Below are 56,649 nucleotides of genomic sequence, written 5' to 3' on the forward strand. Positions count from 1 at the left end.
CGTCACCTTCGGCCTGCTGTTGCTCATCCCTGGAGATCCGGCCTCGGTTCTGCTCGGCCAGGAGGCCTCGGCGGAGGCGATCAACAATTTGCGTAATTCGCTTGGCCTCAATGATCCCTGGTATGTACGGCTCGGCTCCTATTTCCTCCAGCTCTTGCATGGCGACATGGGCCGTTCGATCTTCCAGAACCAGGCGGTGTCAGAAATCATCGCCGGCCGGCTCAGCGCAACGATCGAGCTTGCGGTCGTCGCTCTCTTGCTTGCCTGCATCATTGGCATCTCGCTCGGCGTAATCGCCGCGACCCGGCAGGGTTCACTTGTTGACACGATTTCGATGGTCTTCGCGCAGCTTGGGGTCTCAATGCCGGTTTACTGGCTTGGCCTGTTGCTGATGTTGCTTTTTGCCGTGACACTCGGTTGGCTGCCGGCGATCGGCCGCGGCACGTCTTTCCCGGACGCGATCTGGGCGGCGCTGACTGGCCGACCACAAGTACTGCTCGACAGCCTTTCGCATATTCTTCTGCCGGCGCTGGCGCTGGCTGCGAACTCAGCGGCAATCATCTCGCGCCTCGTGCGCACAGCCATGCTGGAGGTCCTGCGCGAGGATTTCGTTCGCACCGCCTACGCAAAGGGGCTCCGCCGCCAACGCGTCATCATCCGGCATGCGCTACGCAATGCTCTGCTGCCGGTGCTGAGCGTTATCGGCCTGCGCTTCGGCGCGTTGCTCGGCGGTGCCGTGCTGACGGAGACCATCTTCGCCTGGCCCGGACTCGGACAGCTCACCATCACGGCGATCTCGCAGCGCGACCTGCCGTTAATCCAGGGCATCGTACTTACGTTCGCGATCATCTTCGCGCTGGTAAACCTCATCGTCGATCTTCTTTATGCGGTCGTCGATCCGCGCATTCGTTTGGGTTGAAGCTCATGGGCTTACCCAGGCGCTTCCGCAATATCTCGCTCATCTTCGGCACGCTCATCGTGTTCGCGATCGTCGTCTTCGCCGTCTTTGCTCCCTACCTCTCGACGCATGGCATTGAGCAGATGGACATGCGCAACCGCTTCTCCGGCCCAACGCTGACCCATTGGCTGGGCACCGACAATTTCGGCCGGGACCTTTGGTCACGCCTGATTTTCGGAGCACGCGTTTCGCTGACGATCGCCTGCATTTCGGTTGTCGTCTCCGCCGTCATCGGCACGGCGGTCGGGCTTGCGGCCGGTTATTTCGGCGGTTGGACCGATCTGATTTTGATGCGGATCACCGATATCTTCCTCGGCTTCCCAGCCATTGTCCTGGCTCTTGCTATCGTCGCGGTGCTAGGCCCTGGCATGGTCAACGTGGCGATCGCCATCATCGTCGTCGCCTGGACGGAATATGCCCGCGTGGTGCGCGCCACGACGCTGGTGCTGCGTGAGCAGAATTACGTGCAGGCCGCCAAGGCACTCGGCGCCCATCCGGTCCGTATCCTTGTCAAGGAAATCCTGCCGAATGCGATGGGGCCGCTCATAGTGCTTGCCTCGCTCGGCTTCGGCGCCGCGATCATTTCGGAATCGGCGCTTAGCTTCCTCGGTTTCGGTCTGCCGCCACCGACACCGACTTGGGGGTGGACGTTGGCCTACGGCACCCGCTTCATGCGCGACGAACCGTGGCTGGCAATCATTGCCGGCGCCACGATCATGGTGACCGTCCTCGGCTTCAACCTGCTCGGCGACGGTCTGCGTGACGCGCTCGACCCCCGCCATCTCTCTCGCTCCGCGGGCAAGAAGAAATAGGCAAAACCCTTCGGATCCACACGACACGACGCTGAAAGGAAACCTCCATGGTCAAGTCGATCAACAAGCTTCGCCACAAGTTCACCACCCACGCGGACGGCAGCGATGCCGTGATCTTCATGCACGAGCTGGTGGGTGAACAGGACGGCCCGACCGTTGGGATTTCCGCCTCGATCCACGGCAACGAAAACACCGGCTCGCAGGCGATCCTCGACCTGTTCCGCATCATCAACGCCATGCCGCTTAGGGGCCGGATCGTGCTGCTTCCGGTCGCCAATCCGCGTTCCTTCGCCGTCAACCACCGCCACAACCCACTAGACCAGTTGAACCTCAATCGCGAATTTCCGGGCGACCCGCGCGGCACATACAGTCAGCAGCTCGCCGACGCGCTGGCGCATGAGTTCTATGCCAAGATAGACTACAATCTCGACCTGCATTCCGGCACCGACCGACCGACCGTCGATTACGTCTACATCTGGAACGACGAGCCGCTGTCGCGCGCCTTCGGTTCGAAGATCCTATATCGCCCGACTATCGGAAAGACCGGCACGATCTATCAGGGGACCAGCAAGTCCGTTTCCATGGACCGCCACGGCACCAAGGTCGTGACAATCGAACTCGGCGGCGGCATCATCGACCAGACGCCATATACGAAGCGCACCGTCGACGGCCTCCTCAACCAGCTGCGCCTGATCGGCTCGATCGAAGGTGAGGTAAAGCCGAACCCGAAACAGGTCGTCGTCACCGAACTCGTCGGCATCCGCCCGAAGCATGGCGGCTGGCTGGAGCCCCTGTCGCCGGCAAACGGGGAGATCATCAAGGGCGGCTCGCTGCTCGGCCGCGTCATCAGCCCCTATGATTTCGAGACGATCGAGGAAATCGCGACGCCGTTCGAAACCGGCATCATGGTCATGCAGCACCTGACCCGCAACCTGGTCGAGGCCGGCGATTACGGCTTCATGGTCGGCAATATCGAAGGGTCTACCGACTGAAAGAAACACTTCGGCAAATGGATTGAACGGGTGCAAGATCGGGCAATGGAAAAGACGATGGAACCGGCACTTGCTGTCAGCGACCTGAATGTCGAAATCCTTGGAGAAAACGGGGCCTTCCCTGTCGTCTCCGAGATGAGCCTTTCGGTCCACCCCGGCGAGACGGTCTGCATCGTCGGCGAAAGCGGTTGCGGCAAATCGATGACCGCGCTTTCGCTGCTTCGCCTGCTTCCCGACAGCGCCCGTGTCGCGTCCGGTTCGATCAAGATCCATGGCGAGGATTTTCTCGCCATGGATCAGCGCAGGGTGGAGGATTTTCGTGGCGACAAGATCGCTATGATCTTCCAGGAACCGCTGACGGCGCTGAACCCTGTGCTGACGATCGGCGAGCAGATCGCCGAATCCGTTCGCCAGCACCGCAAGCTCCGCAGACGCGAGGCCTTTGCCCGGGCCGTCAAATGCCTGGAACTGGTGCAGATGCCGGATCCGCAACGCCGCGCATACCAATATCCGCACGAGCTTTCCGGCGGGATGCGGCAACGCGCGATGATCGCGCTGGCACTCGCCTGCGAGCCGAAGATCATCATCGCTGACGAACCGACGACCGCGCTCGACGTTACCGTCCAAGCGCAGATCCTCGGCCTGATCTCGGACCTGCAGAACCGGCTCGGCACGGCGCAGATCCTGATCACCCACGACCTCGGCGTTGTCGCCGAAATCGCTGACCGGGCGATAGTCATGTATGCAGGCCGGCGGGTCGAGGAATGTAGCGTCTTCGAGCTGTTCGACAACCCGATTCACCCCTACACGATCGGCCTGATGGGCGCCATCCCGCGCCGTGGCGAGACGCAGGCCGCGCCGGAGCGGCTGGTCGATATTCCCGGGACCGTGCCGCCACTCTGGGACCTGCCGAAGGGCTGTGCCTTTGCCCCCCGCTGTCCCGGTGCGTCTGCCCGTTGCCTGAATGAACGCCCTCCCTTCATCGAAAAGAAGCCCGGCCATTTCGCCGCCTGCTGGAAGCACGACAATGTCTGAGAACGCGGCCCCTCTTCTATCGGTCGAAAACCTCAAGGTGCATTTCGCCATCCGCGCCGGCATTTTCCAGCGGCGGATCGGCGAGGTGAAAGCCGTCGACGGCGTGTCCTTCTCGATTGGATCTGGCGAAACGCTCGGCCTTGTCGGCGAAAGCGGTTGCGGCAAGTCGACGACGGGACTGGCGTTGATGGGGCTCGTGAGATCTACCGACGGGCGGATCGTCATGCACGGGGCGGAACATGTGACGCAGATGGGTAACGTGCCGCGCTCCCACCGGCGCCGCATGCAGATCATCTTTCAAGACCCGTTCTCCTCGCTCAATCCGCGCCAGAAGGTGCGCGACATCATCCGCGCGCCGCTCGATATCCACGGGGTCGGCTCTATCGAAGAACGGCGGGCAGAGGTAGCAAAACTCATCTCGCTGGTAGGGCTAAGGCCCGACCAGGCCGACAATTTCCCGCACCAGTTTTCCGGAGGCCAGCGCCAAAGGATCGGCATTGCCCGGGCGCTGGCGCTGAAGCCCGATATCATTGTCTGCGACGAACCGGTCTCGGCCCTGGACGTCTCGGTGCAGGCGCAGATCCTCAATCTTCTTGCCGACCTGCAGAAGGAACTGGGCCTTTCCTATCTGTTCATCTCACATGATCTCGGGGTGGTGGAGCATGTCTCGCACCGGGTGGCAGTCATGTATCTTGGCAAGATCGTCGAGACGGGACCGAAAAAGGCGATATTCTCCAAACCGCTGCATCCCTATTCGGGACTGCTGCTGCGCTCCGCGCCGTCGCACGATCCACACCACAGGCATAAGTTCAGTGCCGTCAGCGACGACATTCCAAGCGCGACGCGAAAACCGTCCGGCTGCGCCTTCCACACCCGCTGCCCGCTCGCGACCGACATCTGCAGGCAGACCGAACCAAAACTTGAACGAAAGGCCGACGGCCAGTCCGTCGCCTGCCACCACCGATAGGGAATTTTAGGATGACCGAAGACTTGATCGAGCTTCTCGCAGAACCGGGCCAGCCAAATTTCTTCTTCGACGCGTTGGACGCCGCACTCGCAGCCCGGGTCGGGCACAGGCTGCTGACTCTGCTCTACAAGGACGGCGACGAGGTGGCGCGGGTCTACTCCAATATGCCGGATGTCTATCCGGTTCTTGGCCGCAAGCCGATGGGCATCACCCCTTGGGGCGATCTGGTGCTGCACCGCCAGCAGCCCTTTCTTGGGCGTGACCGTGAGGCGATCAAATGGGCATTTTTTGATCACGAGTTGATCGCCAGCCTCGGCCTCAACTCGGCGATCAATATCCCGGTCGTCTACGACGGCAAGACGATCGGCACGATCAACCTGCTTCACGAGGAATATTTCTACGAGGAAAGGCATGTCGAGATTGCAAAGAAATTCGCACCGCTGCTGATCCCCGCCTTCCTCGAAGCGAGCCGCGTCGGCGCCAAAGGCTAAAAGGAAAAGAACCGTGTCCGCTATTCTCTTCGAAAACGCTCGCGTCGTCGACGGAACGAGCCCGGAGCCAAGCGAGCCGATGTCGATTCTCATCGAAGGCGATACGATCAGGGAAGTCTCCCGTTCCATTTCCAGCGCCTCGGCCGAGAGGATCGATCTTTCCGGCAAGGTGCTGATGCCGGGCCTGATCGATGCGCATGTGCATGTGATCGCCGGCATGGCGAACCTTGGCCAAAACGCCAAACTTCCCGACCCAGTCGTCACCGTGCGCGCCTTCAAGATCATGGGCGAGATGCTGATGCGCGGTTTCACCACCGTGCGCGATCTCGGCGGCGCGACCTCCGGTCTCCTAGCCGCAACCGAGGAAGCGCCCTGGCCGACGCCGCGGCTCAACATCTGCGGCAAGGCGCTCTCGCAATCCGGGGGGCATACGGATTATCGCGGCCCCTACGACGATCACCCGCCTCCGAAGACCGGCCATACCCTCGGCAATCTCGGCCGCATCTGCGATGGTGTGCCGGAAGTCCGCAAGGCGGCGCGCGAGGAGCTGAAATCCGGCGCTCATTTCATCAAGGTCATGGCAAACGGCGGCATCGCCTCGCCAACCGACCCGATCCATTTCCTGGGCTTTTCGCGTGAAGAGCTGATCGCCGCCGTTGAGGAAGCCGAAAATGCCGGAACCTACGTCGCGGCCCACCTCTACACGGACAAGGCGATCCGCAGGGCAATTGAATGCGGTATCCACTCGCTGGAACACTGCAACCTGATCACCCCAGAGACGGCCAAATTCGCAGTGGAAAACGGCTGCATCTCGGTGCCGACGCTCGTCACCTATGAAAAGCTCGGCATCGAAGGCGCCGCGCTTGGTTTGCCGGCCGCCTCCGTTGCCAAGGTGGATTCAGTGCGGCTTGCCGGCATGGAATCGCTTTCGATCATGCGAGCGGCCGGGCTGCCGATGGCCTATGGCACCGACCTTCTCGGCGAAATGCACCGGCACCAGTCCGAAGAATTCGTGATCCGCTCGCGTGTATTGCCCGCTCATGAGGTAATCGCCTCTGCCACCTATGTCGCCGCGAAACTACTCAGGATGGAAGGCAAAATAGGCTGCATCTCGCCCGCCGCTTTTGCCGATCTGATCGTGATCGACGGCAATCCGCTCGACGACATGTCGCGGCTCACCCATCAGGGCGCCCATATGCCGATCATTATCAAGAACGGCAGTTTCGTGAAAAGTCGGAGGTAGAAATGGAGTTGGGAGGAGAATTGGCGGCGATAACGGCCGGTCTTGACGTCCTCTATCGCAGCCGCAATCGCAATGCAGGCATTCTGGATGCCGAAGGGCTCATACCCGTCGCTGTCGCCACGATATCGCCGCATCGATTTGACAGCTACGACGAAGTGGAAGCCGCCCTCCTGCTCTTTCGCGATCGTCTCGGGCATGCCGAAACCGCGCTGCGTGGGGATTGGCTTAACGAGATGTCCGACTCGCTGCTCGCCCTGATTGCCACATTCCGCGGCGATCCCGTCAGTTTCGGTGAAAGGCTGGAGCGGCAGATCCGTGTCGACGTCCGCGATATACCCGAAGAGATTATCGCGGGATATCACAGAGGGATTCGCGAGGTGTTGGACGAACTGGGCTTTCGCGGCGGAAGCCTCTTTGAGGATTTCGCGGGCTGGGAGCAGCGCGCCCGGATACCATCAGACAAGGTGCTTGACGTGCTTGGGGAATTTCAACGTCAGGCACGAACGCGCTGCAGTATTCTGGCGACCGCATTAAGGGCAGATTGGGTGGATGGCGAATGGATCAAACCTATCGCCCAGCGGGACGTGCCATATTCGGCCTATTGCGATTTCGCCGGCAGACGGCTGCTGCTCAATGTCGACTTTCCCTACACTGCTTTCAGCCTCAAGCATCTGGCAGTCCACGAGGCTTTTCCGGGCCATCTCCTTCACCTGAAACTGCGCGAAAAGCGCGTGGCGGAAGGCTTTCTGCCGCTTGATGCCGCCCAAGTGGTCACGAGTTCGGCAAGTTCGGCCATTTTTGAAGGCATCGCCGACAATGGCATGCAATTTCTCGATTGGATCGAAACGCCGGAGGATCATCTCGGACACTTTCTGCAGCGCCTTCGTTCCGCTCTCAGGTGTCGCGCCGCCTGGCTACTGCTTGGCGAGGGGCAATCCTTTGATGAGGTCGTGCAGAATATCGCGGCTGCTTCCCTGCAGTCTCCTGACGTTACCCGATCCCGCCTCGCCTTCCTTCGTCATGATTTGCGCGCTCCTTTCGTCTACGCATACTGGTGCGGAGAGATGGCGGTTCACTCGGTCTGGTCCAAGACAACGGTTGAAGAAAAAGATGAGTTTTGGGACTATCTCTACAGCAACATGCACACGCCGAATACGCTGGCGAAACATTGGCTTAGTCGCGGCTCTTGACGGCATTCGAGCCGACATATGCCTTGCGTCCTAACGTTATCAGTCACTCGTCCAATACGCTCTGTGCGTTGACACCTTGCGATCAACCGCGCATCCCACGCTTCCCTTCAAGCCGAGCCGCTCGATCCGCACATAAAGCGCGCTCTTGGCGATGCCGAGGTCACGGGCAGCGGAGGTCAGGTTGCCCGATGCCGGCGTCAGCTTTGGCCTGTTCCTATTTCGAGCAGACACGATTTTTTGGTACTTTTGCTGGACCAATCACCCAAGCGAGTGAGACGCCAAGGCATAAACAGTCGCGCTGCAACTCTGCCCTGTGCCATAACTGGCCTCTTCCCGGGTTACCATAGTCGTCACCGTATAGTGGACGCTGAGGCCGCATTGCTGGACGAAGGATGCGAAGGCGCCTTTGTCGAAATGAGTATCGATGCGCAGGAAGCCGCCGGCATGGGCCACAACCTGCGGATGGGTGACCCTGATCGCATCCGCGTCGCAGGCGGCGACGACCGGATCCACGAGATGCCCCCGCCCGAAACGGCGGCGCATCGAATAGGAACGCAACCCTTTTTCCTTCGTAACGACCAGAGCTGATGGAACTGTCGAACAGCCGCAGGAGATGTTGGTGGCGAATCGCGCCGAAAGCCGGTGCATCGAGCGCGATGATCGCCTCCAGATCACCGCGATCGAGCTTGCGCAGAGTAAGCCCGCGCGCCTTGGCCCGTTGCCTCAACTGCCACTGCAGGCAGGGAGGACGCATACTTTGCGCCACTTTAGGATCTGTGCAGATCCTCTGGCAATTTCAGCCTGATATCGACAAAAAGGCGGCACCAGACCTAGCGGGGCATGCCCTATCGGCAGCGCCTAGCTGCGGCTAGTGTCGCTTGGCAGTTGACTACCAAGGACACAAGCGCGCCCTGCTTGTCAGTGGTAACAAGCGTCTCGGCGGCCTGGAGACGGTTAAAGACATAGCCGGTCTGCGCCGGTACGATGCCGGTGATTTCCCACGGGCCAACCACTCTCAGGGCCTCAGCCCCGTACAAATTTACCGGCAGCGATCCAGCGAGCACGAGTGTGAGGAAATGCGCTTTGGCGATGCGCATGCAATTTTCTCCGTTTCAATTTGATAATGGTGCAAAGATCAGTCGGGGTCGGAGGCAGCGGAAAACGCATGGGCCACGTCGTCTTCCGTCACGTCCATCATCGCCTTGTGAATCGAGGCATGGGCCGTCTCTGTGCCCTGCATCACGAGGATCACGGTCTCTCTGAGAGGGCAGCCCGGCACATGGCAGGCAAGCTCGCTTACCGAAACAACAGCTTCGTCCCGTAGCGAGAGCAACTTGCGCGCCCAGGATTTGATCGTGCGAACGCTGTTGATGACCGACGGTCCATTCCGTGCCAATTGGTTGACGAATGCCTCGCTCATGCCGCACCTCGCTTGGCTCTCGCCGCGCGCGGAGCCAGTACCTCGAAGAGATCGCGGATGGGCTTGGCCGGCATGTCCTGGCCGATGAGGACAACCCGGCTGCGGTGATCTTCGTCCGGCCAGCGTTCGAGGCGCTTTAGCGGATAGAGCCGGTGCTGCACGGCGTGGGCGACCAGCGGACGGGCCGGGTCGTCGGTGAGCGCGAAGAGACCCTTCAGGCGCAGAAGACCAGAGCCGACATTGGTCGTCACGATATGCAGGAAGGTCTCGACGGCCTGCGGCGAGAGAGGCACATCATGGCTCAAGCTGATTGCCTCGATCTCATCCCCATGCCGATTGGGGTCGTGGGCATGATCTGCGTGAGCCCCAAGCCTTTCCATCGCCAACCAGCCAGGCACATCCTCGGCCTTGCCCGCGACGCAGTAAGCGCCCTCGGCGAATAGTGCGGCGAGACTAAACCCCCGTCGGTGGCGATCATGGTAGACTGCCGCCGGATTAAGAGCTCTCAGTTCATCCGGCCAGTCGTGAGCCGTATCTGCGATATCGGTCTTGGTCAGGACGACATGATCGGCAAAGGCGAGCTGCTTCCAGCCTACCATGAAGCTGTCGAGCGTAGCGCGTCCATCCAGCACGTCGAAGGTCGTCACAACGCGGGCGAGATGGAAATGGCGGGCCACGACATGATCCCTCAACCCCATTGCAGGTGACCCGCCGGGAATAATGCTGTTGATGATGGGCGCGGGATCGGCCAGTCCCGTCGTCTCGATCACCACCCGTGAGACAGGTGGTATGTCGCCGCGAAACCGCGCCTCGTGAAGATCTGAGAGGGAGCTTTTGATGTCGCTTGTCGCCGTACAGCAGATGCAGCCGGTGGTCGTCCGGAAATAGGTTTCGGAACCTTTGCGGACGAGATCGTGGTCGATCGCAACTGTGCCGAACTCGTTGACGATAACGGCCGTCCCGTGCATGCGCGGATCAGCCAAGATGTCGTTCAGCAGCGTTGTCTTGCCCGAGCCAAGAAAGCCGGTCAGGAGCGTGACCGGGACGGAATCATAGAGCCGTCTCACATCGTCCTGCGTGGTGCCGGGTGCGTTGTGCGAACGCGTGAACAGGCCGCCAAGCATGTTGCAGTAAACCCCTTTGGTCTGAATGCCGGTGGCAGAGGCCTGCCCGGCATGAGCCGGGCAAGCCTTGTGATCAGCTTCCGAGGATCGCGGCCTTCAACGTGTTCACGTTGTAGCGGAACATGTCGATATAGGTGGACGCTGGGCCTCCTTTGCCGGAAAGTGCGTCGGAATAGAGCGTGCCGCCGATCGTCAGGCCGGTTTCCCGGGCGATTTGCTCGGCGAGGCGCGAATTGGTGATGTTTTCGACAAAGATGGCCGAAGCCTTGTCTTCCTTTACCTGGTCGACGAGCTTGGCAACGTCGGCGGCGGATGCCTCCGCTTCCGTCGACACGCCTTCCGGCGCGATGAACTTCAGGCCGTATTCGTGCTCGAAATAGCCGAAGGCATCGTGCGAGGTGATGATGGTGCGCTTGTCCTCGGGGATAGCTGCAACTGCGGCCTTCACCTCGGCCTCCAGGTCGGCGAGCTTTGCCAGATAGGCCTGCGAATTGGCGGTGTATGTCGCGCAACCGGCCTTGTCCGTTTCGCAGAAGGCATCGGCGATGTTCTTAACATAGATCTCGGCATTGTGGATCGACTGCCAGGCATGCGGATCGAACTCGCCGTGATGATGACCTTCATGATCGCGGTCATGGGCGGTTTCGACCTTTTCTTCGGTGGCGTGATCATGTTCTGCCTCCGCATGAGCCTCGTTCTCGTGGTGGTGCTCCTCTTCAGCAGTTTTCAGGGGCTCGATGCCTTTGCTGACTTCGACGACCGGTGCCTTGGTGCCACTCGTTTCGATCAAGCGCGACATGAAGCCTTCGAATTGCAGGCCGTTGACCAGAACGACCTGCGCCTGTTCGAGGGAAGCCGCATCTGCCGGTCGCGGTTCATAGACATGCGCGTCGCCATCGACCGGGACGAGCGTCGAGATCTCGACGCGGTCCCCGCCCACGTTCTTGGCGAGGTCAGCGATGATCGAAAAGCTCGCAACAACCTGGAGTTCGGCTGCAGAAGCGTTGGACGCGAAAGCGCCAAGGGTGAGAATGCTGGCAAACGTAGCAAAACGGAATGTCCTGAACATGGGGATCTCCTTGTGAGTATCAGGTGGCCTTATGCCGGCGCGAGGGGAGCGCGCTGGCAAGTACGCCTCTTCGGCCGAAAAGAGCGGAGAGGATGTAGACGACACCGGCGACCATGATGATCGCCGGGCCGGATGGCATGGAGGCGTGATAGGACAGCAGCAAGCCGCCCAGCGACGAGGCGACGGCGATCGCAATCGCAACCAGGCACAGCGCGCGGACATCGTTCGACCAGAAGCGCGAGGCCACAGCCGGCAGCATCATAAGGCCTACCGACAGCAGTGTTCCAAGCGCCTGAAAGCCGCCGACCAGATTGAGGACAACGAGAACGAGAAACAGGAAGTGCGTCGGCCCGCCAATACGGCTGACGGAGCGCAGAAACAGCGGGTCAAGGCATTCAGCCACCAGCGCTCGCCAGAAAATACCAAACGCCAGGAAAGTCACGAGAGCAATTGCCAGGATCAATCCCAGCGCCTCGTTGTTGAGCGCGAGCACGGAGCCGAACAACACGTGCATCAAGTCGACGCTCGATCCACGCCAAGAGACGAGAAGGACCCCGACGGCCAGCGAAATCAGGTAGAAGGCCGCCATGGAAGCATCTTCCTTCTGGACCGTAAAGCGCGACACAAAGCCGGACCCGAGCGCCACGAGCAGCCCCACGACCAGACCGCCCGTCGTCATCGGCAGGATGTCGAGCCCGAACAGCAGAAAGCCGAGTGCGGCGCCCGGCAGGATGGCATGAGACATCGCATCGCCCGTCAGGCTCATGCGCCGAAGCATGAGGAACACACCAACCGGCGCGCAACTGACGGAAAGGAGTAGCGATCCGAAAAGCGCCCGCTGCATGAAGCCGTATTGCAAGAAGGGAGAGACCAACCATTCAAACATGGACCGCAGTCCTCTGTCGGTCCGCAGCCTGGCCGGGAAGTCCGCTATCGATGCGGTCTTTCGCGACCTGCTGCCCTTCGCACCAGCCGGCCGTTTCGTCCCAGGCTTCCTGGAATGACCGGGCACGCAGAAGGTTGTCCGACGTCATGACATCCGGCGTTGAGCCCCAGGCCACCAACTGACGCGCGATCAGCAGCGTCTGCGGAAAATGCGCGCGTACCAGCGCATGGTCGTGAAGAACGCAAAGGATCGTGCGATTTTCGGCAGCCCACTGTTTTATGAGAACCAGGAGGTCGCGAATCGTCCGCTCGTCCACGGCATTGAAGGGTTCGTCGAGCAGAATCAGATCGGCGTTCTGCAGCATGGAGCGTGCGAAGAGAGCCCGCTGCATCTGCCCGCCGGAGAGACTGTCGAGCGGCCGTTTATCAAAACCCGAAAGGCCGACGGCCTCGAGACAGCCAGCAAGCTTTATCCTGTCTTCACGGGTAATGCGACCGAGAAGACCCCTCTCCTGCCAGAAACCCAACGATACGAGATCAATCACCCGTGCCGGAAAGGTACGGTCGATTTCGGATTGTTGCGGGAGATAGGCGAGCCGCTTGAACGAGGCTGTACAGTCACCACTGATTGGCTTGAGGATGCCTGCTACACCCTTCATCAGGGTAGACTTGCCAGACCCGTTGGCGCCAACGACTGCCGTCAGCGAACCACGCTCAACCAGACCAGAAAGGTGATGGACCGCCGCGTGGCCCTGATAGCCGAGTGTCAGATTGTTGAATTCCAGATAAGTGTCGCTCATCGCAGCCTCGGGGATTGACAGCGACTGCATATGTAATGTTATTACGTCCGTCAATCGAAAATGTTACGTAATAACATAAACTCCAGCAACTCGATGGACGCCCCGATGAGGAGATCAATCATGTCGCAGCAGAACGAACCCACCCCCGTGACGGTGCTGACCGGATATCTCGGTGCCGGCAAGACCACGCTTCTCAACCGCATTTTGACCGAGCCGCACGGCAAGAAATTCGCCGTCATCGTCAACGAGTTCGGCGAGGTCGGGATCGACAATGACCTGATTGTCGAGTCGGACGAGGACGTGTTCGAGATGAACAATGGTTGCATCTGCTGCACGGTGCGAGGAGACCTGATCCGCATCATCGAAGGCCTGATGCGCCGTCCCGGCCGCTTCGACGGCATCCTCATCGAGACGACGGGACTCGCGGATCCCGCGCCGGTGGCCCAGACCTTCTTCGTCGACGAGGATGTCAGGTCGAAGACCCGGCTGGATTCGATCATCACCGTCGTCGACGCCAAGCATCTTCTCGGTGAGATCGACCGCGCTCATGAGGCGCAGGAACAGCTCGCATTTGGCGATACGATCATCCTCAACAAGACCGATCTCGTCAGTGCCGAGGACTTAGCTGCCGTCGAGCAGCGCATCCGGCGGATCAATCCCACCGCCAGCATCATCAGAGCGACCCGTTGCGACATCGATATCGCGAGCCTTCTGGATCGCAAGGCATTCGACCTCGATCGCATCCTTGAGGTCGAGCCCGACTTTCTCGATGAGGAACACGAGCACGAGCATGACGACCATGTCACCAGCTTCTCGCTCGTCGAGCGCGAGCCTATGGATCCGGGCAAGTTCCTGAACTGGCTGCAGACGACGGTTCAGGCCTTCGGAATGGACATGCTGCGGATGAAGGGGATCATCTCCTTTGCCGGCGACAACGACCGCTTCGTCGTCCAAACGGTGCATATGCTGCTGGAAGGCGATCACCAGCGAGCCTGGAAGGAGGATGAGGACCGGGTGACCCGGCTGGTCTTCATCGGTCGTGATCTGCCCAAGGACATCATCAGCGATGGCTTTGCCAAGTGCCGTGCGGTTCGACAGGCCGCCGAGTAAATCGCCGCGCGTAATAAAACACCATGAAGAAAGGAACCCGATGAGACTGTCTCTCACCCGAAACCGACTGCTCTCTGCCGTGGCAGTAGCGTCATTGACCTTCGCAGCACCCGGCGTCTTTGCCGACGAGGCTCACGAGACGACCGAAGCCTGGCGCCTCTTCGTCGCCGACCATACAAATCCGGTCGTGCGTGTCATCGACTTCACTGACGGCAAGGAACTCGCCCGTTATGACGTCAATGGCTACGCAGCCCTGACCGCGAGTGCCTCTGGCCAGACAGTGTTCGCCACGCAGTCGGACCACGACATCGTGCATGTCATCAAGACCGGCATCGACTTCTCCGATCATGGGGATCATCGCGATCTCGAAGTCTCCGATGTCGCCTTGTTGCCCATCACGTTTGAAGGCAAGCGGCCATTCCACGTGGTGCCGCATGACGATCATGCCATCCTGTTCTACGATCGCGGGGGCAAGGCTGACATCATTGATGAGGCAGCCCTTCTTGAGGGTAAAGCCGAGTTCAAGACAATCGATACGACCAAGCCGCACCATGGCGTGGCAGTAACAATGGGCCGCTACGTGCTCGTCTCGGTCCCAAATACAGAGATTGAAACGAAGCCAGATGAATTGCCGCCGCGCATTGGTCTTCGCGTCGTGGATGAAAAGGGCGAGCAGGTTGGCGAGATGGCTACATGCACCGACCTTCACGGTGAGGCGACCTCGGCCCGCCTCGTCGCCTTTGGCTGCAAGGAGGGCGTCCTTGTTGTCCGCCCGGGCGGACTTGATGGGCCGAAGTTGACGATGCTGCCCTATCCGGCCGATTTCCCGAAGGCCCACACCGGCACACTCCTCGGCGGCAAGGCGATGCAATTCTTCCTCGGCAACTATGGCGATGACAAGCTGGTGCTGATCGACGCGGATGCCGAACAACCCTACGAGCTGATCGAGCTGCCGACGCGACGCGTCGATTTCCAACTCGATCCAGCAGAACCGCGCAATGCCTATATCCTGACAGAAGACGGCGACCTGCATGTTCTCAATGTCGTCAAGGGCGAAATCGTCAATAAGGTGAAGGTCACAGAGCCTTACAGCAAGGATGGCCATTGGCGCGATCCGCGCCCGCGCCTTGCTGTCGCCGATGGCCAGATCGCAATTACCGACCCGCGCCATTCTCTCGTTCGCGTTGTCGATGCCGAGACACTGAGGGAAACGCGCACCATCGCGGTCGAGGGGCAGCCCTTCTCAATCGTTGCCGTCGGCGGCTCGGGCGCTTCGCACTGATACGATGAAACCTCTGCCCGGAACTACAGCGCAGTTCCGGGTACACCCTCAAAACCGCACCTTCCGGAGATGAGTATGTTGCAGGCAGTCCATTCCGACGATTTGAAACTGACGAGGAACCAGAGCCTCGTGCTCTCGGTGCTACAATCGTCCGGTCAGCCACTAAGCGCCTATAGCATCTTGGACCGATTGCGCGATGCCGGATTACGGGCGCCGCCGCAGGTCTACCGGGCGCTTGAAAAGCTTATGGAAGCTGGCCGCATCCACCGGCTGGAAAGCATGAATGCCTTCGTCATCTGTTGTCATTCAAAGCATGGGCAGATCCATCCACGGACCACCACCTTCGCGATTTGCGAAGCCTGCGGCAAGGTCAACGAATTCCACGATGCGAAGATCGAGGATGCGCTTGGAAGGCGCGCCAAGGGTAGCGGCTTTAAGATGCGCTCCACCACGATCGAGGTCCACGGCCTCTGCGCCGAATGCCACTGAATTGAACGATCAACGCCTACCGCTCTTGCCTTCGCAATGCTGACCTGGCCAGTTCACCCCGGCGGGCTTTGCCGCCACCTCCGGCTCGCCCGTCGCCACCGCCGCCGCCGTCGGGGCGGTCGCCATTCCGGAAATGAAGAAGGCTGGCTACGATTCGCGCCTTGCCGCGGGATCGGTCGCCGCCAGCGGCGTGCTTGACGTTCTCATTCCTCCTTCGGCGCTACTGATCTTCTCCGCCGCGCTGACCGAGGTCTCCGCCGGCAAGATGCTGATCGCCGGCTTCATATCCGGCATGCTCACTACCGTCGTCTTCATGGCGGGCGTCGCACTTTTCGGGCACGTCATTGCGAACAGGGCGGCTCGCCGGTGACCGCATGCGGGCCACCGGCCAGGCATGGCAGGTGCTGATCCTGTTCCTGCTCGGCTTTGGCGGCGTCTGTCTCGGACTGCTGGCGCCAACAGAAGCGGCGGCCATCGGCGCGCGCCGGCGGCGTTCCTGATGCTGCGTTCGTCCCGGTCCGACAGGGCCCAATTGGTACCGAACCTGCTCTTCAGCTTCAGCTCCACCGCGACGACCACCGTAATGATCCTGTTCATTATCATCGAGGTCGGTATCTTCAGCTACTTCCTGACGCTCGTGCAAATCCCACAGATCGTGGCCCAAGCCATCGTCGAACTGCCTGCCGCCGCATGTCTTTGTCCATCCCGCCATTGCTCTATATCCCGCTCGACATGTTTCTCGATGCCTTCTCCATGCTGGCCATCATCCTGCCGATCGTCTTCTCGACCGTACCGGTCTGGGCTTCGATCCGATCTGGTTCAGCATTCCGTGTGTGAAAATGCGCGAAATCGGATTGATGCCCCCGCGGTCGGACTGAACTGCTTGGTCATTGCCGGTATTGATCGCGACACGTCTCTCTCTCCGACGTTTTCCGCGGCGCCCAGTGGTTCGTGGTCATGGAAATGTTCACGATCGGGCTGATCTTCTTCTTCCCGATGATCGTCACATGGTTGCCGGACACCATGATGGGCCGCGGATCCTTGCACAAACGAAATCCACCGGATTCACGATCGAAACCCGGTGGCCTTTGCATTCGAAGCCTCTACGTGTTCAGGCGGCGAGGATGACCTTCATGGCCTTTTCGCGCGCGGCATTGCCGAACACCTCGTAGGCATCGAGAATCTGGTCTAGCTTGAAGCGGTGAGTAATCAGCTTGCTCGGGTCGAACCTGCCGGCCGCTACCGTCTTCAAGAGCATCGGCGTGGTGTTGGTGTTCACCAGTCCCATCGAGATGTTGATGTTCTTGATCCAGAGATCCTCGATATGAAGTTCCACCGGCTTGCCGTGAACGCCGACATTGGCGATCTTTCCACCCGCCGAGACGATTTTCTGGCAGATGTCGAAGGTGGCGGGAACGCCGACGGCTTCGATCGCCACATCGACGCCGCGTCCGTCGGTCATCTCCATGACCTTCAGAGCGGCATCTTCCGCGCCGACCTGAACCGTATCGGTGGCGCCGAACTGCCGGGCAAGGGCCAGACGCGAGGGGTCCATGTCGATCATCACGATCTTGCCCGGTGAATAGAACTGTGCCGTCAGGAGCGCGGACATGCCCACCGGACCGGCGCCGACGATGGCAACGGTGTCGCCGGGCTTCACGCCACCCGCCTGCACGCCGATTTCCAAGCCCGTCGGCAGGATGTCGGAGAGCATGACCAGCGCTTCCTCGTCCGCCCCGGCCGGGATCGGGTAGAGGGAGTTGTCGCCATGGCGGATGCGGACATATTCGGCCTGCGTGCCGTCGACCGTATGGCCGAGTTGCCATCCGCCGTCGTCGCAATGGGAATAAAGCTGCCGCTTGCAGTTCGGGCATGAGCCGCAGGACGTAATGCAGGAAATCAGGACGGGATCGCCCTCCTTGAAGTTGCGCACCGCGCTGCCTACCTCATCGACCACGCCGACGCCTTCATGGCCCAGCGTGCGTCCCTCGGTAACGGTTGGCACATCGCCCTTCAGAATGTGCAGGTCGCTGCCGCAAATGGTCGTCTTTGTGATTTTGACGATGACATCGGTCGGCTCCTGCACGGCCGGCTTGGGTTTCTCGACCCAGTCTTTCTTGCCTGGCCCGTAATAGACAAGCGCTTTCATCAGATCCTCCCTAGGGGGTATCCCCCTCAGCATGATGTTACAGAGATCGCACAAACCGGCCTCCTGTCCGGGTAGTGAGGTGTGAACCAACACCTATGGCGACATTAGAACAACAAGGAGAGCAGGCGCAGGCCGGGCTTTGATCTATTTCGGAAGCCGATGATCCGAATGAGAAGTAAACCGCAACATGGGAAAGTCGCCTGCCGAAACGGATCGGCAGTCACGGCTCCGGTTGGAATCCTCAGGCGCCAAAGGTCATGACTGGCGGGTCGTCATGCCCTTGCCAGACGATTGCGCAGAGTCTGGTAAGGGCTCTCGCCGAAGCGCTGCCGATAGCTTGCGGTCATCGCGGTGAGGTTGACATAGCCACGCGTGGAAGCGATCGAAGAGACAGTCTCGCCGGGCGGCGCGTCTTCCAAGGCTTTGCGAAGGCCCTCGAGACGCCGTGCCGTCAGATAGTCGTGCGGAGTAATGCCGCGAAACCGCCTGAAACCCTCGGACAGGCTGCGCGCGGAAATGCCGAGCTGTACAGCGATCTCGGTAATCGACGGCGCCTCGTGCGCACGCTCCTCCATCAGCCGCTCCGCTTCGCGCACATATCGCGGCGCTGCACCCCGCGCGCCGGTTTCCAGATTGAGTCCGGAGCATTCGGCCCAGCCGCGCAATAGTTCCAGGCAGAGGGTTTCCTCGATCCGCTTCTCCATCAACGGACTGGCAACGCCATCACTCCGGGCATCGACGGATCGTGTGGCATAATCCAAAAGGGAGAGCCAGGCGGAGTGCCCGCGCCCGAAAACCAGCCGCTTTTTCCAGAGATCGTCCTCGGGCACGAAGCCGTACCATCGCTGCGCCGTTTCCTCCATCAGCCTGTGGGGAATGGTCAGGTTGAATTGCAGGTCATCCCCGTTCGCGACATTCCAGTAATCCGTACGGCTGCAATCGACCACATAGCTGTCTCCGGGCTGCGTATCGATGGTGGCACCGCCCATGAGCGGATGGCACACGCTTCCTCGCATGGTGTTCACGACGATGATGTTTCCCGAGGAGGGGTCAAACTCGTCAGCCTTCGTCGGCACGCCGAAACAGAAGCGACTGAGCACGATTCTGCCGATCGACAGGGTGCGCAACGTGGCATTCGGATCCGCTCCCTGGACGAGTGGTTTCGTGGCAAGCGGCATATAGACCCGATTGCAGAACGCATTGACCTCCGCCCACTCACGGGAAGCATTCAGTTTTCCGCTCAGGAGCGGCTGGCCTTGCGCATCAAACAGCAGCGCATGTTCCAGCACGGTGGCATCCTCCTCCAAATCCCGCCGATATTGTGCCCGGAAGTATGGATATTGCAACAAGCAGATTGGATCGCGCGCCCACAGCAGGAGCTCTAGGCTGATGACGCCGAGCGGCAGTCACCTGCAGGCTGCCTGGCTCCACGCGAAAGGTCAGCCAAGCGCCTTTCCATTTAAAACGCGAGGGCGCACGACATCAAATACGTATAAGGATCGGTCGACTTATTTGGCTGGCCTTGAACAGGCGAGCGTCCACATGAACATCAAACCGTTCGCGGAGTTCATCGCGGAGCGCACCTCTTGGTCAACGAGTAAGGCAGCCTAAAATCATCTGGTTTCGGGTGCGGTGCAATAACCCATATCCGCCTTACGCCCCTTCTGCTCAATAAGGTCGAACAGACGCCATACGAGCAATCCGGCGCCGGGTGGTCCATGTCCGATGGTTGAAATGTCCAACCTGGAAATATTATCGAACCCGTTTCAGTCCGGGAAAAGCACGCCGTCCTCAATCGTGATGATTTTCAGTCAGGTCTCTGCCAGACTATCGCGGGCATCGAGTTCGGCATCGGGAAGTAAGGGTTACCTCCATGCTACCCGATCAGAAGCGCGCCGAATCGTATCAATCAACCGCATAGGGCGCAAAGGCCGTATCAACGGCCTTCCCGCTAAGTGATTGCTCCAGTCACACTCGAATCATAAGAACCTCTGGTCACTTTATTGCCGCCGCCGATGAGTTCCAGCTATCGGCCGGTGAGCAGTCTGTAAAATCGACGGAAGCCAGATATCGCCAATCCAATCGATGCAGCCGCAAGGCCCCAGTAAAGTCCCGTGGCTTCGTCCGGGGAAAGGTGGAGAAGACCGTTCAGAACCAACGCTTTTTCATTCGTCACGGCGATCCATGAGACGAAGAGGGCGCAGGCGACAAAAAACAGAGCTGCCAAGAATGCGATTGCAGGATGGGGTTTCGTCGCCAATGTCTTTTGTTCCGTCATTTTTCCCTTGCTCAAGGTCTATTGTTGATTGACTATCTTCCCGTTGCAGCGCGCCGATTTCCGAAGCAAGCCTCAAGCGCGGGTAGTTGCGTGCAGATGTTCGTGCCACCATCTGGGCCGCCGTCACGACCATAGACATTTGCGCAGCACTCAGGCTCGACGTGCCGCCAACAACGTCCGGTGCGGCAGTTTCATGACCTATTTCACGAGCCTGCCGATGATTGGATCGAAAGCTTTCCAATCAGCCCTATCGTATTCGACGCGGAAATACGCCGCCGCGCCTTCACAGGTGGAAATCGCTCGCTCGTAAAAGATCGTCCCGCTCTTTGCCCTGACCGACTGGCCGATAACGACTTGCGCCGATCATCAAGCTCCGCCGATGGTCAACTGAGAGAGCGGTAGATCGGATAATGCAACCAGACCTGCCACTGGACTTCATGTCGCTATTTGTAGTTCCAATCAAGGACGGCCAACTCAGACTCTTCGCCTGGAACATTCCATTTCAGATAGTCGCCGTAGGTCGTTACCCCCATTCGCTTGCCGCTACCGCCGTCCTCGAAAACCATGCTGCAATGACCATCCCCGGAGCAGGCCTCAAGCTCGGGGAGTTGTGTGCAGATGTTCGTGCCATCATCTGGGCCGCCGTTGCGACCATAGACATTCGCGCGGCACTCAGGCTCGACGTGCGGTGTCCAACCTGCGTTAAGGGCAGCGGCGCGAAACTCAGCGTAACTCATCCCCGGTTTCAACACCGTCGCAAATGCGCCAGGGCTTGCATTCGAAGCCGATGGATCGACCTGCTTACCGCCTTGGGCCGCCTGGGTTCCCGAGAGCGCGCGTAAGTCATAGACACGAAGCGCTTGAATTGTATCCATGCGCGTGTTCGTGAGATCGGTGAAGAAATCACGGGCGGCCTTGCCGTAGCCGCGGCGGCTGATCGCAAACAGTGCCACCCCGCGGGTTCCATCGCTCATCGAGACCGGGAAATAGCGGTAGGCATTCCACTCAACGATCAGCGTACTCGTGCTGCTGTCGCTCAGCATGAAATCGAGAAGAACCTGCCCGTTCTCGGATGGTTCCTGCAGGTCCACCCTGAGCAGAGGATCGCTCCCCTTGCGCTTGGCCAGCATCTCCAACTGACCAGCAACGGCGCTTTCGACGTCCGTACCGCCAGCACGTTCCAGAATGATCATGCTGGCGTAAGAATCCAAACGCTCACCGGCAGGAAGATATTCCTGTTTGACATACCCCGCAGACGGTTGCGAGGTCCACGCCAGTCTGTATTCGATGCCCTCAAATACGATGGGCCCGGGAACGCCAAGCTTGTCTGACGCCGGGACGGATTGAGCGGCGGCAAACGATGAAGAGTATGCAAAAACAGCGGCGGTGGCTATTAATCGCATGAGCTTTACAACCGAATGGCAAAGAGACATCTGAAATCCTTTTGTCGATTCAGCGTGATATTAGGCAGATAGAGATCATCCAAATCGGCCCATTGAGAAGCGGCAAATTCCTGCGTCTGGCCGCCGGCATTGATTATCGGGAAACCAGCACTATGCCCAGTAGGTCATCTGTACTAACAGCGGACGCGCCAAGAAATACGAGTTCCTGCGACCTTCCCAAATGTCGGACAGATTCATAACTTTAGTGCCCTGACGGTCATTGAAAGATCGCTGAAATGATTTGCGAGGTCCGCGCAGTCCCATGCCGACCGGCGGTTAAATTGAGCCGCTCAAGAAGGCACGATATTGGCCACGTCCTCCACCGAAGGGACACATTGATGATTTCGACCAGCACGGGATCCAGCAAGGCGCCACGAGCATCGCTTCGCGCGCATATTAGCTTATTGCTTGGGCAAAAGGATGGGGAGCATTATGACGCCGAGCGCGGACAGGCGATCGTGCGGATCATCCTCGTTCCACTTTTTTCCCTCTACGCAATTCCTGCGCTCATCCTGACGAACAGCACGGGCACGCTTGTTACGGTGTTTGCCATATACGCCACACTCTATTTCCCGTTGGGTTGGCTCCTGCTTTACGACATCATCAAGCATCCGGGAAACTATCTCTGGCGGCGCATCGCGGCGATGACGGGCGACTATGTCGCGATGACATTCGCAATGTCCGCGGGAGACGCCGCCACCCTTCCGGTTTATGCGACATTGTTGTGGGTGACCGTGGGATACGGCCTGCGGTTCGGCTCCTCCTACCTTGCTGCTGCGACTGCCGCTGCCCTTGCTGCAATTGGGGTGACGACGCTTCTCAATGAGTACTGGCAGACGAACCCCTATCTGGTGCTCACTTTGGTCGTCACAGCAATCCTGGTGCCGGGATATGTCCTGGTTTTGATCAAGCGCCTGCAGAAAGCCTACACTCTTGCTCATGAGGCGAACCTTGCGAAGTCGCGCTTCCTTGCGCAGGCAAGCCATGATCTGCGGCAACCCATCCATGCCATCAGCCTTTTTACGGCCTGTCTGCGCGACGCCGGTCTTGGCCGCGAGGAACAGCAGATGGTCGAGAACATCGATCGTTCCCTGCAAGGCCTTTCGCATCTCTTCCGTTCGCTGCTCGACATTTCGACACTCGACAGCGGCAAGGTGACCCCGCGGATCGACGCGATCCCGATCGCAGCGATTATCGAGAACATTGGCCAGCAGAACGCCCAGTCGGCGCAGTGGGCGAAGGTTACATTGCGCGCTGTCCCTAGCAAATGTTACGTGCAGGTGGATGAAGCCTTGTTGACGACAATGATCCAGAACATCGTCACGAACGCCCTGAAATACGCCTCTGGCCGGCCAGTTCTGGTGGGATGCCGCCGGCGTGGCGGCAAGCTCGCCATCGAGATCTACGACCGCGGCGACGGCATAGCCGAAGAGCACCTGCCCCGGGTCTTTGAGGAGTTCTACCAGGTTCGCGAACGCGGGGATAAAGATGTCGAAGGCGTCGGGCTCGGGTTGCCAATCGTGCGCCGCCTCGGTCAATTGATGGGCTTGTCGATCTCAATGCGTTCCGTGAAAGGTAAAGGAACGGCGATGATTATCGAGGGGCTGCAGATCGTGCCTGCGCCGGCCGCACGGGCTACGTCCGCGGCTCCCAAATTGCCATCTGTTATTGAGGGGCTCCGTATTCTGCTGATCGAAGACGACGAAGACGTGCTGCTTGCGACGGCAATGCTGCTGGAGAAATGGGGCTGCCTCGTGCAAGCCGAAACAGCACCGCCAGCCGAAGGTACGGAATGCGACATTCTGATCACCGATTTCGATCTAGGCCAGAGGCAGACGGGAACCGATTGCATCGCAGCCGTGCGGGAGCAGACCGGGCGGGATGTTCTGGCGATCATCATGACCGGGCATGATGAAGCGCGCGTGCGCGCGGATTTGGATGATCCCACTATTCCGATCCTGTCGAAGCCGGTCCGGCCGGCCGAGTTGCGATCGGTTCTGACAGCTCAGGTGTTGCAGCGCAGGGAACTCGTTGCACGATAAGCCTGTTATATTGCAGAAGTTAGGGCGGCCCATGCGTCTATCTCATTGCCGTCGCAAGAAAACGTCATGGGCACAGCCCATCGGCCACCGCCTTGGCAGCCGCCGCGGTCCTGGAGGAGACCCCCAGCGATCTCAGCAGTGCGGAGACGTGAATCCTGACCGTGAACGGCGAGAGGCGGAGAGTCGCTGCGATCTCCTTGTTGGTCTTTCCTTCGCAGAGCATGCGAAGGACCTCGAGCTGGCGCCGCGTCAGCGTTGACCTCTCATCATCGGCTTCGGGAATCGACGCGCCCGAGGCATCAAGCCGGAGGACCAGATCACCGTCGCGGACAGCTGCAAGAGCCGCAATGATCTCGCGGGGCGGCAGACTTTTGCTGATGAAACCGTTGACGCCCCGTGCCATGACCCGTTCGGCAGCAGCCCGCTCGTCAATCATGGAAATCACGATGATTGAGGAACGGACGAATTCCTGTCTCAATCCGGACAGAGCCCCTTCGATGCTCCTTCCCGCAAAAATGAGGTCGACTACGAGGATGCTCGGTGTCGGTCCGGTACGGGCCAGCGCGAGAAGTTCGTCAAAACTGTTGGCCTCGGCGATTTCCGCGTCCGGTATGGTGCGCTGAATAAGCCGTCGTAGGCCGTCGCGGAAAACCGGATGGTCGTCAGCAAGAAGGATGCGTTCCTTGGGCAACCGCTTCTCCGGAGGCGAAAATCCATCGGTTGGGTGCAACACTGAGCCCCATTCTCCCTAACACAGGGCCGTGCTGTAACACAGTAGGTCATCTGTACTAATGGTCCTCGCAGGCAACATCGGGATATCTATCGTGGTGCCCGAGGTGGCACGATACCCTCCAGAAGAAGGGGAAACGAACCGGCGCAGCGTCTCTTCGGCAGGATGATCGCGCAGACCGCCGCCTGGGGCCTCCGGCGGTTCGCGCTCAGTTGCCGAACGATGTTTCGCGAGATGGCCAAACAGGCAGATTTGGGCGATTTGGCGTTCGAAAGGGAAACCCGGTTCAGATGCTTGTGAAGCTCCTTAAGAGGACACGATGCCAAATCCTGAATTTCAAACGGGAATAGCCGCGTTCTGTGTTGCGGCTCTATGCCTGTCGACGATAGCGCATGCCAGCGGCCAGTTGCCAATGCCCCCGACCACCGAGGAATTCAAGTCCCACGGTGCCTGCGTCGCCGCCCTCCATGCCCTCCACAAGGAAGACCAGAAGCAGGTCAGGCCGAAGAGCGCCAAGGCTGATGGCAGAACTTCGGAAGTGGAGTTGATCACTGGGGGAATCCGACGCATAGGCCAAGGCACCGCGCGTTACGACGCCACGATCTGGTATCACCATGGCAGCATTCGCGATGATGTTGAGCAGAGGGAAACCAGCCACAGCTATGCGCATCGTTTGCGCGAATGCGAGGGCAGGACCATGAGGGTCACCGGACAGGATGGTTATACGTTAAGCACGTTCGAGCCACTGCTGGGTTTTGCGAGAAAGCTCCCGAACCGCTCGAAGCATTCACGGAAAAGTTCGATTTCGCCCCGCCTCGACGAATAACCATCGTCGTCGTGGCGGTGGAGCCCAGAGGCATGAGGCGCATAGTCCAGGAATTCCGGGGGTAGCGCTTCGGACCGACGGCGAGCGAGCTGGCGAGATCACAGACGGCGTCTGTCTCGCCGTCCATCGCCATGTCAAAAGACCTCAAGAAACGTGGATGGTCGTTCATCGGCCTCACAACCGTTTTTGCGTTCATGCAGGCGATGGGACTGATCAACGATCACTCCGAGGGCTGCGTCACCCGGGACAAAGCGAGCGCAGCCGGGGCTGCCCTCAACCGGCTTTGCGAAGTCATCGTTCTGCTTATCCTGAGGTCGGCGATTGACAGCGGGGCGACCGGACTCGGCTTGCTTGCGGGCCTGTCCCATCCCTCGTTACACCGGGCGTTGGTGGCAGTGCATGATGCCCCTGTGCGAGCCTGGAACAGTGGTGACCTTGCTGCAGTGGCAGGGATGAGGTCCGCTCCTCGGAAAAAGCGTTCGATGAGATGCCCGACCTGAAAATCGAAGGTGAGATGCTGGAACTCGCCGTCCCGGCTCGAAGCGCCTGGGTCGTGCTGTCGACGCGATGGACGATGAGATCGGCACCCCGAACGGCAGAACGGCTTGTCTGTGGGCGGACCCGCTCTCCAGATGCGCGATGCGGTCGCGCAGGTCGGACAGGACGGCATTGGAAGCGGATTGGCCCATGTTCTCCTTCTTCGCGGGAGCGTTATTACTTGAGGTGGAACTTCCTGACCATGTTCGGCCCTATCCGGAATTTGATCCCGAGCTCGCAGCAGCACAGGAGAGCTGCTGGAGGGAGGTCTGGGGAGCGGGGGAGGACGCAAATGAGGATGAGGACGAGAGGAAAATGCAGAGCACGTCGATGAAGCACATCGCCAAGGCCGGTTGCAGATACGACAGGCGGTCGCCAGCATGACCTCGCAGGTTTTGATCTCTGTGTTCCTTTCCGACAGCTTCTGGCCGCGCTGATGTGCGCTCTACGCTACGCGCCCCCTGTCCCGGCCATTCAACTTGGCCGCATGGAGGGCTTGATCGCCGGCAAACTTGTTTTGAACACAATGACTGCCTATATAACCGTCATCGGCATTGCTGATGAGCGCTGATGAATTCGCCGCTCGCAATCGCCGCCATCGCTTCGAGACTTTTGACCACGGATGTACTGGCACTGGTGGGTAAGCGATGATGAGGAAGGTCGGTGCGGTTTCGCCCCGGCCTTTTTTGTTGGTGGGAAACATTGTCTTGATGGCGAAGGCGTTGCTCGTGCCCGACGTCGCGTCCATACCGGGCGTTGCGCTTGGACGCGCGCTTCGTACAAGTGGTGGATCCTCTTCCGCTCCAGCTCAGCTCAATAATCGATCGGCCGCGAAATCGACAGGCTATTGATGGCTTATCGAATGGGCGATAAGGTCGCCGCGCGGCAAGCTGCCGCCAAGCGATCAGGAGCTTTCATGCCGACGGGAACTGTTAAATTTTTCAACGAAGACAAGGGCTTTGGTTTCATCACTCCAGACAATGGCGGGGCTGATGTCTTCGTACATGTCTCCGCTCTACAACGAGGTGGCTCTTTGAGAGAGGGACAAAAGGTAAGCTATGATCTCGGCCAGGACCGCAAGACCGGAAAATCGAAGGCCGAAAACGTCGGCGTGGTTTGATCGAGCTGGAAGCGCCGCTTCCGTCACTGAAAATTCCGGCTCTTTATCTTCAGCGTGTCGATATGACGATCTGGCTCGAAGATGTCCTTCGACCTGACCGGCGCTGGTGGCTTTCCGCAGGGATCGGGCGTCGCTGGCGCCCCATGGACGAATTCGTCGCCGCGGCCGGTCGGCGGGCGGAAGGTGCCATCACGAGCAGCCAAGCTCGATAGGTCCGCCGACAGATCGAACAGTTGCTGGGCCACGCGGGCACCACCTCCCCTTCCCTATGGATCCTGCCGTGGATCCCCAGCATGCTGGAGCTGAGAAGAACGCGGCGCGACTTCTCGAAGAGTTTTAGCCAGACCACGACATTGGCGACGCCAGTCTCGTCCTCGCTCGTCACGAAAACGAACCCCTTGACAGAGCCCGGCATCTGCCGCACCAGAATCAGGCCGGCCGCCGTCAACCACTGGCCGTTTCGCGCCTCATCGCGTCGCTGTATGTGGCGATCCTCTTCCGGGCGAGATCGTGGCGCAGGAAGCTCAACGGATGGTGCCGAAGCGTCAGGCTGACGTGGCTGTAATCGTCCACCACGTTGTGCCCTTCCGTCATCTGCCGTAGCTTGACCTCCGGCTCCTGCTGCTCGGCGATGGCGCGCGCCTCGCGCTCTGCCGCGGCCAGGAACAGTGGGAGGGGTTCATCGCGCCGCGCTTCGATCACCCAATGGGCGTCAGGCCATTGAAGCTCAAGGGTGGATCTGCGAGAGCCGGTCATCGAACTCGATTGCCGGCTGTGTCGGCGTCGCGGCGGACACGAGCGGACGCGGCTGGTAAAGGCCTTCGGAGCCGGTGTCAGCTTCGCGGAACTTACGCGGCGCATGACGGTGGGCTGCGAGAGGATGAACACAGTGGAAGGCGACCAATGCGCCACCTATTTCCCATGTCTGATGGAGAGGATATCCTCCTGTGACGAAGACTGAGCCCCATGGACCAGAACGAGCACGCCAACCGGCCACGTAAGATTCTCCATATCGACATGGACGCGTTTTATGCCTCGGTCGAGCAACGCGACAATCCGGAGCTTCGAGGCAAGCCGGTCGCCGTCGGGGGCTCGGCTGCCCGCGGCGTCGTGGCCGCGGCGAGCTACGAAGCCCGCAAGTTCGGCGTCCATTCGGCCATGCCGTCGGTGACAGCCAAGCGCAAATGCCCCGAGCTGATCTTCGTCCGACCGCGCTTCGACATCTATCGCGCCGTCTCGATGCAGATCCGGGAAATCTTCGCTGAATACACCCCAATGATCGAGCCGCTCTCACTGGATGAAGCCTATCTCGACGTCACCGAAAACCTCAAGGGAATGGAGATCGCAACCGAGATCGCCACGGAAATCCGGGCGAAGATTAAGGCGGCGACAGGCCTGAATGCCTCGGCGGGCATCAGCTACAACAAGTTCCTGGCGAAGATGGCGAGCGATCTCAACAAGCCGAACGGCCAGGCGGTCATCACGCCGAAGAATGGTCCAGCCTTTGTGCAGGGCTTACCCGTCAAGAAGTTTCATGGCGTCGGTCCAGCCACGGCCGAGAAGATGCACCGTCTCGGCATCGAGACGGGTGCTGATCTATTTGGCAAGGAACTTGATTTCCTCATCAACCACTTCGGCAAGTCCGGCCCCTACTTCTATGGCATCGCCAGGGGCATCGACAATCGTCAGGTCAAGCCGGATCGCGTCCGAAAGTCGGTCGGCGCCGAGGACACCTTTGTTGAAGACGTTCATGCCTTTGAGCCGGCGCGCGAAGGAATCCAGCCGCTGATCGACAAGGTCTGGAGCTATTGCGAGGTGAACTCGATCGGCGCCAAGACCGTAACCCTGAAGGTGAAATATTCGGACTTTCAGCAGATCACCCGCAGCAAGACCGTACCGGTTCCGTTAACCTCGATTTTTGAGCTGGAGGAGATCGTTGCCTTCTTGCTGCAGCCGGTCTTTCCGGCCCGCAAGGGAATCCGGCTGCTCGGCGTCACATTGTCTTCATTGGAGCAAGGCGCAGAGCAAATGTCACCGCAGCTGGATCTTCCACTATAAAGATATGTGGCGCATCCGAACTCCACGTTCGTCAAGCCGAAATCAGGCTAAAGACTGATATTTAACCCATCTAAATCAGATTAAAGGCTGAGGCACCGTCGAAGGGATTTTTCATGCACGCCCGAGGAAAAACGCAAACACCGGTTCAGGTTTGCCGTTTTCCGCAGTTCGAGGAAGCGTTGCGGCGTCGGCGGTGACTTCGGCAAGATCGGCAAGCAGTGCGGGCGACACGCCCAATTCACCCGAAAACGCTTGATCTGGCAACTGTCGAAGCAGCCCGGCTGCGCGCCCGGTATGACGTCTTGCTGCGGCCCGTTTGCCTTCGCGGATCTTCACCCCGGCGGCAGAAAGCAGGATAAGGCCCTTTAGCAAAGCGCGCAGCGTGCTTCCTTTGTCGGCAAGATGCCAAAGCCCCTCCCATGCCTCATGCGCTTCCCAGTAGTAGCCATGATTGAAGAGATCCTCGCCCCACACGAACTCGTCCGACCCGAGCGATGGGATAACTTGCGCCGGCTGGATCTGGTAGCTATGTCCCGCAGGATCCCGCACCGGATGTGGCTGCCGCCCGGGCAAGTAAGCATAGGCTGGAAAAGATCTTTCCGGAAGCAGACGAGGACGTTCCATCCATTATAGTCCTGTAATGCATCTGTTGTTAAACATGCTCCGAAGGCCTGGCACGGGCAAGCATCAGCTTTGGCTGCTGATACCTTGATGAATCGAACCGCCGGCTGCGCAAAGGCTTTCGGCGGCGTGGGAGGGCACGTTCGGCCCGTGACCTTATACGCGACAGCCAAAAGCGTCAGGTCAAATGCGCTCTACGAGTGCCTCTGTTAGAATACAGCTATTCAGAAAACACACCGCAGCTCCGCGATCGTGCCTTGTCACCAGCCAACCCGGTGCCGCCTCGCTACGGCGGAAAGAGCCCCTGCACGGCGTGGACTGCGGACGAAAAAACTGGAGCCTCGCTGGTTCCGATCGCGGCGCCGACCGGGCTGCCATCATGCTGACACTGATCACCACGGCCGGCCTCAGCGACATCGACCCGAAGGCCTGGCTTGCGGACGTGCTGGCTCGCATCGCCGATTTGTCCGCCTCCCGCCTGCACGACCTGTTACCGTGGGAGCGATCAAGACGGCGGCAGTACCGGCTGCCGCGTAAACAGCTTCTGAAACAGCTCTTCCGACCGACGCAGACCCTCGTCCGTCAGCACCAGCGACTTTGACTTGTTCATCGGATCGCCGATCAGCCCTTTCTGGTGCAGGCGATCCGTCGTCGCCCAGTCAAAACCCTTCCAGGCGCGACGCTCGTTATGAAGCGTCAGCCACAACAGCGCCAGCACCGCGTCGTCGATTTTGTCCTCGTCGATCTCCATCATATAATGCTATCCCACACGACCGCGAAAATCCCGCAACCAACGTCGCATGCATACCTCATTGTAAGCTTCGGTGCATATCATCCCGTTGGTCGAACGGCGCGACAGCCGCACGAATGAAGTCCACCAGTTTCTGCGAGGCGAGCGACAGCGGGCGCCCGTTTGGCGTCAAGAGCCAGACATCCATGAAGGTTTCCGGCAGCAGTGTCCGCCGGACAAGGCGATCTTCTGGATAGTCCAGCCCGACGAAGGGCGGCACGATCGATACGCCGACGCCGTTGGCAACGAAGCTGCAAGCAGTTTCCGACAGCGGCACCTCGATGCGGTTGCGTTTTTGAACGCCCTTGAGCTGAAAGGCCCGGTCGATCGTCATCAGCGAGCAGTCGTCGCGGAAGAGCGAGATGAAGGCCTCATTGCGAAGATCGTCGATCTCGATCACCTGTTTCCCGGTGAGCGGATGTCCGGCGGGAAGGATGCAAACCATGCTGAAGCGCATGATCACTTCGGCGCTGACATTCGGGTGATCGAAGGGCAGGACACTCAGACCGATATCGATCTGCCCGGCCGCCACCAGTTCGCCGATCCGCGGCGACGTCTTGCTCTGCAACGTGAAATGGATGTCAGGCTGTTCGGCAAGGAAAGGCGAAAGCGCGTTGGAGAGGTAGAGGGTGGCAAGCGCCGGGGGCGCCGCGATCGTCACCTCGCCCCATTCTCGATTGCGTACGGCTTCCGCAAGCCGGGCTATTCGCTTGGCGCCGGAGAACATCCGCTCCACCTCTACTGCCAGCATGCGCGCCTCCAGCGTCGGCACCAGGCGCCCGCCGCTGCGTGTGAAAAGCTGGAAACCGCAAGCCTCGGTCAGGCTGCGCAGCAGCTTGCTGACGGCCGGCTGGGAAATACCGAGCCTTTCACCGGCAAGGGTCACCGATCCGGTTTCGATCGTGGTGTGGAAGGCTTCAAGCTGTCTGATGTTCATGGCCGGCGGGATCCCCTCATGCCAAATTTTCCGACATGAGTTTTGGTTATAATGAAGGGAGAACAAGCTATTTGACAATCATATTGCCGAAGCGCTTTAACATGCAAGTGAAGGTGTGAACGGGCGAAACTCGAACGAGTGAGGGGACGTCCGAACTCCGCAAAACAATCATTCTGCAGACCGGTCCGGTCCGGCGGACGGCTTCTTCGAGGCCGGCCGGAGCTTGATCACGCCAAGGCCGCGGCAAGCGGCTGAAAGAAGAAGGGAACGACGACATATGAAGAAAATCCTCGGCCTATCCATCCTGGTCCTGACGGCCGCCGCACCGGCCAATGCCGCGATGCTCTCGGTCTGCATCGAAGGCTCGCCTGAAGTCTTCAATCCGCAACTCACCAGCAACGGCACGACCTCCTACGTGCTCGGCCAGATCTATGACGGCCTGGTTTCCGTGAAAGCCGGATCGTCGGATATCGAGCCGGCGCTGGCTGAGAGCTGGAGCGTCTCCGACGATGCCCGCACCTATACGTTCAAGCTGCGCCAGGGCGTGAAGTGGCAGTCGAACGACAAGTTCACGCCTACCCGTGAGTTCAACGCCGACGACGTGATGTTCACTTTCGAGCGGATGATGAAGCCCGACCATCCCTATGCCAAGGTCAACGGCGGAAACTTCATCACCTTCAACACCAAGCTCGCCGACGCGCTGGAATCGGTAAAGAAGATCGACGATTACACCGTTGCCTTCACTCTGAAGAGCCCGCTTGCTCCCTTCATCGGCATCATGGCGCACCAGTCGCTGGCAATCACCTCCGCCGAATATGCCGCAATGCTATCCAAGGCCGGCACACCGGAACTCATAGACCGCGAACCGATCGGCACCGGGCCATTTCAGCTCCAGGTCTACCAGCAGGATGCCGTCGTCCGTCTGGTGCCTTTCAAAGACACCTGGGGGGCGGCGATCAACAATCCGGCGCGCACGCCGATGGTCGACGGCGTGGTCATGGCGATCGGCGCCGATGCATCCGTCCGCCTGCAGCGCGCCATGGCCGGTGAGTGCCAGATCGCACTCTATCCGAACCTCGCCGACCGCGAGATGATCGGGAAAAGCCCTAATCTCAATCTCGTCCAGACGCCAGTCGCCTCCACCGGCTTCATCACCTTCAACTTCAGGCAGGACAAGTTCAAGGACAGGCGCGTCCGTGAGGCTCTGGCGCATGCGATCAACATGAAGCCACTCGTCGACCTTGTCTATGACGGCATGGGCACCGTCACCGGCGCGATCATTCCCCCGTCGCTCTGGGGCCACGACAAGGATGTCGGCGCCTATAGTTACGATCCGGACCTCGCCAAGAAGCTGCTCACGGAGGCCGGTTTCCCCGACGGGTTCTCCACCCAGCTCTGGGCCGTCCCGGTCTCGCGTCCCTATATGCCGAACGGCCGCCGCGCAGCCGAGATGATCCAGGCCGACTGGGCCAAGATCGGCGTCAAGGCCGAGGTCGTCTCATACGAATGGGGCGAGTACATTACCCGCGCCCGCAACGGCGAGGCCGAGGTTGGCATGTTCGGCGGCATCTACGATTTCCCGGACCCGAGCCAGATCCCCAACAACTACTTCACGTGCGATTCCTCCGGCAAGCCGAGCCCGTCCAATATCGGTGCCTGGTGCGACAAAGAATTCATTGGCCTGATGAACGAGGCCGGCACCGTGACCGATCGGGCCAAGCGCATCGAGCTCTACAAAAAGGCTCAGGAGGAATTTCACGCGGAAGTGCCCGCCGTCATCCTCGGCGGCGCCGACACGATCACCGCCGTCGCCAAGACCGTCAAAGGCTATGCGCCGGCGATCTTCGGCACCAGTCGCCTTTCCGGCGTAACAGTCGAATAGGCCTTCGCATTCCGGCGGGTGATAATCGATGGCATCCGCCGGCCCAAAGTCAAAACATACGGGATTCTTGAAATGCGTGTCTTGATCATCGGCGCCGGCATTTTCGGCGCCAGTGCCGCCTACCATCTCGCCCGCGAGGGCGTGGAGGTGGAAATCGTCGACGAAGCCCATCAGGGCAAGGCCACCATGGCCGGTGCGGGTATCGTCTGCCCCTGGGCCACCAAGGCCGACGAGCCGGACTGGTACAAGATGTATGCCGCTGGCGCCCGCTTCTATGACGGCCTCATCGAGGGTCTGAAGGCGAAGGGCGAGACCGAGCTAGGCTACGGCAAGGTCGGTGCCCTGGTGGTCGCCGAGGACCGCGCCGAATTCGATGCCGCGGCCGAACGGGTGGCGCGCCGGGTCAAGGATGCGCCTGAGGCCGGAGATGTCCGGCACCTGACCCCGACGGAAGCGCGTACACTCTTCCCGCCGCTGCGCGAGGATCTCGATGCAATCTACATCCCCGGCGGTGCCCGCGTCGATGCGCGCCTGCTGTCCGCCGCGATGGTCCGCACAGCCGTCTCCATGGGTGCAAGATTCCGCAGCGAACATGTCACCCTGACGCTCGGCGGCGATCGCGCCCGCTGCCTCGACAGCAATGGCGCCGTCATCGAAGCAGATGAAATCGTCGTGACCGCCGGTGCCTGGGCCTACCAGATCCTTGGACCGCTCGGGCTTATCCATCCCGTTAAGCCGCAGAGAGGCCAGATCATCCACCTGCGCCTGCCAGGCGTGGCGACGGCCAAATGGCCCGTCGTCCTGCCGATGAGCAGCCATTACATGCTCGCCTTCGACGATTCCCGCGTGGTCGTCGGCGCGACCCGCGAGAACGACACCGGCTTCGACTACCGCGTCACCGCCGCCGGCGAGTTGGAAGTGCTCACCGCCGGCCTTAATATCGCACCAGGCCTTGCCAATGCGACGCTGATCGAAACGCGCATCGGCTTTCGCCCGGCGGGCGAGACGATGAACCCGACCCTCGGTCGGGTTCCCGATATCGCCAACCTGACGATCGGCAACGGGCTTGGGGCCGGCGGCCTGACGATCGGTCCGTTTGCAGGCGCCCAGCTCGCTAAGCTGGTAACGGGCCAGAAAGCCGAAATCCCGCTCGACAGATACGCCCCGCAAGGACGCGGCTGACCCCAGCTCAAGACGTACCAACCCAACCTGCCGCGGCCAAGCGGCGGGCACCCTTTCCCTTTGTCAAAGGAACTCAGAATGATCAAACGTCACCGCAAGCACCGCATCATGCACGGCGCCGTCGAACATAACGGCGTGCTTTACCTCGGCGGCCATGCCGCAAGCGACATTTCCGTCGGCATGAAGGAGCAGACACAACAGACCTGCGCCAAGCTCGAAGAGATACTCGCCGAATGCGGCTCCGACAAGCATCACATCCTGTCGGCGCGCATCTATCTCTCCGACATGTCGCGCAAGGAGGAGATGAACGAGGCCTGGCTCGAATGGCTCGACGGCGACGATCTGCCGTCGCGTGCGACGATCGGCGTTGCCGATCTCGGCGATCCCAGACGGCTTATCGAAATCGTGCTGATCGCCGCCAAGAAATAACCTCGATGGCACGGGCGGATTTTGGTCCGCACGTTCGCTTTCACGGACTGGAAAACGTACATGACGGACAAGCCGAACCGGATCGACGATCGCTATGCGACCCGTGAGAAATACACGACGTTGCGCGGCATCTACAAGGATGCGCAACGCCGGCTCTCGGAGGTCGACTGGAACTATCTTTCCTGTGGCACCGGCGATGAGGTGACACTCCGCGAAAACACCGCCGTCTTCGACCGCATCCGGTTCGAGGTGCCGCTTTTCGCCGGCATCAGCAATCCGGACACGCGCACGAAAGTCCTCGGCTTCGACCTCAGCTTCCCCGCCTTCATCGCGCCCTTCGGCGGCGGCGAGGCCGTATTCCATCCGGAAGGGCATCTTGCGATCGGCCGCGCCGCAGCGTCGGCGGGCATCCAGCAGATGGTGCCGGTCGCGGCGGCCCATTCATTGGAGGAGGTAGCGATGGCCTCGCCGGTCGCCTCCATTTTCCAGATGACGTTCGTGGGAGATGAAGGTGCCGTGCTCGAGATGATCGAGCGAGCGAAGGTAGCCGGCTATCAATATATCTGCGTCACCTATTCACCGATACGCCAGTGGCGGGAGCGGATGATGGAGGACCGGTTTTCGATCCGCGGCGAGGAAGGTCCGTCGAACTTCGGTCCCGGCAAGTCCGACGCAGCAGCCCTTGTTGAGCTTCTGGATTTCACCAGGCCGCGCTGGAGCTGGGCTCAGGCCGCCAGCGTGATCAAGAAGGCTCCTCTTCCTTGCATCGTCAAGGGGGTCTCCAGCGTGCGCGACGCCAAGGCCTCGCTCGATGCCGGTGCAGTCGGTCTCTATGTCTCCAATTACGGCGGCCGGACGATCGACCGCACGCCGACAACACTGGAAACACTGCCGGCGATCCGCGATGCGGTAGGCAAGGACGTTCCTGTGATCTTCGATTCCGGCGTCCGCCGGGGAAGCGACATCGCCGCCGCGATTGCACTCGGCGCCGATGCCGTGGCGCTTGGCCGCATCGTTGCCTACGGCCTTGCGGCCGACGGCGAAAACGGGGTGCGGCGAACGCTGGAACTGTTGCAGCGGGAATTCTGGACGACGCTCGGCCATCTCGGCTGCTCGACAGTGGCAGAACTGTCTCCCGCCGCCCTCGCACACCATTGATCACGGCTAAAAACGCTGCGCGACCTCAGCGGAATGGTGCCTTGCTCCTGAACGGACTAGACCCGCGAAACCCAAGCTATTGTTAGTAACTTGCTGTTTCGGTCACCGTTTTGGTGTCCACGAAACCGACAGCAGGCCAGAGGTCGTTTACGACACGCGACGAGCAAGAGGTTGCCGGCTATGCGGAGGTGATGGAGCCCATCTTCAGTGCTTACGAAGCTATTTCATTCACCGAGAATCATATCCGTCGGTTCCACCGCGACCTTCTTGCGAATTCGACAAAGGACGAGCGGCATCGCGGCGCATACAAACCCTCTCCAACAACGTGGAAGCGTTTAACGAACAGGCGAGAGCCTCGGCATAGTTTTCGAAACGGCATCGCCGTTCGATACGCCGCGTCGAATGGAAGAACTGATCGCCTGGCTGGATGAGCAAGGGCGAGAAAAGCGGCTCCATCCACTTTTAGTCGTCGCGATCTTCGTTGTCGTTTTCCTCGAAATCAATCCATTCCAGGATGGTAATGGCCGCCTATCGCGTATTCTGACCACCTTGTTGCTCCTGCGGGCCGGCTACGCTTACGTCCCCTACAGCTCGCTCGAAAGCATCATCGAGCAAAGCAAGGAGAGCTATTACGTCTCGCTTCGGCGCACGCAGGGAACGATCCGCAGCACCGAACCAGACTGGAACCCCTGGATCGAGTTCTTTTTGAAAGCCCTGCATCGGCAGAAGACGCGGCTTGAGAAGAAAATGGAGCGCGAGCGTATTATTCTCGCCGACATGCCGGAATTATCCATTACATTGCTCGAGTTGGCGCGCGAGCACGGACGGATCACGGTCGCGGAGGCTGCACGGATCACCGATGCAAGCCGTCACACCATCAAGGATCATCTCAAGGCACTCGTGGATCAAGGGCACCTCGTCCTCCACGGTGCCGGCCGCGGCGCCTGGTACGGTCTTTCCTAATCAAGGGGATGTCAGGTTCATCTGAATGGATTAGCTCTTGAATGGGTTCGAACCGACGATCCCGCTATTTCACAATCGTTCCAGTTGATGAGAGTAGAACCTGAGACCCCGTCGTTCGATGTCTGGCCTGCCGTTGAAGGGAATCGAGCCAGACGAACGGATGCCGGCAAACGGCTCGCTCCTTGTCTCCCGCGTCGCAAGACGCTATATATGGCAATGTATTAACTGCGGTGAAAATTGATGACATTCGTCACTACGACAGTGTTGGCTACGGTAAACGCCCCTTATGGGACGAGCCTTTCGGCTGAGCAGTTGGCGTCGAAGATTGCCGACCCGGCGAGCGCCGACCATTACGACGCATCGGCATTTGCGTTCTTTTCTGATGTTAGCGAAAGCCTTCAGCATTCGTTTCTCGATGAAATGCATGTCAACCTTGCTGATGCCTCTGTCGTTGCACGACGGTTTTCCGATATGGCCGGATACGAACTGCCGCTCGCCCGAGCCGCCTAGTGGCACAATCTCAAAATAGTCATTGGGCCGAGCTCTTTGACCAGGCCCAGAAGATAATCAGCCAAGCTAATTCAAAGTTCACCGTTCTCGACAGCTGGAGTTTCGGTGGCGGCACTGCGCTGATGCTTCAAATCGGCCACCGGCAGAGTTTCGACGTCGATATCTTCATCGACGATCCTCAGGTGCTGCCTTATCTCAATCCACAAACGCAGGGCTTTGCTCTCGACATACACCCCGAGGCTTATACCTTCGACGGAACGCGTGCGCTCAAAATCGTGTTCAAGGATATCGGAGAGATCGACTTTATCGTCGCAACGCACCTGACGTCTGAGCCCACGAGGGAAAGAGAAATACGAGGGCAGAAGGTTTACCTGGAGACGCCAGCCGAGATCGTTGCGAAAAAGATTTTCTATCGCGGGGCCTCAGTGCAGCCACGCGACATGTTCGATATTGCCTGCGTCCGCGAGAGCGAAGGCCATGATTACCTTGTAGAGGCGCTCATTCCGTTCAAGGAATCATGCGCACGGGCCCTGAAAACGGCACGTATGATGGACGCCCGGCTCGCCGAGGCTGTTATGTCTAAGCTTCTGTACCAGTCGAAATACTTTAGGATACCATCGCAAGCGCAGCAGATGACGATTGAGATTTTAGAGACCATTTGTGGCCCTGAGCCACCAACCGAGACTTAAGCGAGACCACTCGCCTTGAACCGATTGGAACCTACGGTGCGTGACCTCGTGTAATTTTAAGAAGGAAATCAACGACAGCGCGCACCTTTACAGGTGTGCGGCGGTTCGCGGGAAAGACGATCGCGATTGGATCGGCTTCGATCTCGTAGTCCTCCAAAACGGGCACCAGAAGGCCCCGCTGCATCTCCTCACGAAACAGCCACCATGTCGCCTGAGATATCCCCAGACCGGTCATCGCCGCCTCGCGCAGAATGTCGCCGCTGTCTGTCGTCAGGCATCCTGAGACGCGGATTACCTCTTCGCTGCCGTCCTTGCCGCGATAATGCCAGTTTGGCCCGAAGGCGCCGGTGATGCAGTTGTGCCGAACGAGATCGGCCGGCGTCTGCGGCCGGCCATAGCGCTCGATATAGCTCGGAGCTGCCACCGTCTTCTGGGCGCCGCGCACCAGGATACGGTTGATCAGCCGGGAATCAGCGAGCCGGCCGGAATGCACGACAAGATCAAAGCCGCCTTCGATTGGATTCGTTGTCTGGCTCTTGAGGCAGAGGTCCAGCACGACGTTCGGATAACGATCGTAGAATTCCGGCAGCGCGGGAATGACCGTCATGCGGCCGAAGGACGGCGGCAGCGCGATCCGGACCGGCCCACTGGGGGCGATATTTGCCTCACGAATGGAGCCTTCCGCCTCATCAAGATCGATGAGGATCTGGCGGCAGCGCTCGTAATATTCCGCCCCGTATTCGGTCAGATGCATGCGCCGGGTGGTGCGGTGCAGAAGCTGTACGCCAAGTCCTTCCTCGAGCCGGGTCACGCTCTTGGTCACCGCCGATGTGGAGGATGACAGTGCCTTGGCAGCTGCGGTGAAGCCGCCGAGTTCGGCCACCCGCACGAATGACAATATGTCCTGGAACCTGTTCACTTCGGTTCGTTCACTGCTCACATCTTGCGCATTGTGACGCGCCGTTAATCGACAGCTTACGCATTAAAGGGGCAATCGCAAGCAGACAGGTTCCAGCAGCAATTTGCGTGCCGTTCCTCTCCATCCGCCGGGTTTCTATCCGGAAAATGATTTTTTCCAAAACTGCGTATTTTCCTTCGCCGCTAGCTGGGAACACTAGGGCCAAGGATGCCAAAGGCGCCGGGGAACGCATCGACTGGAAAATCTGTGCCGGGATACTGGTTCGAAAACACTTTATGCCTGATGGAAGACGCCGGCCGCTTCAAGACGGAACGGTGGTCGATCGAGGTTGCGGGCGGCCGGATTGCAGCGCTGCATCCCGCAGGCACGCCTGCCCCTACCGGGCGACAGTTCATCGATGCCTCCCGCCTCCTCGCTACGCCCGGCTTCGTCAACTGCCACAGCCATTCACCGGACAACCTGGCTCGGGGGATCGCCGGCGACCTTCCGCTCGAACTCTGGTCGCTGACCTCTTCCGCAGCGCGTGAAAGACGCAGCCATCAGGAGATCTACATCTCGACGATGCTCGGCGCGATCGAGATGATGCGGTCCGGGACGACCGCCGTCCTCGATCACGTGCGCATCTCACCCGATATTGATGCCGGGGCGCTCGATGCCGTCGCCTCGGCCTGGCGGGACAGCGGCATGCGGGCGGTGATCGCGCCGATCGTTTCGGACCGGAGCATTATCGACACCCTGCCCTTCGATGCCGGCGACCTCGTCGGCCTCGATCTTGCCTCCTACGGAAGCCGTCCTCCAGTGCCCGCCTGCGAGCAGATGGCGATCGTCGACGCTTTCTTCCGCCGCTGGAACGGCGAAGCGGGTGCCAGGATCAGCGTCGCGATCGGTCCATCCGGTCCGCAGCGATGCTCGGACAAACTGCTTGTCGCGGCGGCAGATTTCAGCCGGCGGCACGAAACACTCCTGCACACCCACATCCTCGAAACCCGGCTGCAGCGTGAGATGGGCCTGAAGCTTTACGGCCGCGGCATGATCGCCCATCTCGAAGGCCTTGGCCTGCTGACTCCGCGCACCAATCTCGTTCACGCGATCTGGCTGGAGCCGGACGATGCCGCGCGGATTGCCGCCGCCGATGCGACGATCATCCACAATCCGGTCTCCAACGCCCGGCTCGGCAGCGGCTATTGCCCGCTTCCCGACCTGCTCGGCAGGGGCATTCGGGTCGGGCTCGGCACCGACAGCGCCTGCTGCAACGACGGCGCCAATCTTCTCGAAACGATGAAATGGGCCGCTCTCCTACACAATCTCAAGTCCGACGACGAGGAAGACTGGATCGGCCCGCAGACCGCGTTGAAGCTCGGCACGTCCAGCGGCGCCGATGCCATCGGCCTAAAGACGACAGGCCGCCTGGAAGCGGGATACGATGCGGACATCACGTTCTTCCGCCTGGACGCACCGGCATTCCGGCCGCTGAACGATGCACCTCGCCAGCTCGTCCTGTCAGAAAACGGCAGCGCCATCGACCGGGTCATGATCGCCGGGCGCATCGTCGTTTCGAACGGCCGTGCCACGGCGATCGACGAGGCGGCGATCTGGAGCGAGGCCCAAGTCTTCGCCGACCGGCGGCGGACCGAAGGCGCGGCCGCACGGGCCGCAGCTCATGTTCTGGAAGCGCCGATCCGCGGGATGCGGAAGCGTTACGCCAAGCTTTGGGCAGGAGGCTGCGCATGCCATTGACCTCGCCTTTGGCCTGGACCGAAGAGCCGCTGCGTTTTTTCCAGCACCTGTTGCGCGAGACCGATGCCGCGAAATCGACTGTCGACCAGCTCGTCGGCGAGATCAGAAGCGCCGGCGCCAATGCCTGCATCGTTATGGGCGGCGGTTTTTCCACCTGGTATCCGACGAAACTCGCCTCGCAGACGATCAACCCGCATTTGCGGGGAGATTTCCTTGGCGACTTCCTGAATACCGCAAAGGCGGAAGGCATCCGCGTCCTGGTGCGGATGGACATTTCCAAGGGCCGCGAAGGCATGGAGGCGAAACATCCCGACTGGTTCGTCCGCAAACCGGACGGCGCGGTCACCAGCGTCTGGGCCATGCCGCAGATCTGCGCCACCGGCCCGTTCTGGCAAGCGCAGGTCTTTTCGATCCTCGACGAGATCCTCGGCCGCTACCCCGCCGCGGACGGCTTCTTCTTCAACTACCTGCACGTGCCGCGCTGTTATTGCGGCCGCTGCAGGGGCATCGTGCAGGCGGCGACGGGCAAGCCCGTTCCCGCTTCCGACCGTCGAGAACCCGCCTATGAGGCCTGGCGGCAGGATTTCCTCGCCGATTACATGGGCCGCGTCCGCAGTTTCGTGCAGCAGCGCAATCCGGGTGCGGCGATCGTACCCTACCATCACGTCCATGAGGGCTGGAACATCCGTCGCATGGCCGAGGTCAGCGACATCATCGGCTCGCAGGTCTCCAACCCCGTGATGCCGAATCCGATCGATCCGCAGCCGATCTGGAACCTCTGGGCCGCAGAAGAGGCGCTCACGGCCGATGCCCTGAAACCCGGCCGTCCGCCGCTCCTCATCCAGACGACGTCGGAAGTCTTCGCCAGCCGCCAGTCGGCGATGCCGAAGGCGCGGCTGATCCACAACCTCGTTCAGGCGGCGGCGCATGGCGCCAGTACGGCGCCGGCGGTGAACGGTCTGCTCGAGCAGAAAGACGCACGCTTCGTTCCGGCACTGCGGGAATTCGGTGCCTACCAACAGAAGAACGCCCATTGGTACCGTGGCCTGAAGAGCCTCGCCCGCATCGCCGTGGTCCGTTCCGAGCACAGCCGGCTGTGGGGCGAGGACGCCGGCCGGATGGCCGGGGCGCCGAACGGCAATGGCCATGTCGCGGAATTCCGCGGCGCCTGTGAATTGCTGTCCGATCTGCGTTATCCCTTCGCCGTTGTTGTTGCGCCGGGTCTCGATGCAATGGAGCTCGGCTGTTTCGATCTTGTGATACTGCCGGCGGCAGATTGCCTGTCCGATGCCGATGCGGCGGCGATCGACGCCTATGTCCAACAGGGCGGCAAGATTGTCGCCACCGCCGATCTCGCAGCTGCAACCGACATAGGAACACGGCGGGAAACGCCTGCCCTGCGCTGCCTGCCGGCCCTTCCCGGCGAGGCCCGCTCGGTGGTCGGCGCCTATTTCGCGCTGAGGCGGGCCGACCTCGGGAGCGTTGTGGACGGCATCCCGCATATCCCGGCCGCCGGTCCGTTCTGGGCACCCTTCGGCGATGGCGAGACGCAGGACGACCTCCGCATCATTGGCCCGTTCGCGAACAACGCTCCGGAATTCACGACCGTCGAAGGAGACGGCAGCGAACCCGGTCTGATCGAGCGCAGCTTCGGCGAAGGTCGGGCGATCTGGCTTCCCTGGCGCATCGGCGCGCTCTATCACCGCTATTCGATGCCGGAATATCGCCGGATCCTCGGCGCGCTGGTGGAGGCCAAGATCGGCCCGCCGCCCGTCCGCACGACCGCATCGAGTGCCGTCGAGACCATCCTTTACGGCCATCCGGACGGCATGGTCCTGCATCTTCTCAACGGCGCCGCCTCGCAGACCAAGAGGCTGACCGAACTGACGCCGCTCGCCGGGTTCGAGGTCTCGGTGGAAACCGATGCCGATACCGCTCTTTCGCTTCACGACGACACGGAACTGCCCGCTGCAAGGGCAGGTAAAATGATGGTCCTGCGCCTCGGGCGCCTGGATCACTTTGCGGCCATAGCTCTGGTAAAGGGTTCGGCCGGGAGGAAGAAGGCTTGAGGAAGACGACAGATCCGACGGGCCGCTCGGCCCATCGCAGAACAGAAAAGGGTGAACAGATGAAAGATATCCTGAGACGACATTTTGTGGCCGGCACGCTGGGTGCTGCCGCGCTCGCGCTTCTTCCGCTCGGCGCCTCGGCCCAGAACTCCTCGACGATCGTGGTCGCCCAGGCCGCCGACGCATATTCGATGGACCCGGCGAAACATTCCGCCTTCCCGACCGCCAATATCCTCTTCCAGATCTATGACGGTCTCGTCAGCCAGAACGAAAAGGGCGACATCGTTCCCGCGCTTGCGACATCCTGGAGCAATCCCGATCCGCTGACCTGGCGCTTCAAGCTGCGCGAAGGCGTGAAATTCCACAATGGCGAGCCCTTCAATGCGGCCGCGGTGAAATATACCCTCGACCGCGCCCTCGATCCGAATTTCAAGGCGCCCTATTACTCGCGCATCTCGCAAATCAAGTCGGTCACGGTGGTCGACGACTACACGGTCGAGATCAAGACCGACAAGCCTTTCCCAACCATGCTGCTGTCGCTGTATGAGGCGAGCTTCCCGGCACTGATCGTGCCGCCGTCCTACACCGCCCAAAACAACAGCGCCGATCTCGCTGCCAAGCCGGTCGGCACCGGCCCCTACCGTTTCGTGGAGTGGAAGAAGGACGAGCGCGTCGTGCTCGAAGCCAATCCGGATTATTGGGGCGGCAAGCCAGCAGTCGAAAAAGTGATCTTCCGCCCTATCAAGGAAACCCGTACTCGCATCGCCGAGCTGAAGAGCGGTGGCGTCGATATCGCCGTCGATGTGCCGCCGGAGGACATGGCCTCGCTCGACGGCGGCGAGACCAAGATTTCGACGGTCGCCAGCGACTCGCTCTATTTCCTGGCCTTCGACATCACCCGCGACACGCCGCTCAAGGACAAGCGTGTCCGCCAGGCGATCAACTACGCCGTTGATGTCGATGCCATCCAGCAGGCGCTGCTGAACGGCATGGGCATGCGCATTGCGCTCACCCTTCCGGCCAACGCCTTCGGTTACGATCAGGCCTGGAAGCCCTACCCTTACGATCCGGCCAAGGCCAAGGCGCTGCTCGCCGAAGCCGGCTACAAGGACGGCTTCACCGTTCCACTGATGACCCGCAAGGGACGTTACATGAAGGACAGCGAGATCGTCGAAGCGACGGCCGGTTTCCTCGCGAAGGTCGGCATCAAGGTGAACATCCAATATCTCGAGCCGGGCGTCTGGGGTCAGGTTTCGGAAAAGAAGGGCCGTGAGGGCATCACTTTCCCCGGCTGGAGCGGCCGCGACCCGAACCTCGTCTGGTACCCGCTGCTGCACACGGGCGAATACCAGAGCTATTACAGCAATCCGGAGCTCGACAAGCTGCTCGATGCCGGCGCAGGCACGATCGACCAGGCGGAACGCAAGTCGATCTACGAGAAGGCGGCCGCCATCATCAAGGAGGATGCGCCGCATCTACCGATGATCCAGCCGCCGCTGATCTACGGCCTCGACGCCAGGCTCACCTGGACACCGCGTCCGGACGGCATGATCGACCTGCGCAAGGCGCATTTCTGATAGAAACGGCATCCGCGGCCGGCTTCCGGCCGGGCCGCGGATGCCAACGTTGACGGAGCGAAGCAGGTCTTGGCCAATTTTCTGATATCCCGATTGCTCTACGCGGCCATCGTGCTGCTCGGCGTATCGGTCGCCGTGTTTTTCTTGATCCGGATCGGCGGCGATCCGTCGGCGCTTTTCCTGCCGCCAGAGGCCTCGATCGAGGACATCCAGCGTTTCCGTCACCTGATGGGCTTCGACCGGCCGCTGGTCATCCAGTACTGGGATTTTCTCAGCCGCGCGACCAGGGGCGATTTCGGCATGTCGCTGCGATACGAGCAGCCGGCGATGCAGCTCGTGCTGGAACGCGTGCCGGCGACGCTACAGCTTGGCGGGGCCGCCTTCGTGCTGTCGATCGTGCTCGCCGTTCCGCTCGCCATTCTGGCCGCCGCCAATCGTGGCTCGATTATCGATCGCGCAAGCCTGTTGATCTCGCTGATCGGCCAGAGCTTTCCGGCCTTCTGGTTGGCAATCATGCTGATCCTGCTCTTTTCCGAAACATTCCATATGCTGCCGCCTTCCGGCCGCGGAAGCTGGCAGAACCTCGTTATGCCGGCGATCGTGCTCGCCACCTATTCGACGGCGATCATAACCCGCCTGCTGCGTTCCTCGCTGATCGAGGTGCTGCAATCGGATTATGTCCGCACCGCCCGCGGAAAGGGCGTGCGCGAAAGCCGCATCCTCCTTTCCCACGCCCTGCGCAATGCTGCGATCCCGACACTGACCGTTATCGGGCTTCAGGTTGGCGCGCTGCTCGGAGGTGCGGTGATCACGGAGGAGGTGTTTGCCTATCCTGGCATTGGCCGGCTGGCGATCCAGGCGATCGCCAATCGCGATTTCACCGTGGTGCAGGCCTTCGTTCTGTTCATGGCCGCAGTCATCGTCGTCATCAATCTCCTAGTCGACCTCTCCTACGGCCTGCTCGATCCGCGTCTGAGGACGGGCAAATGAGCGCATTTCTCAAACGTTACCTGACGAGCCATCTCGCCGCCTTCGGCCTGGCGGTCCTTCTGGTCGCGCTGTTCGCGGCCCTCTTCGGCCCCTGGTTCGTACCTTACGATCCGAGCGCACAGGACATCCTTCAGCGCCTCAAGCCACCGCTTTGGCAGGGTTCCGAAGGCATCCACCTGTTCGGCACCGACGCGCTCGGCCGCGACATCTTCAGCCGCATCGTCGTCGGCGCCCGCGTCTCCATGCTGGTCGGCGTCAGCTCGGTCGTTATCTCCGGTGCCGTCGGCGTCACCTTCGGGCTGATCGCCGGCTACGAGGACAAATATGCCGGCCGCGTGCTGATGATGCTGACGGATATCCAGCTCGCCATTCCCTTCCTGGTGCTGGCGCTCGCCGTCGCCGCAGTCGTCGGACCGAGCCTGTGGAACATCATCGCCATCCTCGGCCTGACGAACTGGGTACAATATGCGCGCGTCGTGCGCGCCGAATGCCTGGTGCTGCGTGAGCGGGAATTCATCCAGGCGGCGTATATGATGGGGATTTCCTCTCCCCACATCCTGACGCGCCATCTGCTGCCCAATGTGATGTCCTCAGTCATCGTCATTTCCAGCCTGCTGGTCGCCAAGATGATTCTGTTCGAATCCTCGCTGAGCTTCCTCGGCCTCGGCGTCCCGCCCGAAACGCCGACCTGGGGCACGATGATCTCCGAAGGCCGCAACTATATCGGCAATGCCTGGTGGGTCGCGACCATTCCCGGCTTCGCCATCTTCTTCACCGTGGTCGGCACCAATCTCGTCGGCGACCGGCTGCGCGACCTGCTCGATCCGCGGCTCAGGCAGATGGAGGGCTGATCGATGCCGAACCCTGCTTCCTACGACATTCTGATGCCCGGCTTTCCGGGGCGCAGTTCGCGCGGTTTCCTCGGCTGGAGCACGATCCTTCTCCTGAAGACGTACGAAGGTCACGCGCTGTTCGATACCGGCGGCAGCGGCGACCGCCCGGGCCTGATGGCGGCACTCGCCGAGCGTGGCATTGACCGCCACGATATCCGCACCGTCATCCTGTCGCATCTCCATTTCGACCACATCGCAAATGTCGAATGTTTCCCGAAGGCGGAGATCGTGCTTCACGAAAGCGAATTCGCCTATGTCCGGGACCACAGGTTCGATGACCCGGCCATCTCCCGCTTCCAGGTCGAGAGTCTGTTGCGGAGCCCGCAACTCACCCTCGTCTCCGGCGAACTCGAAGTGCTGCCGGGGGTGAGGATGATTTCGACGCCGGGACACAGCGGCGGCCATGTCTCGCTGGTGATGACCGTCGACGGCAAACGTGTGGTCCTCGCCCAGGACGCGATCAAACATCGCGGCGAGATTGAAACCGGCGCCCCCGCCGGCGCCTTCGACGAGGAAATGGCCCGCGCCAGCATCCGCCGCATCGTAGGCATGGCCGATATCGTCGTTCCTGGTCACGACGGTCCGCTGACCATCGAAAACGGCCGTGTCGCCGCAGCCCCTTCCGTTTGCGCCGAGGTCAGCCTGACGCTGGATGGCCGATGTTTCCTGCTGGAGGTCTGAGAATGTTGACACTTCTGTACAACGCCTTTCTCTGCACCGGGCTGCCCGGCGGTTTCCATCCGGACGGTGCCGTCCTGATCCACCGCAGCAAGGTCGTCTGGGCCGGCCCGCTGGCGGAGATGCCACCGCAGGCGGAGCACATCGCAAGACGGGATCTCGGCGGACGCGTCGTCATCCCCGGCCTGATCAATACCCATGCGCATGGCGGTCTTTCGACCCATCGCGGCTGCTGCGACGAGGGCAACCTCTTCGAATGGGCCGCGACGCTGGCACCCCAAACCTCCCACCTTACCGTCGAGGACAACCAGCGCGGCTGTTATCTCGCGATTATGGACATGGTGAGGAACGGCATCACCACCGCCTGCGACTGCACCCGCTACGGCGCCGGCGTCTTCGCCTCGGTCGCGAGCGAGATCGGCATGCGGTCGCTGAGCGGCGCGCTCGCCAACTCGCCGGAACTGCGCCGCAACGGCCGGCCGAACTGGCCGCTCGCCCTGGAGGAGACCATGGAAGCGATCGAGATGCACCGGGGCAACGGCCTTGCCCGCTTCTATCTCGGCGGCCATTCCCCCTATAGCTGCACCCCTTCCCTTTTGAAGGACGTTAAACGCGAGGCCGATCGCCTCGACCTGCCCTTCGTCATCCATGTCGCGGAAAACCGCCGCGAGAACGAGATTGTGATGGAGCAATACGGCCAGTCGCCGACCGCCTGGCTGAACGGCCTCGGCGTCCTGGACAGCCGCGCGGTGCTCGCCCATTGCGTATGGGTGGACGAAAACGACATGGACATCCTTGCCAGAACCGGTGCGGGCGTCGCCCACAACCCGGCGAGCAATGCGAAGCTTGCGAGCGGCATTGCGCCGGTGCCGGAATTGCGCAGGTGCGGCGTGCCGGTCGGGCTCGGCACGGACAGCACGCTCAGCAACAACTGCCTTGACCTTTTCCAGGAAATGAAGCTCTCGGTGCTCCTGCAGCGCGCGACGAGCCTCGACGGCCGGATCATGGGCGCGCGGGACGCCTTTACCATGGCGACGCTCGAAGGCGCCCGCGTTCTCAACTGGGATGCGGAAATCGGCAGCATCGAAACGGGCAAGGAAGCGGACCTCGTCGTTCTCGACGTCAGCCATCCGCTCGGGCTGACGGCCGAACGCGTGCTCTCCGATATCGTCTACCATGCCGGGCCGCAGCATGTGCGCGGCGTCATGGTGGCCGGCCGCATGATCTTCGAGGACGGGCGGCTTCTCAATGTCGACGAACCGGCCATCCGCCGATCCATTCACGAACATTACAGACATCAAGCATAATAAAGGATCAGGACCATGACGGACGCACCTGTCGGGCTCATCACCAGCGCCGCCTCCGACAACCTTCTGAAAGACCGCCGGCTGGAAATAGTCTCGACCCCTTGGGGCGACGCCCCAGTGCTGATCGGCGATATCGGCGGACGGCAATCCGCCGTCATCCTGCGCTACGGCGAGAAGCTGACGCTGCCGAGCCACAAGATCAACTATCACGCCAATATCTGGGCGCTGCGCGAGCTCGGCGTAGAATCGATCATCTCCCAGAACGCCATCGGCTCGGTCAACCCGGCGATCCGGCCGGGCGATATCGTCGTTTCCGACGATTTCCTCGACAAGACGAAATCCCGCGCCCAGTCGCTGTTCGATGAAAGCGAATGCTGGGTGCGTGTCGATTTCACCGACCCCTTCTGCCCGCGCCTGCGCGCCGACCTGATCGCTGCCGCCAACCGGCACAGCAACCGCGTGATCGAACGTGGCACCTTCGTTTGTACCGAAGGCCCGCGCTTCGAGACGCCGGCGGAAATCCGCGCCTATGCGCATGAAGGCGGCGATATTGTCGGCACGCCGCTGGTCCCCGAAGTGATCTTCGCCCGCGAGGCGGAAATGTGCTTCGCCTCCATCGCGCCGGTCATCAATTTCGGCGCCGGCATGGCCCCGGCCGTGGTGCATTTCGGACCGGGTAGCATGAACGAAATCTACTATAAGGAAGGTCTCCACGATCTCATCGAGAAAACCCTCATCGACGCTATCTCCGGCCTGATCGGCGAACGAAACTGCAATTGCCGCACGGCATTGGATGGCGGCTTTCACGGACATCCGCCTGCCTGGTTGAAACGCCGCACCTCCTGAATGACTGCTGTCTCACACGCAAGGTAGGCCTAAAACAACTTAAGCTTTTGATAGGATCAGAACGTGAGACCCGTCATTCGGTGTGAGGCTTGCATTTGAAAGGACCAGGACCAACGCTCCTGTTTCCTCTGCGACAGAACTGAGCCTGCTGGGGTTCGATCTCGATTGCATGACATTCTGGGACACTCATTGGCGTCTGTGGGGCCATTTTGACAACCACTATTTTGCAAGCATCCCCTACCGGCTTGAAGAGGAATGCCGCTTAGCCGCGGCGATACTCTCGTTTGGACTGGCAGCATGGGGACGCAGCGGGCAAGCCGCAACAATCTATACGCTCGGGGCTGGAGCGGGTACGCTGTCTAGAGCACTGGCAAGGCTTGGCGATGGCCGGCTCAAGACCCTGAACTGCAGCCCTACAGACGGCAATCGTATAAGTTTTTTCGACCGGCGAGGAAGCGAGGACGCGTATTTCCATCATGGCCCGTTTTTCGAACTGGACGACGAACGTTATGCCACCGATGAAAATCTTCAGGCATTCCGGGACGGATACGATGTGGTGCTGGAGGATACGACCTTCCAAATGTATAGCCCGGACAGGAATAGTCAGCTCTCTGTCATAGCGCCGCGAATTCGGGCTGGAGGTCTGTTGATACAGGTGCAAAAAATCTCGAACCCGAATGTCGAAACGTACCTTGAACGCGAACGTCAAAAGGACGAACAGTTCAAATCACGGTACTTTTCGCAGACACAGATCGAGGCAAAGAAGCGCGACGTTCTCGATACGATGGTGGATTTCCAGGTCGATCTGGGGAGTTCTATTGCCGCTCTCAGATCGTATTTCGACTATTCCGCCATCACATGGAACAGCGGCAATTTTTACACGATCATCTCCTCCAACTCATTCGCCTCCTTGCGGGATTTCGTCACGTCCATGGTGAAGCCGGCCATACCCCCAGACTATTGTTATGAGCTACTGCCACGCATTTTTGCACGCGAAGGAATGCCGCCGGCGCAGGCAAACTGGACGTGGCGGGCTCCACGATCGGTCGCTCCGGAACCTGAATGATGAAATCGGACAATGTAGCGTTCGGGTCCAGGCGTGGAGGAAACGGATCGATGGACAGCCACCAGCTGGATGCGGAAACCGGTGATAACTGCGGTCATCTGAGCGCTGCGGGCGACGTGAAAAACACCTTGTCACATCTCATGCCGCATCTCGGGCGGTTCTGGACAAGCCCGCTCAAGGACTATGCAGGCGCCATCCATGATGTCGAAAGCTACCGAGATGGCTATACCGCTCGCAGCGAGGCCATGTCCCTCCTGCAGAAATGTGTCGAACGAGCTGCCCTTCGATCGGGAGCGGACCAGCAGGAGGCTCAGCAGGCCGCAAGTCAATTGGCCGCCTCGCCGATCATTCAAAGCGGGCCGCATTGCCATCTGCTGATCGAACCGGACGCCTTTTATACGCATCTGTTCAGCCTGCTCGGCCTTCGCGCGCACGGGCTCCGATGGCATGTCTGCTACAGCGCCTCGACCGTGAAGTTCATAGAAAGAACGAAAAAGGGGCCTGGCTGGCTTCACCTTGAGGGCGAAGTGGTTAATGTTTTCGGACTTCCCCGAAGCAGGATGGATTCCTACAACATTTGCGGCTTCAATGGCCCCTATCGCTTCATGCTGTCGGGTCAGAAGTGTGGGGAGCCCGCGAACGAAGCTGCTGCAAGGCTCAAGGCGATCCTGCCGAACACCGAATTCGCGTCGGCCGCAAACGCAATCAAGGCCGGCAACCAGGCACTCTGGGGGAAGGCATTTCCGCCGCAGGTCCGGCTTCTCCAACTTGACGATATCGATGTCGCAGATCTTGTGGCCGACCATCTTGAGGATCCGGGATCATGGTTTTCGACGCGATTCGTCGGCGATGGTTTGTTTGCTCACTCCATTTTCGAGGAAATCGATAATCTCAATGCCGGTCCATGGGCGGGATGGATCCGCCGCACGACTGATCTCTTCTGGGGGCTGGTAGAGGGAAAGATCTTTCCCTTGCGATTGCGGGACAAAGTTCTTTCGGGTGGATATGGATCACGAATCGCAGTCCGGTTCGAGCCCGTGAGCATCGCTGCCGCGCTTCGTCGGAGGGAAATCGTTCCCAGCCTGCTCACGACGTTTCTGATGACATCCATCTTGCCGGGCGTGCGCGTCCTCGGCGGGTGCCGGCAGACGGTCTATTACCCCCTCATGCGCTACGTTGTTGCCACCGCACTGGAAAGATTAGGAGAACGCGACCTGTTGAACGCTCTCGGCGCCGATATCCGTCCCGGGGTATGGGGGCATCGTGTTCTGAAGCCGAGTGACGGATATCCGTTCTTGGAGATCGAAAAGAGCGGAAGCGTCCTGGATCTGCTGTCGAAGTACGGCGAGCAACCGTTGGCACAGGCGTGCGGGGAGCTCGCCAGCTTCACGAGCGATCCGGTCTGGGCAGAGCTGTCGACGTGCATCGGCAATGGGACCATTCATTCCCGGTCGCCCGAATGGCAATGGGCGCAGCTCTCATAGAAACCCGGCCAATTCGTGAAGGCGCATAAGTCCTCACGCTCAAGCGCAGTGACTCTACGAAACTTATCGGAGGTGAATGTGTCAACGAACAAGGAGGGAGTCCTGATCAAACGCCTCTCAGCGGACGAGATTGACGTCTTCCGCAGCATTCGCCTTGAAGCGCTTTCTAGTGAGCCATCCTCATTTGCAAGCAGATTTGAGGATTGGGCCTATCTGCCCGACGAGGAATGGCGTCAACGGCTGAATAATCCTGTCTTCGTCGCCTTCCTGAATGACCAGCCTGTCGGCATGATGGGGCTATTGCGTCAGCGTCCGAGCAAAATGGCACATCGTGCTACCCTCATCGGCGTCTATGTGCGCAAGAGTCAACGTGGAACGGGGATCGCCGCAAACCTGCTGAAAGCGATTGCGGATTATGCAACAAGCATCAGAGTTCTGCAGCTTGAGCTGGCGGTCAGCGTCGAGAATCCGGCGGCGATGCATTTCTACCAACGGCAGGGATTTATTGAAATTGGCCGGGTTCCCAACGGTTTCCTGGATGACGGTAAGGAAATTGACGAGGTCATCATGATGCGTCGCCTGAATGGATGACGATTTCCCTTGGCCCCTGTCCAGCCTGAATTCACTCCGAAAGCTCAGCCCATTACCTCGTTGACCAGCGTTAGCGTCTTAAGCCTGTCGATGATCCGTTTTGCCCGCTCCTCACCAAGCAATTCGGGAGCCGCTGACGGCCATAGCTCCAACGCTCGTTCCACGGCCAACGTCACTTCACGAACGATCCATTTCGGATCGACCTGGAGAAAACTCGCCACCCGCTCAAAGCGATGTAGATTTACGCTTTCGAAACTGTGTGTTTTGACGAACCTCAGGGCCATCGTGTCGCTTGGCATGTAAAGCACTGTGGGCACGATGTCGTAAGCCGGCGAGAGATGGATTTCGCCCGGCTGCGGGAAGCAAAAAGACCAGTTCTTGAGGTGATTGTCGCCATTTCCCAGCAGGACATCCGCGACCACGCGGCGAATAGCCTCCGATATGTCGGCGCGATGATCGGTGCTGAAGCGCCGAACCATATTGATGATCGTCTCGGTGGTAGCCATGGTATATTTGCGATCGCCAACTGCCCCGATGATCTGCCCTGCATCCTCGATATGAACGCGTTGCCCATCGGCTGTGCGATCAAACCGATCGACGACAAGGACGTTTTCACCGTGCACCAGAAACTCGGCAGGCACACCTTCTATCGCGTCACGCGCGACGAGTCGGCACTTGGCGGTCCGGACTCCGATCATCTCGGCTAGACGCATCGCGCCATATTCCGCCTCGGGAAGGCCGGGGAAGCGCTCGCTTGCCACTTTTACTATGCAACGGCCGGTATCGCCGCGTCCAGGCATGGTCAAACGTTCGCCATCCGGATTGACCGTGAATTTCAGCTGAATGCCGGCAAGCGAGAATTTGACGGCCCCTTCCGGCAGCGGTGCCTGGAAGCCCTGGACATTCTCCAGAGTAAGCGGACCTGCGGACGATGGCACCCCGGTTTCCGGCACGATCAGAACGGCACCCGGAAGATCCGCGCCGAGCCTGGTCAGCACGTCGAACTCGTCGTGATCGCCGGGCCCCATTTCGGCCAAGACCAGCTCTCGAAGAGCCCCTTCCGGCAACAAGCCGGAAAACCAAGGGGGCAATACCCCGTGCAGACCGATCTTGTCCCCTCTGTTCGAAAGCCGGTCGCGCGTGCCCTCATCGTTTTCAGGGTCATACCAGCCGAGGCTTAGAATTGGACGCTCAGACTCTCTAAGATAGGTTTCCGCGACGACAAACGCGATGCCGCCGTCGGCATCACGTGTCAACGTCCCTACCCTCACCGTGCCGAACGCACGATCGAGAAGATAGACACCGAGGATAGCGGAGGCCTTCGCCATCAGTTATCCTCCTCATCCTCTTCGCCGAGATCGATGAACAACTCGTCGAAGGCTGAGGGCGTCTGCTTCGATTGCCGCTTCTCCGAACTGGTTTCCTCGATCAATCGGCGAACTTCGGCAATCCGCGAGCGGGGAACCAAGACGGGTATCAAATCGAGAGCATCACAGATCTCGGCGAAAAGGGTCAAGCGGTCGCGACCCCATCGATTGCTGGCCAGATCGCGTTCGAGTTCGGAGATGCGCGCCCTGTTACGGCCAAGCCGGGCAGCGATTTCCGGCTGGCTCAAACCACGTCGCATCCGGGCGGCCCGAAGCTGAGTACCCAAGATATTGAAGATTGTCTCTGGCATGCGGCATTCCGATCATTTCCCAATTAACATGCGGAATATCGCTATACCTTAATTTTCAGCTTCACAAGCGGAATTCCGCTACTTTTGACATCTTGATGCGGAATAACGCAATTATTTGCCGACAGCGACGAGTTTCCAGATACGTCACAGCTGAGTTTCGCGGCTCTCCTCGGGAAAACTTGCCGCGTCATGGCATTCTCCGTCCCGTTCGACAATAGTATCGACGATTACAGTTGGAAGCAGCAGAGTAGTGAACGATCACAATGTGTGGCGGCAGCCTTTAGCGCCGCCGCGATCGTGGTAAGCAGAAGCAGCAGCGAGCGTGGCGTGTCGAGAAGCGGAAGCGCGCCGAGTGTCTTGTACCAACCAGCCACCCGATCATTTTTGGCGTCGATCGCCAGGACCACGCCACCGACTTCGGTAGCAGCGCGTAGACAACGTCTGCCGGCGGCGAGCAAAAGTTGGCCGCCTAAAAATTCGTTGCGACCAGATCGCAAGCGGCGTGGTGGCCGATCGCATCGCCCACGACCAACACAACACGCTATCTTCCCTGCTCGATGGCTGCTTCGATAGAAGATTGGACGGAAATAAGAATTGCCAGCCTGAGCTCCGCTTTTGGGGCCGCGAGGGGGCAGTCCGATGTTGGGGTACCAAGAGGCGATAGCCGACATCCAAACATCTGGCGGTGTGGTCCGAGTTCGGCCCGAAGGGGTCATTGAAGGAGTGCCCCACCATGACTGAGATGGGGTGGAAAACAGTGCGCCGCTTGCAGGGTGAGGACGATGAAAGCAGTCGCACTCAAGCGGGGCAAAGATTTCCTGACCCACGACCGACGACGTCGGACATTAGCCATGGCCCCGACAACAATCGCAAAGCCAATCAACAACCATCCGACCGTGGCGTACGCCCAAAGGTTCGCTTGAAGGCATGAGAAAAGGCGCTTTGCGAGTTGTAACCTACTGCGGCGGCAACTGCCGCGACGGTCTGGCCCGCATTCAGCTTTCTCTGCGCCAGAACCATGCGCCATCGGGTGAGATAGTCGAGAGGTGGGCGGCCGACACGCTCGGCGAAGCGCTGTGTGAAGGCAGAGCGTGACATGCCGACCTCCGACGCCAGCATTGGCACTGTCCAACGGTACGCGACATTGCCGTGCAACAGTCTGAGAGCCTTGCCGATCCGCGGGTCCGCCAGCGCGGTAATCCAGCCGACACTGGTCGTCGGACTGGTGGCCACGAAAGCCCTGACGGCCGCGATGACGAGGATTTCCGCCAGTCGCTCGGCGACGAGCGACCCACCTAGTTCCGCGTGCGCGACCTCCGTCCTCAGAGCGTTCAGCGTCCTGGCAACAGCCTCGGCGGTGGACGAGGTCCGGTCGACGCGCAGAAACTTCGGGAGCGCATCCAGAACGAACGCGGCGCTGCCATCGGCAAAGCCGCTGCCGCCGCCGATCAGGGCCGTCTCGGTTGCATCGCCTAGGCGTACCAAGTCCTGTCCCGGCGAAGCGTAGAGCGGCATACCATCGATCGCTTCTACCGCCGGGTCACTCGCCACCGTGTAGCGCGTGTTGCTGATGAGAACGACATCGCCTTCCACAAGTTCTTCCGGCGAATGACCCGGAAGAAGAAGCCAGCATCGGCCTCGTGTGACGGCGACGAACTTCAACCGCGCTCGCCCGTCGAAGGCGAGTGCCCACTCTCCCGCCGCTTCGAGGCCGGTCCCGCGAACGCTCCGCGCGCCGAGCGCTGCGAGAACCTCAGAGAACGGATCGGGGGTGTTTTCGGCGGATTGCGATAAAGACATGGTTATTCAAGCATAGATCATCCGACCCACCTCGCATAGGTCTGGCTTTTCATTCAGAAGATGGAGCCCAAATCGTGACCATAGAGAATAAGATCGTCGCCATCACCGGAGCCGGGCGCGGCATCGGCCGGGCAACCGCTATTCATCTTGCTGCGCGCGGAGCGCGTCTTGTGCTTGGTGCGCGAAGCGAAGCGGAGATCGCCGCTGTGGCAGGAGAGATCGGGGCCGCGGGCGGCGAAGCCGTTTATCGGGCAATCGACGTTACCAGACGCGCGGATTTGGACGCCCTGGTCAACCTTGCCTGCGAGCGTTTCGGGCGGCTTGATGTCATCGTCAACAATGCGGGCATTGGGCCGCTCTCGCGCTTCGACGCTCTCAAGGTCGATGACTGGGACGCCATGATCGACGTAAACCTGAAGGGCGCGCTCTACGGCATCGCTGCGTCGTTGCCGGTGTTCAGTCGTCAGGACAGCGGGCACGTTATCAACGTCGTATCAACGGCTGGCATCAAAATCGTGCCAACCATGGGAGTCTACGCTGCGACCAAGAATGCATTGCGGACAGCCACCGAAGCCCTGCGGCAGGAAGCGAATCAGAACCTGCGCGTGACGGAGATATCGCCAGGTTTCATCGACACGACCTTCGCAGATGCCACCGTAACCGATCCGGACATCAGAGCGGCAATCCTAAAGCGCAAGGAAGAGCTGGCCATTTCACCTGATGCGATTGCACGGGCGATAGCCTTCGCGATCGAACAACCCAGCGACGTCGAAATCGGCAGCATCGTGGTGCGCCCGACCGCAC

The 56,649-nt window shown here is 60.2% G+C and carries 55 protein-coding genes and 6 pseudogenes (1 of these 61 only partly in view); 41 read left to right on the forward strand and 20 right to left on the reverse strand.

Translation table 11 applies throughout. The annotated features are described in order from the left end of the window. From ABK249_RS15150 to ABK249_RS15185, 8 genes are all read left to right on the forward strand, one after another. The coding region (locus ABK249_RS15150) for an ABC transporter permease (protein ID WP_348863209.1) at nt 1-919 on the forward strand (919 nt) is incomplete at its 5' end. A gap of 5 nt (nt 920-924) precedes the next feature. Continuing rightward, complete coding sequence (locus ABK249_RS15155; protein WP_227702525.1) at nt 925-1,770, forward strand: ABC transporter permease; 846 nt, start codon at nt 925-927, stop codon at nt 1,768-1,770. 47 nt (nt 1,771-1,817) lie between these two features. Next, the gene (locus tag ABK249_RS15160; protein WP_227702524.1) at nt 1,818-2,762 is read left to right on the forward strand and encodes a succinylglutamate desuccinylase/aspartoacylase family protein; all 945 of its coding nucleotides are present in this window, start codon (nt 1,818-1,820) and stop codon (nt 2,760-2,762) included. A gap of 45 nt (nt 2,763-2,807) precedes the next feature. Then, nucleotides 2,808-3,797: an ABC transporter ATP-binding protein gene (locus tag ABK249_RS15165; protein WP_227702523.1), complete on the forward strand. Its 990-nt coding sequence runs from the start codon at nt 2,808-2,810 to the stop codon at nt 3,795-3,797. After that, nucleotides 3,790-4,764 carry an ABC transporter ATP-binding protein gene (locus ABK249_RS15170; protein WP_227702522.1) on the forward strand — a complete coding sequence of 325 codons (975 nt, stop codon included), beginning with the start codon at nt 3,790-3,792 and terminating at the stop codon, nt 4,762-4,764. Before ABK249_RS15165 ends, ABK249_RS15170 begins: the two co-directional genes overlap by 8 nt. A gap of 11 nt (nt 4,765-4,775) precedes the next feature. Beyond that, nucleotides 4,776-5,255 (forward strand): GAF domain-containing protein, encoded by a 480-nt coding sequence (locus tag ABK249_RS15175; RefSeq protein WP_227702521.1) that lies wholly within the window; start codon nt 4,776-4,778, stop codon nt 5,253-5,255. A gap of 13 nt (nt 5,256-5,268) precedes the next feature. After that, nucleotides 5,269-6,498 carry a metal-dependent hydrolase family protein gene (locus ABK249_RS15180; RefSeq protein WP_227702520.1) on the forward strand — a complete coding sequence of 410 codons (1,230 nt, stop codon included), beginning with the start codon at nt 5,269-5,271 and terminating at the stop codon, nt 6,496-6,498. 2 nt (nt 6,499-6,500) lie between these two features. Further along, nucleotides 6,501-7,688 carry a hypothetical protein gene (locus ABK249_RS15185; protein ID WP_227702519.1) on the forward strand — a complete coding sequence of 396 codons (1,188 nt, stop codon included), beginning with the start codon at nt 6,501-6,503 and terminating at the stop codon, nt 7,686-7,688. A 258-nt stretch (nt 7,689-7,946) separates the two neighbouring features. Here ABK249_RS15185 and ABK249_RS15190 read toward each other — a convergent pair whose 3' ends face one another. The 7 genes from ABK249_RS15190 to aztA all read right to left on the reverse strand — a co-directional run bounded on the left by ABK249_RS15190 (nt 7,947) and on the right by aztA (nt 12,986). Next, nucleotides 7,947-8,246, reverse strand: coding sequence for a GNAT family N-acetyltransferase (locus tag ABK249_RS15190; RefSeq protein ID WP_265105674.1), 300 nt, complete (start codon nt 8,244-8,246; stop codon nt 7,947-7,949). A 287-nt stretch (nt 8,247-8,533) separates the two neighbouring features. Continuing rightward, the gene (locus ABK249_RS15195) at nt 8,534-8,785 is read right to left on the reverse strand and encodes a hypothetical protein (RefSeq protein WP_227702517.1); all 252 of its coding nucleotides are present in this window, start codon (nt 8,783-8,785) and stop codon (nt 8,534-8,536) included. A gap of 38 nt (nt 8,786-8,823) precedes the next feature. Beyond that, the gene (locus ABK249_RS15200; protein ID WP_227702516.1) at nt 8,824-9,108 is read right to left on the reverse strand and encodes a hypothetical protein; all 285 of its coding nucleotides are present in this window, start codon (nt 9,106-9,108) and stop codon (nt 8,824-8,826) included. Next, complete coding sequence (locus ABK249_RS15205; RefSeq protein ID WP_227702515.1) at nt 9,105-10,232, reverse strand: CobW family GTP-binding protein; 1,128 nt, start codon at nt 10,230-10,232, stop codon at nt 9,105-9,107. The genes ABK249_RS15200 and ABK249_RS15205 overlap by 4 nt, the downstream gene beginning before the upstream one ends. Nucleotides 10,233-10,305: 73 nt before the next feature. Further along, nucleotides 10,306-11,301, reverse strand: coding sequence for a zinc ABC transporter substrate-binding protein AztC (aztC, locus tag ABK249_RS15210; RefSeq protein WP_227702514.1), 996 nt, complete (start codon nt 11,299-11,301; stop codon nt 10,306-10,308). 19 nt (nt 11,302-11,320) lie between these two features. Then, nucleotides 11,321-12,187 carry a zinc ABC transporter permease AztB gene (gene aztB / locus ABK249_RS15215; RefSeq protein ID WP_227702513.1) on the reverse strand — a complete coding sequence of 289 codons (867 nt, stop codon included), beginning with the start codon at nt 12,185-12,187 and terminating at the stop codon, nt 11,321-11,323. Continuing rightward, nucleotides 12,180-12,986, reverse strand: coding sequence for a zinc ABC transporter ATP-binding protein AztA (aztA, locus tag ABK249_RS15220; protein ID WP_227702512.1), 807 nt, complete (start codon nt 12,984-12,986; stop codon nt 12,180-12,182). The genes aztB and aztA overlap by 8 nt, the downstream gene beginning before the upstream one ends. A gap of 120 nt (nt 12,987-13,106) precedes the next feature. Between aztA and ABK249_RS15225 the strand changes: the two genes are divergently transcribed. From ABK249_RS15225 to ABK249_RS15250, 7 genes and pseudogenes are all read left to right on the forward strand, one after another. After that, nucleotides 13,107-14,096, forward strand: coding sequence for a CobW family GTP-binding protein (locus tag ABK249_RS15225; RefSeq protein WP_227702511.1), 990 nt, complete (start codon nt 13,107-13,109; stop codon nt 14,094-14,096). Between the two features lie 40 nt (nt 14,097-14,136). Continuing rightward, nucleotides 14,137-15,378, forward strand: a complete 1,242-nt coding sequence (gene aztD / locus ABK249_RS15230; RefSeq protein WP_227702510.1) for a zinc metallochaperone AztD — start codon at nt 14,137-14,139, stop codon at nt 15,376-15,378. A 75-nt stretch (nt 15,379-15,453) separates the two neighbouring features. Beyond that, nucleotides 15,454-15,867: a Fur family transcriptional regulator gene (locus ABK249_RS15235; protein ID WP_037150258.1), complete on the forward strand. Its 414-nt coding sequence runs from the start codon at nt 15,454-15,456 to the stop codon at nt 15,865-15,867. A 70-nt stretch (nt 15,868-15,937) separates the two neighbouring features. Further along, a pseudogene (locus ABK249_RS15240) lies at nt 15,938-16,237 on the forward strand (TRAP transporter large permease subunit); the annotation flags it as partial. A gap of 4 nt (nt 16,238-16,241) precedes the next feature. Beyond that, nucleotides 16,242-16,367, forward strand: a complete 126-nt coding sequence (locus ABK249_RS15245; protein WP_265105673.1) for a hypothetical protein — start codon at nt 16,242-16,244, stop codon at nt 16,365-16,367. Nucleotides 16,368-16,450: 83 nt separating this feature from the next. Beyond that, nucleotides 16,451-16,498, forward strand: a pseudogene (locus tag ABK249_RS33930) (hypothetical protein); the annotation flags it as partial. A gap of 59 nt (nt 16,499-16,557) precedes the next feature. Then, entirely contained in the window at nt 16,558-16,704 is a 147-nt protein-coding gene (locus ABK249_RS15250) for a hypothetical protein (RefSeq protein WP_227705271.1), read from the forward strand. Nucleotides 16,705-16,978: 274 nt separating this feature from the next. On the opposite strand, the gene ABK249_RS15255 is transcribed toward ABK249_RS15250, so the two are convergent. The 4 genes from ABK249_RS15255 to ABK249_RS15270 all read right to left on the reverse strand — a co-directional run bounded on the left by ABK249_RS15255 (nt 16,979) and on the right by ABK249_RS15270 (nt 21,727). Further along, nucleotides 16,979-18,016: a zinc-dependent alcohol dehydrogenase family protein gene (locus ABK249_RS15255; protein WP_348863211.1), complete on the reverse strand. Its 1,038-nt coding sequence runs from the start codon at nt 18,014-18,016 to the stop codon at nt 16,979-16,981. Nucleotides 18,017-18,288: 272 nt separating this feature from the next. Continuing rightward, complete coding sequence (locus ABK249_RS15260) at nt 18,289-19,305, reverse strand: AraC family transcriptional regulator (protein ID WP_037150265.1); 1,017 nt, start codon at nt 19,303-19,305, stop codon at nt 18,289-18,291. 876 nt (nt 19,306-20,181) lie between these two features. After that, a complete protein-coding gene (locus tag ABK249_RS15265; RefSeq protein ID WP_348863212.1) occupies nt 20,182-20,535 on the reverse strand; it encodes a hypothetical protein in 354 nt (117 codons plus the stop codon). A 202-nt stretch (nt 20,536-20,737) separates the two neighbouring features. Beyond that, nucleotides 20,738-21,727 (reverse strand): hypothetical protein, encoded by a 990-nt coding sequence (locus ABK249_RS15270; protein ID WP_227702507.1) that lies wholly within the window; start codon nt 21,725-21,727, stop codon nt 20,738-20,740. A 245-nt stretch (nt 21,728-21,972) separates the two neighbouring features. Here ABK249_RS15270 and ABK249_RS15275 point away from each other — a divergent pair, with 245 nt between their 5' ends. Continuing rightward, a complete protein-coding gene (locus ABK249_RS15275; RefSeq protein ID WP_348863213.1) occupies nt 21,973-23,778 on the forward strand; it encodes an ATP-binding response regulator in 1,806 nt (601 codons plus the stop codon). Nucleotides 23,779-23,842: 64 nt separating this feature from the next. Here ABK249_RS15275 and ABK249_RS15280 read toward each other — a convergent pair whose 3' ends face one another. Continuing rightward, complete coding sequence (locus ABK249_RS15280) at nt 23,843-24,469, reverse strand: response regulator transcription factor (protein WP_227702506.1); 627 nt, start codon at nt 24,467-24,469, stop codon at nt 23,843-23,845. Between the two features lie 358 nt (nt 24,470-24,827). Here ABK249_RS15280 and ABK249_RS15285 point away from each other — a divergent pair, with 358 nt between their 5' ends. From ABK249_RS15285 to ABK249_RS15300, 4 genes and pseudogenes are all read left to right on the forward strand, one after another. Then, the gene (locus tag ABK249_RS15285; protein WP_037156190.1) at nt 24,828-25,334 is read left to right on the forward strand and encodes a hypothetical protein; all 507 of its coding nucleotides are present in this window, start codon (nt 24,828-24,830) and stop codon (nt 25,332-25,334) included. Nucleotides 25,335-25,423: 89 nt separating this feature from the next. Continuing rightward, nucleotides 25,424-25,561: pseudogene (locus tag ABK249_RS15290) on the forward strand (DNA-3-methyladenine glycosylase I); the annotation flags it as partial. 460 nt (nt 25,562-26,021) lie between these two features. Continuing rightward, complete coding sequence (locus tag ABK249_RS15295; protein ID WP_227702505.1) at nt 26,022-26,255, forward strand: hypothetical protein; 234 nt, start codon at nt 26,022-26,024, stop codon at nt 26,253-26,255. A 532-nt stretch (nt 26,256-26,787) separates the two neighbouring features. Then, entirely contained in the window at nt 26,788-26,991 is a 204-nt protein-coding gene (locus tag ABK249_RS15300; protein ID WP_037156255.1) for a cold-shock protein, read from the forward strand. A 23-nt stretch (nt 26,992-27,014) separates the two neighbouring features. Here the strand turns inward: ABK249_RS15300 and dnaE2 are convergent. Continuing rightward, nucleotides 27,015-27,726, reverse strand: a pseudogene (dnaE2, locus tag ABK249_RS15305) (error-prone DNA polymerase); the annotation flags it as partial. A gap of 231 nt (nt 27,727-27,957) precedes the next feature. Between dnaE2 and dinB the strand changes: the two are divergent. Continuing rightward, nucleotides 27,958-29,049 (forward strand): DNA polymerase IV, encoded by a 1,092-nt coding sequence (gene dinB / locus ABK249_RS15310; RefSeq protein WP_037156201.1) that lies wholly within the window; start codon nt 27,958-27,960, stop codon nt 29,047-29,049. A 111-nt stretch (nt 29,050-29,160) separates the two neighbouring features. Here the strand turns inward: dinB and ABK249_RS15315 are convergent, their stop codons facing one another. After that, nucleotides 29,161-29,673 (reverse strand): DUF309 domain-containing protein, encoded by a 513-nt coding sequence (locus ABK249_RS15315; protein WP_348863214.1) that lies wholly within the window; start codon nt 29,671-29,673, stop codon nt 29,161-29,163. Between the two features lie 301 nt (nt 29,674-29,974). Here ABK249_RS15315 and ABK249_RS15320 point away from each other — a divergent pair. Then, nucleotides 29,975-30,271, forward strand: a pseudogene (locus ABK249_RS15320) (transposase domain-containing protein); the annotation flags it as partial. On the opposite strand, the gene ABK249_RS15325 reads toward ABK249_RS15320, so the two are convergent. Both ABK249_RS15325 and ABK249_RS15330 read right to left on the reverse strand, forming a co-directional pair. After that, on the reverse strand, nt 30,176-30,421 hold the full coding sequence (locus ABK249_RS15325; RefSeq protein WP_037156256.1) for a DUF6429 family protein: 246 nt from the start codon (nt 30,419-30,421) through the stop codon (nt 30,176-30,178). The pseudogene ABK249_RS15320 and the gene ABK249_RS15325 overlap by 96 nt on opposite strands. Before the next feature lie 58 nt (nt 30,422-30,479). After that, nucleotides 30,480-31,397, reverse strand: a complete 918-nt coding sequence (locus ABK249_RS15330) for a LysR family transcriptional regulator (protein WP_227702502.1) — start codon at nt 31,395-31,397, stop codon at nt 30,480-30,482. A gap of 277 nt (nt 31,398-31,674) precedes the next feature. Between ABK249_RS15330 and ABK249_RS15335 the strand changes: the two genes are divergently transcribed. From ABK249_RS15335 to ABK249_RS15365, 7 genes are all read left to right on the forward strand, one after another. Continuing rightward, nucleotides 31,675-33,279: an ABC transporter substrate-binding protein gene (locus ABK249_RS15335; protein WP_227702501.1), complete on the forward strand. Its 1,605-nt coding sequence runs from the start codon at nt 31,675-31,677 to the stop codon at nt 33,277-33,279. A 72-nt stretch (nt 33,280-33,351) separates the two neighbouring features. After that, nucleotides 33,352-34,461 (forward strand): NAD(P)/FAD-dependent oxidoreductase, encoded by a 1,110-nt coding sequence (locus tag ABK249_RS15340; RefSeq protein ID WP_227702500.1) that lies wholly within the window; start codon nt 33,352-33,354, stop codon nt 34,459-34,461. A gap of 78 nt (nt 34,462-34,539) precedes the next feature. After that, the gene (locus ABK249_RS15345; protein WP_037156213.1) at nt 34,540-34,890 is read left to right on the forward strand and encodes a RidA family protein; all 351 of its coding nucleotides are present in this window, start codon (nt 34,540-34,542) and stop codon (nt 34,888-34,890) included. A 60-nt stretch (nt 34,891-34,950) separates the two neighbouring features. Then, the gene (locus ABK249_RS15350) at nt 34,951-36,048 is read left to right on the forward strand and encodes an alpha-hydroxy acid oxidase (RefSeq protein ID WP_037156215.1); all 1,098 of its coding nucleotides are present in this window, start codon (nt 34,951-34,953) and stop codon (nt 36,046-36,048) included. Between the two features lie 402 nt (nt 36,049-36,450). Continuing rightward, complete coding sequence (locus ABK249_RS15355) at nt 36,451-37,011, forward strand: Fic family protein (RefSeq protein WP_052183056.1); 561 nt, start codon at nt 36,451-36,453, stop codon at nt 37,009-37,011. A 240-nt stretch (nt 37,012-37,251) separates the two neighbouring features. Continuing rightward, on the forward strand, nt 37,252-37,521 hold the full coding sequence (locus ABK249_RS15360; RefSeq protein WP_037156217.1) for a hypothetical protein: 270 nt from the start codon (nt 37,252-37,254) through the stop codon (nt 37,519-37,521). Next, a complete protein-coding gene (locus ABK249_RS15365; RefSeq protein ID WP_081952952.1) occupies nt 37,521-38,210 on the forward strand; it encodes a nucleotidyl transferase AbiEii/AbiGii toxin family protein in 690 nt (229 codons plus the stop codon). The genes ABK249_RS15360 and ABK249_RS15365 overlap by 1 nt, the downstream gene beginning before the upstream one ends. Before the next feature lie 31 nt (nt 38,211-38,241). On the opposite strand, the gene ABK249_RS15370 is transcribed toward ABK249_RS15365, so the two are convergent. Beyond that, nucleotides 38,242-39,129, reverse strand: coding sequence for a LysR family transcriptional regulator (locus ABK249_RS15370; protein WP_037156219.1), 888 nt, complete (start codon nt 39,127-39,129; stop codon nt 38,242-38,244). A gap of 282 nt (nt 39,130-39,411) precedes the next feature. Between ABK249_RS15370 and ABK249_RS15375 the strand changes: the two genes are divergently transcribed. The 11 genes and pseudogenes from ABK249_RS15375 to ABK249_RS15425 all read left to right on the forward strand — a co-directional run bounded on the left by ABK249_RS15375 (nt 39,412) and on the right by ABK249_RS15425 (nt 52,367). Then, nucleotides 39,412-40,866 carry an amidohydrolase family protein gene (locus ABK249_RS15375; RefSeq protein WP_227702499.1) on the forward strand — a complete coding sequence of 485 codons (1,455 nt, stop codon included), beginning with the start codon at nt 39,412-39,414 and terminating at the stop codon, nt 40,864-40,866. Continuing rightward, entirely contained in the window at nt 40,857-42,935 is a 2,079-nt protein-coding gene (locus ABK249_RS15380) for an alpha-amylase family protein (protein ID WP_227702498.1), read from the forward strand. Before ABK249_RS15375 ends, ABK249_RS15380 begins: the two co-directional genes overlap by 10 nt. Beyond that, nucleotides 42,932-44,512, forward strand: coding sequence for an ABC transporter substrate-binding protein (locus ABK249_RS15385; protein ID WP_227702497.1), 1,581 nt, complete (start codon nt 42,932-42,934; stop codon nt 44,510-44,512). Before ABK249_RS15380 ends, ABK249_RS15385 begins: the two co-directional genes overlap by 4 nt. A 69-nt stretch (nt 44,513-44,581) precedes the next feature. Then, nucleotides 44,582-45,502 (forward strand): ABC transporter permease, encoded by a 921-nt coding sequence (locus ABK249_RS15390; RefSeq protein WP_037156221.1) that lies wholly within the window; start codon nt 44,582-44,584, stop codon nt 45,500-45,502. Further along, nucleotides 45,499-46,353, forward strand: coding sequence for an ABC transporter permease (locus ABK249_RS15395; protein ID WP_037156222.1), 855 nt, complete (start codon nt 45,499-45,501; stop codon nt 46,351-46,353). The genes ABK249_RS15390 and ABK249_RS15395 overlap by 4 nt, the downstream gene beginning before the upstream one ends. Before the next feature lie 3 nt (nt 46,354-46,356). Further along, nucleotides 46,357-47,076, forward strand: a complete 720-nt coding sequence (locus ABK249_RS15400) for an MBL fold metallo-hydrolase (RefSeq protein WP_227702496.1) — start codon at nt 46,357-46,359, stop codon at nt 47,074-47,076. Between the two features lie 2 nt (nt 47,077-47,078). Continuing rightward, complete coding sequence (locus tag ABK249_RS15405) at nt 47,079-48,380, forward strand: amidohydrolase family protein (RefSeq protein ID WP_227702495.1); 1,302 nt, start codon at nt 47,079-47,081, stop codon at nt 48,378-48,380. Nucleotides 48,381-48,395: 15 nt separating this feature from the next. Continuing rightward, nucleotides 48,396-49,226, forward strand: coding sequence for a phosphorylase family protein (locus ABK249_RS15410; protein WP_227702494.1), 831 nt, complete (start codon nt 48,396-48,398; stop codon nt 49,224-49,226). 94 nt (nt 49,227-49,320) lie between these two features. Then, a pseudogene (locus tag ABK249_RS15415) lies at nt 49,321-50,292 on the forward strand (class I SAM-dependent methyltransferase); the annotation flags it as partial. A 50-nt stretch (nt 50,293-50,342) separates the two neighbouring features. Continuing rightward, entirely contained in the window at nt 50,343-51,776 is a 1,434-nt protein-coding gene (locus tag ABK249_RS15420) for a hypothetical protein (protein WP_407720939.1), read from the forward strand. 78 nt (nt 51,777-51,854) lie between these two features. Beyond that, on the forward strand, nt 51,855-52,367 hold the full coding sequence (locus ABK249_RS15425) for a GNAT family N-acetyltransferase (protein WP_407720937.1): 513 nt from the start codon (nt 51,855-51,857) through the stop codon (nt 52,365-52,367). Nucleotides 52,368-52,411: 44 nt separating this feature from the next. Here ABK249_RS15425 and ABK249_RS15430 read toward each other — a convergent pair whose 3' ends face one another. From ABK249_RS15430 to ABK249_RS15440, 3 genes are all read right to left on the reverse strand, one after another. Then, nucleotides 52,412-53,695 (reverse strand): type II toxin-antitoxin system HipA family toxin, encoded by a 1,284-nt coding sequence (locus tag ABK249_RS15430; RefSeq protein WP_227702493.1) that lies wholly within the window; start codon nt 53,693-53,695, stop codon nt 52,412-52,414. Beyond that, complete coding sequence (locus ABK249_RS15435; protein ID WP_037156231.1) at nt 53,695-54,045, reverse strand: helix-turn-helix domain-containing protein; 351 nt, start codon at nt 54,043-54,045, stop codon at nt 53,695-53,697. Before ABK249_RS15435 ends, ABK249_RS15430 begins: the two co-directional genes overlap by 1 nt. Before the next feature lie 879 nt (nt 54,046-54,924). Beyond that, nucleotides 54,925-55,845, reverse strand: coding sequence for an AraC family transcriptional regulator (locus tag ABK249_RS15440; RefSeq protein ID WP_227702492.1), 921 nt, complete (start codon nt 55,843-55,845; stop codon nt 54,925-54,927). 74 nt (nt 55,846-55,919) lie between these two features. Between ABK249_RS15440 and ABK249_RS15445 the strand changes: the two genes are divergently transcribed. Next, nucleotides 55,920-56,649 carry the 5' portion of an SDR family oxidoreductase gene (locus ABK249_RS15445; RefSeq protein ID WP_407720935.1) on the forward strand. The gene runs 8 nt beyond the window's last position, so 730 of the gene's 738 nt are visible here — the first part of the coding sequence; the start codon lies at nt 55,920-55,922; its stop codon lies beyond the right edge, outside the window.

Origin of the sequence: Neorhizobium phenanthreniclasticum (assembly GCF_040066075.1) — a bacterium.
GTDB lineage: Bacteria > Pseudomonadota > Alphaproteobacteria > Rhizobiales > Rhizobiaceae > Neorhizobium > Neorhizobium petrolearium.

Excerpts from the sequence above, each read along its gene's own strand:
- ABK249_RS15155 (WP_227702525.1), top strand. The coding sequence starts at position 925 with ATGGGCTTACCCAGGCGCTTCCGCAATATCTCGCTCATCTTCGGCACG.
- ABK249_RS15160 (WP_227702524.1), top strand. The coding sequence starts at position 1,818 with ATGGTCAAGTCGATCAACAAGCTTCGCCACAAGTTCACCACCCACGCG.
- ABK249_RS15165 (WP_227702523.1), top strand. The coding sequence starts at position 2,808 with ATGGAAAAGACGATGGAACCGGCACTTGCTGTCAGCGACCTGAATGTC.
- ABK249_RS15170 (WP_227702522.1), top strand. The coding sequence starts at position 3,790 with ATGTCTGAGAACGCGGCCCCTCTTCTATCGGTCGAAAACCTCAAGGTG.
- ABK249_RS15175 (WP_227702521.1), top strand. The coding sequence starts at position 4,776 with ATGACCGAAGACTTGATCGAGCTTCTCGCAGAACCGGGCCAGCCAAAT.
- ABK249_RS15185 (WP_227702519.1), top strand. The coding sequence starts at position 6,501 with ATGGAGTTGGGAGGAGAATTGGCGGCGATAACGGCCGGTCTTGACGTC.
- ABK249_RS15195 (WP_227702517.1), bottom strand. The coding sequence starts at position 8,785 with ATGCGCATCGCCAAAGCGCATTTCCTCACACTCGTGCTCGCTGGATCG.
- ABK249_RS15200 (WP_227702516.1), bottom strand. The coding sequence starts at position 9,108 with ATGAGCGAGGCATTCGTCAACCAATTGGCACGGAATGGACCGTCGGTC.
- ABK249_RS15205 (WP_227702515.1), bottom strand. The coding sequence starts at position 10,232 with ATGCTTGGCGGCCTGTTCACGCGTTCGCACAACGCACCCGGCACCACG.
- aztC (WP_227702514.1), bottom strand. The coding sequence starts at position 11,301 with ATGTTCAGGACATTCCGTTTTGCTACGTTTGCCAGCATTCTCACCCTT.
- aztB (WP_227702513.1), bottom strand. The coding sequence starts at position 12,187 with ATGTTTGAATGGTTGGTCTCTCCCTTCTTGCAATACGGCTTCATGCAG.
- aztA (WP_227702512.1), bottom strand. The coding sequence starts at position 12,986 with ATGAGCGACACTTATCTGGAATTCAACAATCTGACACTCGGCTATCAG.
- ABK249_RS15225 (WP_227702511.1), top strand. The coding sequence starts at position 13,107 with ATGTCGCAGCAGAACGAACCCACCCCCGTGACGGTGCTGACCGGATAT.
- aztD (WP_227702510.1), top strand. The coding sequence starts at position 14,137 with ATGAGACTGTCTCTCACCCGAAACCGACTGCTCTCTGCCGTGGCAGTA.
- ABK249_RS15235 (WP_037150258.1), top strand. The coding sequence starts at position 15,454 with ATGTTGCAGGCAGTCCATTCCGACGATTTGAAACTGACGAGGAACCAG.
- ABK249_RS15245 (WP_265105673.1), top strand. The coding sequence starts at position 16,242 with ATGCGGGCCACCGGCCAGGCATGGCAGGTGCTGATCCTGTTCCTGCTC.
- ABK249_RS15250 (WP_227705271.1), top strand. The coding sequence starts at position 16,558 with ATGTCTTTGTCCATCCCGCCATTGCTCTATATCCCGCTCGACATGTTT.
- ABK249_RS15255 (WP_348863211.1), bottom strand. The coding sequence starts at position 18,016 with ATGAAAGCGCTTGTCTATTACGGGCCAGGCAAGAAAGACTGGGTCGAG.
- ABK249_RS15270 (WP_227702507.1), bottom strand. The coding sequence starts at position 21,727 with ATGTCTCTTTGCCATTCGGTTGTAAAGCTCATGCGATTAATAGCCACC.
- ABK249_RS15275 (WP_348863213.1), top strand. The coding sequence starts at position 21,973 with ATGATTTGCGAGGTCCGCGCAGTCCCATGCCGACCGGCGGTTAAATTG.
- ABK249_RS15285 (WP_037156190.1), top strand. The coding sequence starts at position 24,828 with ATGCCAAATCCTGAATTTCAAACGGGAATAGCCGCGTTCTGTGTTGCG.
- ABK249_RS15295 (WP_227702505.1), top strand. The coding sequence starts at position 26,022 with ATGTTCTCCTTCTTCGCGGGAGCGTTATTACTTGAGGTGGAACTTCCT.
- ABK249_RS15300 (WP_037156255.1), top strand. The coding sequence starts at position 26,788 with ATGCCGACGGGAACTGTTAAATTTTTCAACGAAGACAAGGGCTTTGGT.
- dinB (WP_037156201.1), top strand. The coding sequence starts at position 27,958 with ATGGACCAGAACGAGCACGCCAACCGGCCACGTAAGATTCTCCATATC.
- ABK249_RS15315 (WP_348863214.1), bottom strand. The coding sequence starts at position 29,673 with ATGGAACGTCCTCGTCTGCTTCCGGAAAGATCTTTTCCAGCCTATGCT.
- ABK249_RS15325 (WP_037156256.1), bottom strand. The coding sequence starts at position 30,421 with ATGGAGATCGACGAGGACAAAATCGACGACGCGGTGCTGGCGCTGTTG.
- ABK249_RS15330 (WP_227702502.1), bottom strand. The coding sequence starts at position 31,397 with ATGAACATCAGACAGCTTGAAGCCTTCCACACCACGATCGAAACCGGA.
- ABK249_RS15335 (WP_227702501.1), top strand. The coding sequence starts at position 31,675 with ATGAAGAAAATCCTCGGCCTATCCATCCTGGTCCTGACGGCCGCCGCA.
- ABK249_RS15340 (WP_227702500.1), top strand. The coding sequence starts at position 33,352 with ATGCGTGTCTTGATCATCGGCGCCGGCATTTTCGGCGCCAGTGCCGCC.
- ABK249_RS15345 (WP_037156213.1), top strand. The coding sequence starts at position 34,540 with ATGATCAAACGTCACCGCAAGCACCGCATCATGCACGGCGCCGTCGAA.
- ABK249_RS15350 (WP_037156215.1), top strand. The coding sequence starts at position 34,951 with ATGACGGACAAGCCGAACCGGATCGACGATCGCTATGCGACCCGTGAG.
- ABK249_RS15355 (WP_052183056.1), top strand. The coding sequence starts at position 36,451 with ATGGAAGAACTGATCGCCTGGCTGGATGAGCAAGGGCGAGAAAAGCGG.
- ABK249_RS15360 (WP_037156217.1), top strand. The coding sequence starts at position 37,252 with ATGACATTCGTCACTACGACAGTGTTGGCTACGGTAAACGCCCCTTAT.
- ABK249_RS15375 (WP_227702499.1), top strand. The coding sequence starts at position 39,412 with ATGGAAGACGCCGGCCGCTTCAAGACGGAACGGTGGTCGATCGAGGTT.
- ABK249_RS15380 (WP_227702498.1), top strand. The coding sequence starts at position 40,857 with ATGCCATTGACCTCGCCTTTGGCCTGGACCGAAGAGCCGCTGCGTTTT.
- ABK249_RS15395 (WP_037156222.1), top strand. The coding sequence starts at position 45,499 with ATGAGCGCATTTCTCAAACGTTACCTGACGAGCCATCTCGCCGCCTTC.
- ABK249_RS15400 (WP_227702496.1), top strand. The coding sequence starts at position 46,357 with ATGCCGAACCCTGCTTCCTACGACATTCTGATGCCCGGCTTTCCGGGG.
- ABK249_RS15405 (WP_227702495.1), top strand. The coding sequence starts at position 47,079 with ATGTTGACACTTCTGTACAACGCCTTTCTCTGCACCGGGCTGCCCGGC.
- ABK249_RS15410 (WP_227702494.1), top strand. The coding sequence starts at position 48,396 with ATGACGGACGCACCTGTCGGGCTCATCACCAGCGCCGCCTCCGACAAC.
- ABK249_RS15420 (WP_407720939.1), top strand. The coding sequence starts at position 50,343 with ATGGACAGCCACCAGCTGGATGCGGAAACCGGTGATAACTGCGGTCAT.
- ABK249_RS15430 (WP_227702493.1), bottom strand. The coding sequence starts at position 53,695 with ATGGCGAAGGCCTCCGCTATCCTCGGTGTCTATCTTCTCGATCGTGCG.
- ABK249_RS15435 (WP_037156231.1), bottom strand. The coding sequence starts at position 54,045 with ATGCCAGAGACAATCTTCAATATCTTGGGTACTCAGCTTCGGGCCGCC.
- ABK249_RS15440 (WP_227702492.1), bottom strand. The coding sequence starts at position 55,845 with ATGTCTTTATCGCAATCCGCCGAAAACACCCCCGATCCGTTCTCTGAG.